The sequence below is a fragment of the Acidobacteriota bacterium genome (genome assembly GCA_028875575.1).
GTDB lineage: Bacteria > Acidobacteriota > Terriglobia > Versatilivoradales > Versatilivoraceae > Versatilivorator.
The window spans coordinates 1-50,534 of record JAPPDF010000066.1 but is presented as its reverse complement, the minus strand read 5'-3'; the positions used below and the strand labels follow the sequence as shown (position 1 = coordinate 50,534).

38 protein-coding genes and 1 pseudogene are annotated in these 50,534 nt (G+C 62.6%); 13 read left to right on the top strand and 26 right to left on the bottom strand.

Annotated features, from left to right (window positions below; all coding sequences use genetic code 11):
* A partial coding sequence (locus OXI69_09825) for a hypothetical protein (protein ID MDE2666439.1) occupies positions 1–232 on the top strand: 232 nt, incomplete at its 5' end.
* Positions 233–331: 99 nt separating this feature from the next.
* Here OXI69_09825 and OXI69_09820 read toward each other — a convergent pair.
* The 11 genes and pseudogenes from OXI69_09820 to OXI69_09770 form a co-directional block, all read right to left on the bottom strand.
* Positions 332–3,495, bottom strand: a pseudogene (locus OXI69_09820) (type I restriction endonuclease subunit R).
* A 308-nt stretch (positions 3,496–3,803) separates the two neighbouring features.
* Positions 3,804–4,586: a DUF2806 domain-containing protein gene (locus OXI69_09815; GenBank protein ID MDE2666438.1), complete on the bottom strand. Its 783-nt coding sequence runs from the start codon at positions 4,584–4,586 to the stop codon at positions 3,804–3,806.
* A gap of 417 nt (positions 4,587–5,003) precedes the next feature.
* Positions 5,004–5,849, bottom strand: coding sequence for a DUF4238 domain-containing protein (locus tag OXI69_09810; protein MDE2666437.1), 846 nt, complete (start codon positions 5,847–5,849; stop codon positions 5,004–5,006).
* Between the two features lie 2 nt (positions 5,850–5,851).
* Positions 5,852–7,507 (bottom strand): restriction endonuclease subunit S, encoded by a 1,656-nt coding sequence (locus tag OXI69_09805; protein MDE2666436.1) that lies wholly within the window; start codon positions 7,505–7,507, stop codon positions 5,852–5,854.
* Positions 7,498–7,977 (bottom strand): nucleotidyltransferase substrate binding protein, encoded by a 480-nt coding sequence (locus OXI69_09800; GenBank protein ID MDE2666435.1) that lies wholly within the window; start codon positions 7,975–7,977, stop codon positions 7,498–7,500. The genes OXI69_09805 and OXI69_09800 overlap by 10 nt, the downstream gene beginning before the upstream one ends.
* The gene (locus OXI69_09795; protein MDE2666434.1) at positions 7,977–8,174 is read right to left on the bottom strand and encodes a hypothetical protein; all 198 of its coding nucleotides are present in this window, start codon (positions 8,172–8,174) and stop codon (positions 7,977–7,979) included. Before OXI69_09795 ends, OXI69_09800 begins: the two co-directional genes overlap by 1 nt.
* A 6-nt stretch (positions 8,175–8,180) precedes the next feature.
* Positions 8,181–8,612: a hypothetical protein gene (locus OXI69_09790; GenBank protein ID MDE2666433.1), complete on the bottom strand. Its 432-nt coding sequence runs from the start codon at positions 8,610–8,612 to the stop codon at positions 8,181–8,183.
* 169 nt (positions 8,613–8,781) lie between these two features.
* Complete coding sequence (locus tag OXI69_09785; GenBank protein ID MDE2666432.1) at positions 8,782–10,371, bottom strand: class I SAM-dependent DNA methyltransferase; 1,590 nt, start codon at positions 10,369–10,371, stop codon at positions 8,782–8,784.
* A 169-nt stretch (positions 10,372–10,540) separates the two neighbouring features.
* Positions 10,541–11,224: a hypothetical protein gene (locus OXI69_09780; protein ID MDE2666431.1), complete on the bottom strand. Its 684-nt coding sequence runs from the start codon at positions 11,222–11,224 to the stop codon at positions 10,541–10,543.
* A gap of 60 nt (positions 11,225–11,284) precedes the next feature.
* Complete coding sequence (locus OXI69_09775) at positions 11,285–11,575, bottom strand: HigA family addiction module antitoxin (protein MDE2666430.1); 291 nt, start codon at positions 11,573–11,575, stop codon at positions 11,285–11,287.
* Between the two features lie 38 nt (positions 11,576–11,613).
* Entirely contained in the window at positions 11,614–11,868 is a 255-nt protein-coding gene (locus OXI69_09770; protein MDE2666429.1) for a type II toxin-antitoxin system Phd/YefM family antitoxin, read from the bottom strand.
* Between the two features lie 215 nt (positions 11,869–12,083).
* On the opposite strand from OXI69_09770, the gene OXI69_09765 reads away from it, so the two are divergent.
* From OXI69_09765 to OXI69_09755, 3 genes are all read left to right on the top strand, one after another.
* Complete coding sequence (locus OXI69_09765) at positions 12,084–14,093, top strand: tetratricopeptide repeat protein (protein MDE2666428.1); 2,010 nt, start codon at positions 12,084–12,086, stop codon at positions 14,091–14,093.
* Between the two features lie 93 nt (positions 14,094–14,186).
* Positions 14,187–14,867, top strand: a complete 681-nt coding sequence (locus OXI69_09760; GenBank protein MDE2666427.1) for an HAD family hydrolase — start codon at positions 14,187–14,189, stop codon at positions 14,865–14,867.
* Between the two features lie 139 nt (positions 14,868–15,006).
* Entirely contained in the window at positions 15,007–16,275 is a 1,269-nt protein-coding gene (locus tag OXI69_09755; GenBank protein MDE2666426.1) for a cytochrome P450, read from the top strand.
* 67 nt (positions 16,276–16,342) lie between these two features.
* Here the strand turns inward: OXI69_09755 and OXI69_09750 are convergent, their stop codons facing one another.
* Complete coding sequence (locus tag OXI69_09750) at positions 16,343–16,513, bottom strand: hypothetical protein (GenBank protein ID MDE2666425.1); 171 nt, start codon at positions 16,511–16,513, stop codon at positions 16,343–16,345.
* A 1,037-nt stretch (positions 16,514–17,550) separates the two neighbouring features.
* On the opposite strand from OXI69_09750, the gene OXI69_09745 reads away from it, so the two are divergent.
* A complete protein-coding gene (locus tag OXI69_09745) occupies positions 17,551–18,012 on the top strand; it encodes a DUF2726 domain-containing protein (protein ID MDE2666424.1) in 462 nt (153 codons plus the stop codon).
* Positions 18,013–18,024: 12 nt separating this feature from the next.
* Here the strand turns inward: OXI69_09745 and OXI69_09740 are convergent, their stop codons facing one another.
* On the bottom strand, positions 18,025–21,114 hold the full coding sequence (locus OXI69_09740; protein ID MDE2666423.1) for a TonB-dependent receptor: 3,090 nt from the start codon (positions 21,112–21,114) through the stop codon (positions 18,025–18,027).
* 648 nt (positions 21,115–21,762) lie between these two features.
* On the opposite strand from OXI69_09740, the gene OXI69_09735 reads away from it, so the two are divergent.
* The gene (locus tag OXI69_09735; protein MDE2666422.1) at positions 21,763–24,630 is read left to right on the top strand and encodes an FAD-binding and (Fe-S)-binding domain-containing protein; all 2,868 of its coding nucleotides are present in this window, start codon (positions 21,763–21,765) and stop codon (positions 24,628–24,630) included.
* Between the two features lie 22 nt (positions 24,631–24,652).
* On the opposite strand, the gene OXI69_09730 is transcribed toward OXI69_09735, so the two are convergent.
* The 4 genes from OXI69_09730 to rfaE2 all read right to left on the bottom strand — a co-directional run bounded on the left by OXI69_09730 (position 24,653) and on the right by rfaE2 (position 30,301).
* Positions 24,653–24,928: a S4 domain-containing protein gene (locus OXI69_09730; GenBank protein ID MDE2666421.1), complete on the bottom strand. Its 276-nt coding sequence runs from the start codon at positions 24,926–24,928 to the stop codon at positions 24,653–24,655.
* Between the two features lie 24 nt (positions 24,929–24,952).
* Positions 24,953–26,038: a peptidylprolyl isomerase gene (locus OXI69_09725; protein ID MDE2666420.1), complete on the bottom strand. Its 1,086-nt coding sequence runs from the start codon at positions 26,036–26,038 to the stop codon at positions 24,953–24,955.
* 137 nt (positions 26,039–26,175) lie between these two features.
* Positions 26,176–29,754 carry a transcription-repair coupling factor gene (gene mfd, locus OXI69_09720; GenBank protein MDE2666419.1) on the bottom strand — a complete coding sequence of 1,193 codons (3,579 nt, stop codon included), beginning with the start codon at positions 29,752–29,754 and terminating at the stop codon, positions 26,176–26,178.
* A 55-nt stretch (positions 29,755–29,809) separates the two neighbouring features.
* Positions 29,810–30,301, bottom strand: coding sequence for a D-glycero-beta-D-manno-heptose 1-phosphate adenylyltransferase (rfaE2, locus tag OXI69_09715; GenBank protein MDE2666418.1), 492 nt, complete (start codon positions 30,299–30,301; stop codon positions 29,810–29,812).
* Between the two features lie 187 nt (positions 30,302–30,488).
* Between rfaE2 and OXI69_09710 the strand changes: the two genes are divergently transcribed.
* Positions 30,489–30,761, top strand: coding sequence for a hypothetical protein (locus OXI69_09710; GenBank protein MDE2666417.1), 273 nt, complete (start codon positions 30,489–30,491; stop codon positions 30,759–30,761).
* Here the strand turns inward: OXI69_09710 and bioB are convergent.
* Both bioB and OXI69_09700 read right to left on the bottom strand, forming a co-directional pair.
* Complete coding sequence (bioB, locus tag OXI69_09705; GenBank protein ID MDE2666416.1) at positions 30,723–31,733, bottom strand: biotin synthase BioB; 1,011 nt, start codon at positions 31,731–31,733, stop codon at positions 30,723–30,725. The genes OXI69_09710 and bioB overlap by 39 nt on opposite strands.
* 76 nt (positions 31,734–31,809) lie before the next feature.
* Positions 31,810–33,309: a carboxypeptidase M32 gene (locus OXI69_09700; GenBank protein ID MDE2666415.1), complete on the bottom strand. Its 1,500-nt coding sequence runs from the start codon at positions 33,307–33,309 to the stop codon at positions 31,810–31,812.
* 341 nt (positions 33,310–33,650) lie between these two features.
* On the opposite strand from OXI69_09700, the gene OXI69_09695 reads away from it, so the two are divergent.
* Positions 33,651–34,673, top strand: coding sequence for a lysylphosphatidylglycerol synthase transmembrane domain-containing protein (locus OXI69_09695; protein MDE2666414.1), 1,023 nt, complete (start codon positions 33,651–33,653; stop codon positions 34,671–34,673).
* A gap of 616 nt (positions 34,674–35,289) precedes the next feature.
* Positions 35,290–36,522: a tyrosine-type recombinase/integrase gene (locus tag OXI69_09690; protein ID MDE2666413.1), complete on the top strand. Its 1,233-nt coding sequence runs from the start codon at positions 35,290–35,292 to the stop codon at positions 36,520–36,522.
* Positions 36,523–37,010: 488 nt separating this feature from the next.
* Here the strand turns inward: OXI69_09690 and OXI69_09685 are convergent, their stop codons facing one another.
* Positions 37,011–37,349, bottom strand: coding sequence for a hypothetical protein (locus OXI69_09685; GenBank protein MDE2666412.1), 339 nt, complete (start codon positions 37,347–37,349; stop codon positions 37,011–37,013).
* Between the two features lie 188 nt (positions 37,350–37,537).
* Here OXI69_09685 and OXI69_09680 point away from each other — a divergent pair, with 188 nt between their 5' ends.
* The 3 genes from OXI69_09680 (at position 37,538) to OXI69_09670 (ending at position 39,320) form a co-directional block, all read left to right on the top strand.
* Complete coding sequence (locus tag OXI69_09680) at positions 37,538–37,873, top strand: hypothetical protein (GenBank protein MDE2666411.1); 336 nt, start codon at positions 37,538–37,540, stop codon at positions 37,871–37,873.
* 553 nt (positions 37,874–38,426) lie between these two features.
* Positions 38,427–39,011: a hypothetical protein gene (locus OXI69_09675; protein MDE2666410.1), complete on the top strand. Its 585-nt coding sequence runs from the start codon at positions 38,427–38,429 to the stop codon at positions 39,009–39,011.
* 75 nt (positions 39,012–39,086) lie between these two features.
* Positions 39,087–39,320 carry a hypothetical protein gene (locus OXI69_09670; GenBank protein ID MDE2666409.1) on the top strand — a complete coding sequence of 78 codons (234 nt, stop codon included), beginning with the start codon at positions 39,087–39,089 and terminating at the stop codon, positions 39,318–39,320.
* A gap of 536 nt (positions 39,321–39,856) precedes the next feature.
* On the opposite strand, the gene tal is transcribed toward OXI69_09670, so the two are convergent.
* The 5 genes from tal to metK all read right to left on the bottom strand — a co-directional run bounded on the left by tal (position 39,857) and on the right by metK (position 48,000).
* Entirely contained in the window at positions 39,857–41,014 is a 1,158-nt protein-coding gene (tal, locus tag OXI69_09665; protein MDE2666408.1) for a transaldolase, read from the bottom strand.
* Positions 41,015–41,149: 135 nt separating this feature from the next.
* The gene (locus OXI69_09660) at positions 41,150–42,628 is read right to left on the bottom strand and encodes a gluconokinase (GenBank protein ID MDE2666407.1); all 1,479 of its coding nucleotides are present in this window, start codon (positions 42,626–42,628) and stop codon (positions 41,150–41,152) included.
* Positions 42,629–42,661: 33 nt separating this feature from the next.
* Positions 42,662–43,363, bottom strand: a complete 702-nt coding sequence (locus OXI69_09655) for a rhomboid family intramembrane serine protease (protein MDE2666406.1) — start codon at positions 43,361–43,363, stop codon at positions 42,662–42,664.
* Between the two features lie 80 nt (positions 43,364–43,443).
* Positions 43,444–46,386, bottom strand: coding sequence for an AMP-binding protein (locus OXI69_09650; protein MDE2666405.1), 2,943 nt, complete (start codon positions 46,384–46,386; stop codon positions 43,444–43,446).
* A 408-nt stretch (positions 46,387–46,794) separates the two neighbouring features.
* Complete coding sequence (gene metK, locus OXI69_09645) at positions 46,795–48,000, bottom strand: methionine adenosyltransferase (GenBank protein ID MDE2666404.1); 1,206 nt, start codon at positions 47,998–48,000, stop codon at positions 46,795–46,797.
* A gap of 257 nt (positions 48,001–48,257) precedes the next feature.
* Here metK and OXI69_09640 point away from each other — a divergent pair, with 257 nt between their 5' ends.
* Entirely contained in the window at positions 48,258–49,433 is a 1,176-nt protein-coding gene (locus OXI69_09640; protein ID MDE2666403.1) for a M24 family metallopeptidase, read from the top strand.
* Between the two features lie 36 nt (positions 49,434–49,469).
* On the opposite strand, the gene OXI69_09635 is transcribed toward OXI69_09640, so the two are convergent.
* Positions 49,470–50,192 carry a prephenate dehydrogenase gene (locus OXI69_09635; GenBank protein MDE2666402.1) on the bottom strand — a complete coding sequence of 241 codons (723 nt, stop codon included), beginning with the start codon at positions 50,190–50,192 and terminating at the stop codon, positions 49,470–49,472.
* Positions 50,193–50,534 lie beyond the last annotated feature (342 nt).

Genomic DNA, 50,534 nt, shown 5'->3' with positions numbered 1-50,534 from the left:
CCCCCCGGGAGCGCGGGCGTCCCGCCCGCATGCACTCCCGTTGCGTGCCGCTCAGTTTCCCTGCGATGAGGCACCCGGCCACCCTGCCGGCGGGAACGGCATGGGCTCGGCCGAAGCAGAGTGCCGGCGCCGCTGCCGGTCGAACCGGGTGGAGGAGTTGGGCGAGGCCTTGCCAATGTTGTGCGGGCGGGACGCCCGCGCTCCCGGGGGGCTACCTCCCATGACGTTGTGATACCAAGGTCACGATATCGCAGAAGCATACGGGCACCGTTGGTCATTGAAGCAAGTCCATCGGTCTTCGTGTCCATCCGTGTCTACTTGTGGTTCACCTTCAAATACGATCTGCAGTTTCTTCCTCGAAGGGTCCACCCGCCACCGCCCATCCCTCCGACAGAACCTCAGCCTGTTCCAGGACGGTCCGGGTCGCCTTCTCCTGCTTGTCGGGCGGGTAGCCGTGCTTGCGCAGGATGCGCTTGACCAGGCGGCGGAGGTTGGCACGGATGTTCTCGCGGAGCGTCCAGTCGATGGTGACATTGCCCCGCACCGTCTGGACCAGCTCGCGGGCGATGTCGCGCAAAGTTTCGTTGCCGAGAACCTGGACCGCGCTGTCGTTGGTCTCCAGGGCGTCGTAGAAAGCCAGTTCCTCTTCCGACAGACCCAGCTCAACGCCCCGGGCACCGGCTTCGCGCATCTCTCGGGCAAGCCGGATCAGCTCCTCGATCACCTGCGCGGCCTCGATAGCACGGTTCTGATAGCGGCGGAGGGTCTGTTCCAGCATCTCGGCGAACGAGCGCGCCTGGACCACGTTCTTGCGGCGGCGGCTGGCGAGTTCGCCCTTCAGCAGCTTCTGCAACAGCTCCACGGCAAGGTTCCGCCGCGGCATTCCCCGTACCTCGGCCAGAAACTCATCGGAGAGGATGGAGATGTCGGGCTTCTTCAGCCCGGCGGCGGCGAAGATGTCGACGACCCCCTCCGAGGCCACCGCGCGCGAGACGATCTGGCGCACGGCATGGTCCAACTCCTCCTGCTTGCGCACCTGGCGCAAGGTGCGCTTGGCCAGAACCGATTGGACAGCCTGGAAGAAGGCCACGTCGTCCCGGATGCGTAGCGCGTCCTCGTGGGGCACGGCGAGTGCGAAGGCCTGGGAGAGCTCTCGCACCGCTCGTAAGCAGCGTTCCTTGCCGTTGTCCTGGACCAGGATATGTTCTTGGGCAGGGGGCAGCAGCCCCAGCCGATCCGCCGGCGTGCCGATGATCCACCTTGACCAATCGAACCCGTGGAACAGGCCGAGACAGACCTCGTACTTTTCCAGCATCACCGACACCGCTTCCGACTGATCGAGGGCGTCTTGCCGGTGCCGCCGCTCTCGGTGTAGGTCGCCAAGGCGCGTTTCAGTTCGTGGGCAAGGCCCAGATAGTCCACCACCAGGCCGCCCGGCTTGTCCTTGAACACCCGGTTGACGCGGGCAATGGCCTGCATCAGTCCGTGGCCTCTCATGGGCTTGTCCACGTACATGGTGTGCAGGCTGGGGGCGTCGAAGCCGGTCAGCCACATGTCGCGCACCAATACGATCCGGAGCGGGTCAGCAGCTTTGCGGAAGCGCTTGGCCAGCCTTTCCCGCCTGCGCTTGTTGCGAATGTGCGGCTGCCAGTCTTCAGGATCGGTGGCGGAGCCGGTCATCACCACCTTGAGGCATCCCTCGTCGTCTTCGGCGTGATGCCAATCGGGGCGGAGGCGTTCCAGTTCGCGAAAGAGCTCGATGCAGATGCGCCGGCTCATGCAGACGACCATGGCCTTGCCCTCCATAGCCTCAAGTCGCTGCTCGAAGTGGGCAACGATGTCCCGGGCCACCAGCTTCAGGCGCTTGTCGGCGCCGACAATGGCCTCCAGTTGCGCCCACTTGGTCTTGAGCTTCTCCTTGCGCTCCACCTCCTCGCTCTCGGTGGCCTCCTCGAACCGCGGGTTGATGGTCGGCTTCTCCTTCTCGTCCAGGGCCAGCTTGGCGAGGCGGCTCTCGTAGTAGATGGGGACGGTCGCCTTGTCCTGGACCGCGCGCTGGATGTCGTAGATGCTGATGTAGTCTCCGAAGACGGCGCGGGTGTTGGCGTCCTGCAGTTCAATGGGTGTCCCGGTGAAGCCGACGAAGGATGCGCCGGGCAGGGCGTCGCGCATGTGGCGGGCGAAGCCGTCGATGAAATCGTACTGACTGCGATGGGCTTCGTCCGCAATGACCACGATGTTGCGGCGTTGGGAGAGTGTCGGGAAGGTATCGCCCTTCTCCTCGGGGAGGAACTTCTGGATGGTAGTGAACACCACCCCTCCGGCTTCCACCGAGAGCCTGCCGCGCAGGTCGGCCCGGCTCTCGGCCTGTGCCGGCGGCTGGCGCAGGAGGTCCCGGCAGCGGGAGAAGGTGCCGAAGAGCTGGTCATCCAGGTCGTTACGGTCGGTCAGCACCACCACGGTCGGGTTCTCCATGGCTGGCTCGCGGATGATGCGACCGGCGTAGAAGGCCATGGTCAGGCTCTTGCCGGAACCCTGGGTATGCCAGACCACCCCGATGCGGCGGTCGCCGGCGGCCCCGCCGGGCTTGCGGCCGGCCTCATAGCGCCCGGGCTCTTCGGAACTCTCCAACTCGGCCGCGCGCAGAGTCTCGTCCACCGCCACCTGGACCGCGTGGAACTGGTGATAGCCCGCCATCTTCTTGACCAGCGACCCGCCGCCGTCGTCCTCGAACACGATGAAGTCGCGGACCAGCGGAAGAAATCGCTCCCGTTCGCAGATGCCTTCCAGCATCACCTGCAGTTCGGTCAGATGCGTTTCGGCCAGTGCCTCCCCGCTGATGGTCCGCCAGGGCTTGAACCACTCCCTTCCGGCGGTGAGAGTGCCCACGCGCGCCTGGACCCCGTCGGAGACCATGAGCATCTCGTTCATGGAGAAGAGGGTGGGCAGTTCCGCCTTGTAGGTCTGGAGTTGCTGCCAAGCCGTCCAGAGGATGGCGTCCTCATCGGCCGGGTTCTTGAGCTCGATGACGCCCAGAGGCAGGCCGTTGACGAACAGCACCACGTCGGGCCGGCGGGTGTGCTGATTCTCGGTGACGCTAAACTGGTTGACCGCCAGCCAGTCGTTGCGGGCGGGTTCGTCGAAGTCGATGACCTGCACCTGCGCCCCGCGAATGGCTCCGTCGCCCGCCCGGTACTCCACCGTCACGCCCTCCACCAGCATCCGGTGAAAGGCGCGGTTGCGGGCCTCCAGTGTGGCCCCCTCCGGTCGGACCAGCTTGCCAAAGGCATCCTCCAGCGCGTCGGAGGGAAGGTGCGGGCTCAACCCGGCCAGGGCATCCCGCAGACGCTGCGCCAGCACCACCTCGCCGTAATCGGACCGCTGCGCACCCGGTGTATCAGGGGCGATGTCAGGTCCGTGGGCCACCTGCCAACCGACATTCGCCAGCCAGGCGAGGGCGACCTGCTCGACGTCGGATTCGGTGAGGGTGGTCATTCGCCTGTTTCGTCAAAGAAGGGAATCGAGCGATGGGACCTTCGGTCCGGTACCTCCAAATTGGTGCCGCGTGGCACGTTCTCTACGAGCCACTGGCCAAGAGGCTTGTGGGGCCTCATTGTGCCGATGCGCTGCGGCCCCTCTTCCTCGGACAGGCGCAGGACCTCGGACAGACGGGCCTTGACCGCGGCGACGGTCCAGGCGTGATTGGGAGTGGTCTTATTTGCGGGCACGTTCTTGCGTGGAGAATGTAGTCAACTACTCCAACGGGGGAGAGCGGTTGAGCACAGGGGGTTTGGTGACACTAGTCACGGAGAACTATCTATAACCATTGGCTGCCCACTGGCAACTTCAGTCATTTGTAAATGATTCGCCTTAAAATACTCCATGAGCGCTTGAGAGTACTTGTCCATAGGCTCCAAACCGACGATCACTGATAGTTCCTGGCCTGAGCAGGTCAAAGCCACTCCTGACAACTTAAATTCTCGGTTTACAGTACGTTTGGCTGTAGGTATCAAGACCCAATATCGGCCCTGAAAACTGAAGGGATAGCGTAATATCTTCGGCTTAGCTCCCTCCGAAAACACCCCTATGCACGCCCTGCAGTCAAACCAAGAGTTGTAATCAGAGATTATGAGCCCATGCTCGTTGAGCAGGTTGAGGTTGCCAAAGTCGAGTCCGTATTCTCGCAGCCCATTGCTTGCTGCATTTCTGCCCAATGAAGGAACTCTGGCATCAATGAATTGATTCTCATCCAGTTTGATTGATACACAGGCAGAACACAGCGTTTTAAAGAGGGTAGCGGTCACGAGATCAAGATTTTTCAGAATGCTTAGAGTTTTGATGGACGTGCTTCCGGGTCGTTCAACCTCGCCAGCGAGTACTTTCGCCCAAAGTGTTTGCATCTCTCCCGAAGATACATCTTGTATTTCGTTAAAGAAACGCGCAGTCCAGTCGTGATCAGGCTCCCGATCTGGAACATCTCTTCCCCCCAGTTCTGCGGCAGCTTGCCTCACGACCGCTCCAATATTTCCTTGCCTCTTCTCCTCTTGGAATTGAATTCTTTGGCTCACCGTCTCGGCAATGGTCAACTCTCCCCGTACGGCTGTGTTCGAGGATGTTAGTCTCGCACGCGCGTCCGCTTGTGCGTTTGCAATAGTCTGCAATGCACTTGACTGTCCTTCAGCCAGAATGTTTTCGGCCGTTACGTCGCCCTCTGCAGCTATCCGCTTAGCTTCAGCTTCTCGCCGTGCTCTCCAAGACGCCAACATTGGACCAGCAACGCTGCCTATTCCGCTGGCTGCGTAGTCCAATAATTTTTCTAGCGCAGGAACATTTAGGTTAACGTCCACAGTCTTCTCTACTCAGTCTTCGCTTCTGACCAGTCGGGGCCTAACTTCCCGTGGCTCTGTTACCTGTCCATGCCGTAGAAATTTGCTCCATCTCCCGCATTCCACTAGTTCCCTGAGATAAGTTTTGGCAGCAACAAGTCGTTGAGGGCGGCGAAACTACCACTCAATTGGAGTCAGCCTTGGGCTCAGTTTGTCGGCAACTTTGGGCACCCAACTGGCATTGCGATGATAAAACACGAAGCGCTCCGCCATAAAAGCCACACGACGATCTATTTCCTTAACAAGTGGTGGCCTCGCCTGAACGAAAAAAAACCCCTCTTGCGGCCCCCGCCAACTGCCGTGCAATGCATTATCAGACGACAAAGGAAAACTGAACTCTCCATATGGGGGTTTCAATCCGTACCCCTCATCGAAGAATACTGGATGGTCACAGGTAATAAAGCGGTGTGCGTCGTCTGCTTTGATGACTCGCCACGTCATAGAAAAGATGTACTCGCACACGGCCGGCGAAAACCATTGACGACGGATAAGATCGTCCTTCATTGAAAGCCGCTTGCTGTCAAATTTCCCCTCCCATTCGTCGATCTTGTGTAGTAATTCTTCCTGAGACAAATTGAATCTCGATGCCTCTAACTCAAGATTTCCTTTAATCTCTGATAACAGTTCGTTTTTGGTTTGAGGGGCTTTCTCAATCATTTTTCGCCTATTACGCGGCCCCCTCTTGATCATTGATTCCAAATAAACTGTGACTGCTCGTCTACCTTCGACTCCAACCTCTTGGCCGTTTCGCAGTTGACCAAGCGGATCCTGAGCGGGACCTTCGATCCAGTCGCTCAACACACGCTCATCTTTCTCGCTATAGAATCTGCTCGATTGCGCCACATTCTTAATCGGAAGTCGTTTAAACTCCTTAGAACATTTGTCATACATCCAGATCTTGTCTGGGGCCTCCGGTGTTGCAAAGTGGCGCAGGTAGTGTTGTGGAAGGTAGTGCTGTCCCATTGTTACTCATTTCTCTGGGTAATGGGCTGGGAGAACCCCGAGGGTCGGAACTCATTTTGCACTTGGTGGGCTTGCTTTACCCCCCTCAACTCGCCGGATATGAGTTTAGGCAGTAACGTATCGCGCAGGGCAGCAAGGGCGTGGGATTCATCCGCATTCTGAGATGCGAGTGACAAGAGAGGCTCAACTAACTCTCCGAACATTCTCGGGACCCCAAGTCCTTTGGGAATGGTCATTCTATAATTCGAAATGGCGGTCTCAGGAACACGCTGCCGGCCGCTTGTCCCTGTCATGTTTTGAATCGCAACCTCGCGGAAGCCATCGCTACGTGCGAGGCAATAGGCAAATTTGCTGGGTAACGGCGGCTTGGGGCGTAGAACGATGTACTCCGTTGATCCCCAGCCGACCTGATCCTCCTCCAGGAAATCAACATACGCCGTCTTACCGTTTTCGAGACACGGAGTAATACGCGCGAGAAGCGTGTCCCCATTAGCAAATCTCATTCCAGATCCAAAGGGCCTGTCAATGACCGTTTCGGGTGTGTGTCCTTTCGTGGGCATATTGGCCATGTCGAGATAGGGCGCAATCTCTCCCCTTCGTAGCGGTCGCGATGGATTGACCTCGATCGTTTCAGCCAGCGGAACCACTTCCCACCCCTCCGGTATCGGGCCGAGTTCGGAATCCACGAAGCTGTCCGGAAATAGGGTTGCGATATTTGAGTCCATCCTGTCGAGACAGGCGCGAGCGCGTTCGACGCCCCAATCACTCCCCCCTTGAGGGAAAGTCGCAACGTGATGCTTAAGGGTGGCTTTGGCGTGGACGGGGTCGAAGTCGACGAACCAGGATTTGAACAGCACCCGCGCCATGGCCTCCAGCGTCTGGTTCATCCGCCGGTTCAACTCGATCTTGTCGTCCAGTGTCCCGAGGACCTGGGAGATTGCGCGCTGTTCCTTAGGGTCCGGCACTGACACAGGTATCGAGGAGAGTATAGTCTGGTTAATCAGGGGTTGACCGGAACCCGCTCTCCACTCATTCAGTCGAAGTGTCTGGAGCAGATAGAACACGAACTTCGCGTCATTCCGGTTGATCGCGGTTGATCGAATGGCGTTGTCTGTCACCCAACACATTCGGTCGCTGTAGTGTAGAGAGCCACAGTTGGTTCCGACGCGCCCAACGACAATGGTGTTGGGATCTGCATTGGATTCATCAGAAAAGCCAATAATTCCATTTGAGCCGTAGACGGGGTGTGGCAAACTGCCAGATCGTCGCGGGCTCGATTTTCCGTTTGCAAACGATAACAAGCCTCCGAGGGTGGTTTTGTGCCAGTCCCTTGCTGTCTTTTGTTTTTCCCTCTCCAGCAACACAACATGCTCCATTTCAATCGTCTCGCGGAACTGCTCTGGCACATCGTCCCAAACAAACAGATCCACCCGAAACGGCAGGTTGCTTTCCTCAAAGGCTTCCCTGAGATTCGAGACTTGGCCGGTTTGCTCAGGAGTTGCAAACACCACCAAGTCCAGATCAGACTTCGGGCTCGAAGTCCACTTCACGCGGGAACCGTAGACCCAGGCCGTGGTGTTCGGCAGGTGGCTGGCGAGCAACGCCATAACGGTCTTGCGCTGGTCCGTGGTGATATCGATGGGCCGGTCTAGTCCCATGTCTCCTCGGTCATGGTCTGGTAGAGGCCGATAGCGTCCTCAATGAAATCGCCCATGATTTCCAGGCAGGCTTGCGCTTTCTCGCCGCTGTAATCGTGAGCCGTACCGATGCGGGCGTCGGTGTAATCGAACCATCCCTCCGGTGACCTATCGAGCAGATCGTTCTCGCAGGCCAGTCTGAAGATGGACCTGGGACTGTTGGGCGCGTCCGCGAGAGCCAGTTCTTCAATCAAGTACCGCTTCAACACCTTCCACAGGCAGTCAAAGCAGGTTTCGAAGTGCTGAATGACCAACCCGGCAATAGCTCCCTCGGTCAGCTTGGGCAGGGAATCGTCAGTTTGCCGGTAACTCTCGTACTGCTCCTCAAGACCCTTGAGGAACATCTGAAACTTGTCGTATTCGATCGCGGCGCATGCGTCAGATCTCTTACGTCCGGGCCGTCGCAAATGCCTATAGACAGCACGGCACATCAATTGGACTCGCGGAGAATCGCCAGCGCGTCCACGACATCCTCGTCACCAAGCATTTCTTCGGTCTGCGTTGCGGGTTCCAGGTGCCGACCCTGCCAGTCTTTCATACCTCGGTTCAAGTGCAACTTGACCACGGCGATCCGTTCGTACGACACGTCATCGAAGCCATCTTCATACCCGTTCACGACCACGCGCATGCCCGTTTAAGTGGCTTTGAGATGCCGATAGTCTGATGCATTCAATCTTGTTCTACCCCGTAAAAAGAACCTCTTGCCGAGTAGATCCTTTCTCATCAGAGAGACAATTTCTCCAACTGCCTTTTCCTTCTCCTCATCAGACTTGCGGACGTCGGTACTCACATGATTCAGGAATATGTAAATTTGTCGGATTATAGAGTCAGGACAATAGAGCCAACCAACAGAGAGTTGTTGAAGAAATCTCTCCTTGTCGTCTCTAGCTGTTGTCGGACCGGCGCTGGCGTAGAAACCCTTCAGACTCTCTAACAGGGCAACGTATCGCTCTTCCTTTCTCTTATATCGTTCCCACTGCCTCTTGCTGTGTTCATTCAATAGCCAACCGAGGAACGCCAAGAATACTGGTACAGATAACTTTAGGACATCGAACCACTCGATCATTAGGTTCACCTCATGATTTTGTTGACCGTCAGCCGCATCCACTGACTTCAAACTGCCGCCCTACCTGGCCGGCCCCGCCAGATGGGACAGGCCAACCTCTCGGTAGCCCCGTCCGAGAACCGGATCCATATCCGATATCCCTCTCGGCCCGCTACTTCAGTGGGTCGAATCATTGTTCCCCCTCCATGTTTCCATTGAACCCCAGCCCGCTCAGGTTCAACTCAATAGCCGCATCCAGCTTCGCCGCCTCGGCCTGCTGTTTGCGCCACTGGGCAGCCAGTCGCTTCATCTTGTCTTCGAACGGCTCGCCGTCATCCTCCTGAACCTCCGCGCCGACATAGCGGCCGGGGGTGAGCACGTGGCCGTGCTGGCGGACTTCCTCCAGGACGGCGCTTTTGCAGAAGCCCGGAACGTCCTTGTACACGTTAGCGCCACCCTCGCCCTGGCCCGCTTCCTTCGAGAAAATAGAAGCACGGCTGTGCCAGGCTTGGTAGGTGCCGGCAATGCGGGCAATGTCTTCGTCGGTCAGCTCGCGGTGGGTGCGGTCGACCATGCGTCCCAGCTTGCGGGCATCTATGAACAGGATCTCACCGCTCCGCTCCCGTCGGCGCGCCAGAAACCAGAGGCAGGCGGGGATCTGGGTGGAGTAGAAGAGCTGGCCGGGCAGGGCCACCATGCAGTCCACCAGGTTGGCCTCGATCAGCGACCTGCGGATGTTTCCCTCACCTGACTGGCTTGACGACATGGAGCCGTTGGCGAGCACGAAGCCGGCCGCGCCGGCGGGCGACAGGTGGTGGACCATGTGTTGCACCCAGGCGAAGTTGGCGTTGCCCTTGGGAGGGACACCGTATTGCCAGCGCTGGTCCTGGGTGAGCCGCTGGCCGCCCCAGTCGGAGACGTTGAAGGGCGGATTGGCCAGGATGAAGTCGGCCTTGAGGTCGGGATGGCGGTCGTTGTGGAAGCTGTCGCCGTGGGCGATCTGGCCCTCGATGCCGCGGATGGCCAGGTTCATCTTGGCCAGCCGCCAGGTGGTGTAGTTGGATTCCTGCCCGTAGATGGAGATGTCGGCTCTGGCCTGTCCGCCGTTGCCGTTGCCGCTGGCATGAGCCCGGATGAACTCCATCGACTGCACGAACATGCCGGAGGAACCGCAGCAGGGGTCGTATACACGTCCTCGATAGGGCTCCAGTATCTCTACCAACAGCTTGACCACGCAGCGCGGAGTGTAGAACTCGCCTCCCTTCTTGCCCTCGGCGCTGGCGAACTGGGACAGGAAGTACTCGTAGACCCGGCCCAGCACGTCCTTGGAGCGGGCTTCCTCATCGCCCACCAGGATGTTGCTGATGAGGTCGATGAGTTGGCCCAGCCGCTGCTTGTCGAGGGCGGGGCGGGCGTAGTCCTTGGGCAGCACGTCCTTGAGCGCCCGGTTGTCGCGCTCGATGCCGGCCATGGCGCCGTCGACGAGCTGGCCGATGGTCGGCTGGCGCGCCTGGGCTTTCAAATGCACCCAGCGGGCCTCGGGCGGCACCCAGAAGATGTTCTCGGCGATGTACTCGTCGCGGTCCTCGGCGGCCTCGCCGCCCCATTCGGACAGAACGGCCGCATGCCGCTCCTCGAAGGCGTCGGAGATGTATTTCAGGAAAATGAGGCCCAGGACAACATGCTTGTATTCAGCCGCATCCATGCTGCCGCGCAGGGCGTCCGCCATGCGCCAAAGGTCAGCCTCATAGCCCGTGGTTGCGCCGGCGCCGCCGGGCATTGCGCCCTTTGGGGAGCGTGTTTTTCCCGGTTGTACTCTTGCCATGGTCTCCTTTTCTTCAGGCTATCGATGCGTCGTCAGTAGGAGATGTCGGCGCCATGGGCCGCAGGTAAGCCCAGGACCTCCAGCCGGGTGTGGTTGGCGTATTAGACCTTGCCTTCGGAGAATTTCAGGTTGTTGCCTTACATGGCTTCAGGCGAATATTGCCGAAGGTCAGAACGCCCTCAAACACACTCACTTCAACCGCTGAGCAGGTAAATCGAGTGGGCAACGCCGTCCCATGACCTACCATGACGCTATAAGCGGAAGTCCAACCTGTTCCTGATGCGATGACCTCATGCACGGTGCCGCACAGGGTGATGCTAAGGACACGTCCGTCAAAGCTGAAACTCATCTCAGTGTCTCTAGAGATGTCCGAAAGTGCTGCACGCAGCTTGCGCCTAAGCGTACGAGCATACTCGCGGTCGACGTAACATTGTGGTCGAGCCTCGTAATCCCGCATGTGCCGCACAAACGGGATGAGGTCCCAGTGAAGCTCTCCTTCCACGAACCAAGCCGGCAGGGGCTCCAGGTCCGACCTATGGGACTTAAGGGCATAGCTTATCCAGGCCGCAGCCTCCCGGGCACTTCCAAGATCTGGAGAAATCTCAGAATCGACAAGACCAAGAGTGCGCTTTGTTTGGAGGATGCCACCGAGGAGGACCACGGTCCGGAAGTTCCTATTAATCCCGTACGAGGCCACCAAGTCGAGAACATTGAACTTGAAGCCGACGGTTTCCATTCCCACTCGAGGTTTGCGGCGCTCGAAGCCTATGTCGATCAGGGAGGCGAGTGTTGGGCAAAGATCGCTCATTTCTCAAACTCTTCCTCCGGCGGTGCAGCAAACCGCTGAACGATTGACGTCTCCCCGGTGCTACCTGCCCGCGGCCGCCGTGGGCAATTCACGCACGGCAGCGCCGGCCTGTTGCTGAGCGATGGCGAGGTCGAACTGTGTTTGGAGATTCAGCCAGAATTGGGGGTCCACCCCGAACCAGTGCCCGAACCGCAGCGCGGTATCGCCGGTAACAGTACGTTTTTCGGCGATGATTTGACTCACCCGGTTGGGCGGCACATCTATCTGACGGGCGAATGCCGTAGGGCTCACGCCAAACTCGGCCAACTCGTCTCTCAGAATCTCGCCAGGGTGAACGACGCACTTCAACATGCCGACCTTCCTCCTCTCGTCGGTATAAATCAGGAACATCACAGGTCCAGCGGGCGGGTTGGTAACGACTGTCGGTCGAAATCCCGATCAGCCCGCGGGATGTCCAGCAACAACCGGGCCAGCGTTGGAGCACTCGCTTTCTCCAAACGGCACAGGCGCTCGTACTCGTCTGCCGCCAGCACCACGACGGCGGGCCTGCCCCGGCGGGTCACCCGCTGCGGCGCGCCGCCGATGGCGGCATCGACCACGGCGCAGAAGCGGTTCTTGGCGTCTTGCAAGGACCAGTCGGTCATTGTGTGCTCTCCTGGCTGGACTAACCGGCTAGATTTTGCTGCTGGGCTCGGCGCGGCTTCAAGAGGCATAACACCATCCGGGAAATGTCTCCATATTGCAGTAATGACCATCTCGGGCGTTGAATCTCTTGATTGACGTGCCGGAGAAGCAAAATCGTACCATAATGGGCGCTAGGCTCGTCGGCCGGAAGCGGTCGCCCGATCGGGGGTAGGTATTGGCAAAGAAGGCAAGAAAGGCGAAACGGAAATCCGCTCCGGCGTCTGCTCGCCAGGGACCCCGATTCTCTTTCGGTGGCTGGCGGCTGTGGATTCCGCTACTGCTGTTTGCGGCGGTCGTAGCCGTCTACCTGCCGTCGGTGGACCACGAGTTTCTCTATGACGACTACGAGGTGATTCTCTCCAATGCCCCCCTGCGTTCCATTCAGGATCTCGGGCGCATTCTGACGGAGAGGCACTTCCTCAGCCTGCCCTACTACCGGCCGGTGGTGCGCTCCTCGCTGCTGCTGCAACGATCCCTCCACGGAGACGAGCCGGGGCCCTTTCACCTGTTCAACGCCGCCGTGGCCGGATTGATTGCCCTCGTCGTCTTCGCCCTGCTCAGACTGCCGGTCTTCGGTTTGCAGCCCCGCTGGGCCTTGCTGGCCGCCGCCGTTTTTGCCCTGCATCCGGTGGCTTCCTCCTGCGTCTACCCCATCGCCTCGGGACGCGAGACCCTGCTGCCGGCCCTGTTCGTCCTGCTGGCCCTCTACTGCTTCCTCAGGCCCGGGCCCTGGTGGCGGGTGGGCGCCTCCGTGGCTTTCGCTCTGGCGCTGTTCGGCAAGGAGCAGGCGGTGGTCACCCTGGCCATTTTCGCCCTGGCCGACGCTCTGGGGATGACCTCGGCCCCGCCTGGCCGCAGCCTCCGCCGCTGGGTGGTCCGCTACTGGCCGGAGGCCGCCATTGGCGCCCTCTACTTTTCCATCCGCCACTTCCTGTTTGCGGGCGGGGAGTATCGCCTGGGAGACCTGGGGCAATTCGCGCTTTCCTTCCTCTACGCGCTACAGGTCGTGACCGTGCCCTACTGGGAGATGGTTTACGAGCCTCCGGCCCGGGTCTGGTTCAGCCCCTGGCGGCTGGCCATCGGCCTGGCCATCGCCGGCTGGGTGCTGTTGTGGATCCGGCGATCCTGGCCCGCGGTTCGGGCCGTGACCTGGTTCTGGCTGGGCTGGTTCGTTCTGACCCTGCTGCCGACGGCCAACCTGCTGGACCAGGAGGCTCCGTTTGCCGAGCGCTACGTGTTCCTGGCCGCGTTGGGCCCGCTCTTTCTGCTGGCCTGGGTTCTCTCCAACCGCGAGAAGGATGGAAGGCCCAGGCTCTGGACGGGGCTGGCCGTGGCGGTGCTGCTTCTGATGGGCGCCCAGACCGTCACCCGGGGCGCCTACTATCGAGACTACGAGGCCTTTTGCCGGCAGTGGGTGAAGACCGACCCCCAGTCGCTCAACGCCCACAACAGCCTGGCGGTGGTTCTGACCATGGATGGACGGCTGCAGGAAGCCGGGCGTCACTATGAAGAGGCCCTCAAGATTGCACCGGCCAATGCGCAGGCTCGCAGCAATCTGGCCAACCTGCGCCTGCAGCAGGGGAGACTCCAGGAAGCCCATGATCTCCTGCAGGAGGCGTTGCGCCTGGAACCCGACTCCTACGCCATCCACAACGCCCTGGGCGCCATGCTGCTGGGACAGGGCAGAATCGAGCAGGCCATTCCCCACTTTGCACGGGCCATCAGCCTGAACTCGGAGAACCAGCAGGGACACGCCAACCTGGCCAACGCGCTGGCGCACCAGGGCGACACCCGTCAGGCCGTCCACCACTACCGCGAGGCGCTACGTATCCATCCGGGCCTGGTCCACGTGGCCAACCGCCTGGCCTGGATTCTGGCCACAGATCCCGACCCGGCGCTGCGGTCCGGCGCCGAGGCGGTTGATCTGGCCGAACACTTCTGCCGTCCTCCCAACGACGCCAACCCCATGTTCCTGGACACCCTGGCGGCGGCTTACGCCGAGACAGGGCGGTTTCCTCAAGCGCTGGGAACGGCCACGCGGGCCGCATCCCTGGCTTCCTCCATGGGCCAGCCTGAGCTGGTCGACCAGATCCGGCAGAGAATGGACGCTTACCGGGAGCACCGCCCGGTTCGCTACTCCCGGATTCAGTGGAGGACTTCCGGCCCCTCCCTGAGACACGATTAGCTTACAAGCACCCTGACCTTTCCCGGATTCGTGGTAACCTTAGCCGCCCCCGAAGGGCTTGGGGATTCACGGCCAGGGAGGTTCCCGGACTTCATGAAACATTCCGTTGCGTTTCTACTCGATGCCGACAACACCTTGCTGAACAACGACCGCATCCTGGCGGATTTCATGGGCCACATCGAGCAGACGGTGGGCCACCAGGGGAAGCAGCGCTATTGGGCCGTTTTCGAGGAGTTGCGGGACGAACTGGGATATCACGACTACCTGGGGGCTCTGCAGGGCTATCGCAATCGATATCCGCACGAGCCGCGCCTGATGTCGATTGCCTCCTTTATGCTCAACTACCCCTTCGCCGATCGCCTCTACTCCCGGTCGCTGGAGGTGGTGAGCCACCTCCAGCAATGGGGCGTGGTCGCCATCCTCACCGACGGCGACATGGTGTTCCAGCCTCGAAAGATGGAGCAGTCCGGCTTGGCGAAGGCCGCCGGCGGCAACGTGCTGATCTACGTGCACAAGGAGGAGGAGCTGGAAGACGTGGAACGGCGCTATCCCGCGGACCACTACGTGTTGGTGGACGACAAGCTGCGTATCCTGACCGCCGCCAAGAAAGTGTGGGGAAGCCGGGTCACCACCGTATTTCCCCGGCAGGGGCACTATGCCCTGGACCCCGAAATTCTGGCTCAATTCCCCCCGGCCGACCTCAGCCTGGAGGGAGTCGGCGACCTGCTGACCTGCGAGCTGCCGGCGCTGATCCAGGCCGGACAGTCTTCCTGACCCCGCTGTGCCTCAAGACCTCCAGGCGCTTACATCCACACCTTGCACCGGGCGCCACAGGCTCTGAGCGAATCGTTAGCCGGGATCGTTGGAAAACCTGCATTGAGCTTATCGTTCCATATTCATCCGGAGAGCGATCATGCTGGACGCGCTTAGATGGACCCTGCGGTCGCTGGTCATCGACGCCCTGTTGATCCCGGAGTACCGCCGGAGTGGCGTGGCCTTCAATCCGCTGTCGGACAGGGTAATACGGAATCCCTATCCCGCCTACGCCAGGCTGCGCACCCGATCGCCGGTGCACCGCAGCCGGGTGCTGGACGGCTGGGTGTTCAGCCGCTACGCCGACGCGGAGGCCATCTTTCGAGACTACCGCCGGTTCTCCAACATGCCGACCAATCGACGGGTGTCGAGGCAGGGTGTCTACTTCATTCCCCCCCGGGCGGACTGGTCCCTGTTGTTCCTGGACCCGCCGGAGCATACGCGCCTGCGGGGCCTGGTCAATCAGGCCTTCACTCCGCGGGCCGTAAACGCCCTCGAGCCCCATATCCGTAGGATCATGGTCGAACTGCTTGATGCGGTCGCCGACCCGTCCGGCTTCGACCTGATGGCGGCGGTGGCCGGTCCGTTGCCGGTGATCGTGATTGCCGAGATGCTGGGGTTGCCGCCGGAGGACCGCCTCCGATTCAAGCACTGGTCGAACCAGCGCGCACGCATCCTCGAACCGCTCATCAGCCCGGAGGAGCGAAAGAGGGCCGCTGCCGCCGGCGAGGCCTTCGACACCTACTTCATGCCCGTAATCAGAGCCCGGCGACTGCAACCGAAAGACGACATCATCAGCGCCCTCGCAAAGGCGGAAGAGGAAGGGGATTCCCTCAGCGAGCGTGAAATGCTGATCATGCTGCGACTGCTGCTGGTGGCCGGCAACGAGACGACCACCAACCTGATCGGAAACGGGATGCTGGCGCTTCTGCAGCATCCGGAACAGTTGGAGCTCCTGCGGGAAGACCCCCGTCGGATACCGGGGGCGGTGGAAGAGCTGTTGCGCTACGACACGCCGGTTCAGCTCGATATCCGGGCCGTGGTTGACGACTGCGACTTTCGGGGCTTTCGCTTGCGGCGCGGCGATCCCGCCATCCTGGCCATCGGCGCGGCCAACCGCGACCCGGAGGTGTTCGATGACCCGGACCGTCTGAACATCGAGCGTTCCAGGGGCAGCAACCTCTCCTTCGGCCGGGGCGTCCATCACTGCCTCGGCGCGCCCCTGGCGCGCTTGGAAGCCCGGGTCGCGCTGGAAGTGCTGCTGGAGCGCTTCAGCTCCATAGGGCTGCTTACTGACCGTCCCGCCTTTCGCCGGGCCATCGTCCTGCGCGGCCTCGAGTCGCTCCCGGTCTCGGCCGTCCCTGCATAGAGCAGTCCCCACTCGCCGTTTCATGATCCAGACCCGACACCTTGTTCAGGCGGATTCCCACCGGGCGCTACAACCGTGCGGACCTGGACATGTAGATATCCGGTTTGCCGGGTCCGTTGGCTTCGGGCATGATGCCGGTGACCACATAACCAAGACGACGATAGAAGAGAAAGGGGTGTTTGTAGCCCAGATCGTGGAGTCCCTCGATGTGACGCGGAACGTCATCGTAGAGATCCATTCCGGAGATCGAAGTGTCACCGCTATCGTCGTCGGTGCCCAGCGTGAAAGTCAGCGCGCCGCGGCGCCGCGCCTCTTTTTCGAACGCGGCGACCAGCGACCGTCCAATACGGGGCGACCCGCAACGGCGCCAGGATTCTGCTTCGGCCGAGCCCAGGCCGTTCCGCCGGCAGGGTTGCCGGCTGCCCCATCGCAGGGAAACTGAGCGGCACGCAACGGGAGTGCATGCGGGCGGGACGCCCGCGCTCCCGGGGGGGTGCCTCTTCCCATCACTCTTGCTCCTCAAGGGCGCCCGCGCCGGCTTGCCGCAGCTCGAGAGTTCTGGCGGTGGCTAACCGTGGGACTTGTTTCGGAGGCGGATCGGGACCAAAATAACATTGGATGGCAATGAACCTTCAGTGCCTGCCAGAGGAACGTCGGCATAGGATGGACCTGCAGGCGGCAAGAGAGGTTCGGAAAGGTAAGAACCGGCAGCCTGAATAGAGGACGGAGAGGGGAAAGAGAATGGACGCGGTGGATATCATCCTGCGGGTGTGCCTGTGGGGCAGCGTGGCCCTGATACCGATTTTGCTCTTGTGGGCCCTGTTCGGGGGCAGGTTTCCCGGCAGCGGGAAGCGGAGTCGACCCAAGCCGGAACCGTTGCGGAGGCAGGGGTTGACACCTCCACGGCCGAGGGCCGACCGACCGGCGCCGGAAGTCTCAAGAAGCACCCCGGGTGGAGCGGGGGCATCTCCGCGGCCTGATGCATCGAAACCCCCGGGCGGGCCGAAACCCAGACCGGCGAGTGGTCGGGGTTTCATTCTCCCGCCGCCGAGGTACGACAAGCCGGCCCGGGAGGCTCCAACAAACGCCGCAGCCGCGGAGGCGCCATCTTCCCCACCCAAGGCAGCGGAGCCACCGGACGATCCCAAGCCGAAACCGATGAGCGGGCGCGGCCTTGTTCCCCAACCACCGAGTCAGGCCAAGCCTGTCCCGAAGCAAACAGAGGGCTCCACGGCCGAAGAAGCGCCATCTCCAAGGCCTGAACCATCCAACCGCTTGGGCGAGCCAACGGCTCAACTGGAGTTCATCTCCAAAGTCGATTTCGAGGCGCGCCCCCTTCTCAACAGGCCGGAATACCGGATTCTCCGGATTCTGGAGACGGTCGCCCAGGAGACCCCGGGCGGCCTTCGCGTCATGGCTCAGACCAGCCTGGGTGAAGTTCTGGCGCCCCAGCCGGCCTCCGGTTCGCAAGAAGCACGTGATCTGGCCTTCCGCTCCATCAACAGCAAGCGCCTGGACTTTCTGGTGATCGATGCTTACGGCATGCCCGTTCTGGCGGTGGAGTATCAGGGGCATGGACACTTCAGAGACACGACCTTCATACGCGATGCCGTGAAACGGGAAGCCCTCAGAAAGGCCGGCATCCGCCTGCTGGAGGTCCCGGCAGTATTCGACGCCGAGGATCTCGAGAGAGACATTCGCAAGGCATTGCCTTCGAAACCCACCCGCCGACCGTAGAAAACAATCCCATCAGAAGCGCAGGCTGAGCCCCACCTGGGCGCGCCGCGTGTCGCCGAGCCCGCTGCGGAGCGTACCGTCGAAGTTGAAGAGGAGCGAGCCGACGGCGGAGTCGACGAAGTTGTCGCTGTTGGTCAGGTTGAAGATCTCGAAGATCGGCTCGACGGCGGCGCCGCCGAGCGAGAAAGGCCGCGACACCCGCAGGTCCCAGGAAAAGAACTCGTTCTGCCGCCGCATGGTGTTGCGCGTGAGGACTGAACCGTCAGCGCAGATCCGGTCCGCCGGCTGAGAGGCCCGCACGCCGCGGTTGTCGCACTGCTCGGAGACCGGCGACGGGGACAGGTAGCGCACCACTTGGCTCAGCTGCACCCCCGCCGGGAGGGTGACCAGGACGTACCCGCTCACCTGGTGGCGCCGGTCGCGATCGGACCAGCCGTACTCCGGCGCCAGGTCGCCAGCGTGGGCGTAGCGGAGGACGAAGGGATCGCGCTCGTTGTCGTCGTCGGAGCGATCGAACGCCAGCGTGTAGTGGGTCTCGAAGGTGACGGGCCAGCCGGCCAGTCCGCTGCGCCCGCGCAGCCCCGCGGTAAGGGCATGGTAGCGGGAGCGGGCGCTGCTCTCGGTGACGGTCAGCGCGTTGATGCCGCCGCCGGCCGGGTGCGTCCCGATACCGAACGGCGCCCCCAGGACGGCATCGTTGCGGTTGACGAAGCGGAAGAGGTTGTCGGTGCGCGCCTGGATGTATCCGATGCTGGCCGCAACCCCGCGCCCCAGGTCCTGGTCGACGCCGGTCCTGAACGACCAGGTGCGCGGAAGCTCCAGATCGCGGTCCGCCACTTGGATGTCCGGCAGAAAGGGCGGCGTCGCCGAGGTGTCGATCTGCCGGTCGATGGCCGGGACCGGGCCAAGCCCCGAAGCGCTGCTGCTGCGGAAGAGTATCTGCTGGAAGGCGCCGTTGGTCGTCCTGTGCTGGGCGAAGACGAGCATCGGGATGCGGGCGACGTAGGACCCTGCGTTGGCGCGGAGCACGGTGCGGCCGTTGCCGCCCAGGTCCCAGGCCAGCCCGAGGCGGGGCTGCAGGTTGTCGAGGTCATCCGGAATCCGGCCGTCGGACGGGAACAGCGGATCGTCCAGGTAGGGAGCGAAGAAGGTGTCGGCCGGCTCGATGAAGACGCTGGGGTGCCAGGCGCCGTCCCAGCGCAGTCCCATGTCCAACGTCACCCGTTCGTGCGGATGCCAGGTATCCTGAACGAACAGGCCCAGCTCGTGCATCTGCGCCTGCTGGCGCCCGAGCGCCTCCGCGGGGACGCCGGGGACGGTCGCCGACTGCAGGTAGAGCAGCACCGGCCCGGCGATGGCCGCGCCGGCCGGACAGACTCCGGACAGGCCGGTCGATCCGTCCGAGCAAGTGACGTAGCCGCTTCCGTGGGTAACGAAACCGATAAAGCCCTCGACCGAATCGAAAATGTAGCGGCTGTTGGCCATCCCGATGAACTGCTGCTTGACGCGCGTCCGGTTGTACTCCACCCCGGCTTTGGCCAGGTGGGTTCCGGCGGCAAACGAGAGGTTGTCCACCAGTTGAAACCGCGTGTCGAAGGCCGGATCGATCGGCAGGAAAAACGGCAGCCCGATGCGGAACCCGTCGTCGAAGTCCATGGCGATGTCGGGAAAAGGCCGCCCACCCAGCTCGGCAAACTGGGGCGGACCGGGCAGGCGGGCTTCGGGGAGCAGCGGTCCCTGGTACCAACGCGGGCGGTCCTCGCGCGCCCCTTGCAGGCGCAGCTCGTTGGAAACGGCGTCGGTCAGCAGCGAGCGGAGACTGGCGTTGACCGCGTGCGAGTGATCGCCCTCGATCCCGTTGGCCGAGGCGCCCCAGGAATCGACGTCGAAAGTGCCGTTCACCTGCTCCGACCAGGTGTAGTTGTACTTGACCGAGAACTGATGGCGGCCGCCCAGGTTCAGATCGAGCTTGGACAACAGCGAGCGTGCGTCGTCGGTGCGCCGGATCGGCCCGAACTCATCCTCGAACAGGCCCGGCCAGCGCCCCTGCAGAAAGCGCTCCAGACGCTGCAGGTTGGCCGGATTGCGGACCTGCCGGGTCGCCTGCTTGGTCTCTGCCGCCGACTGCTGGTCATAGGCCAGGAAGAAGAATGCCCGGTCGCGAACCAGCGGACCACCCAGGGTGGCGCCCGCCTGGTTCCGGTGGAAGTCGGGCCGCCCGCCGCCGCGCTGGTCCGGAAAGGGCGCGGCGATCTCGTCCCACTGCCCGAAGTAGTGGGCGGAGCCTGTCAGCCGGTTGGTACCCGACTTGGTGATCACGTTGACGAAGCCCCCGCTGGAGCGGCCGAACTCGGCGGTGGCGCCCTGATTCACCACCACCAGCTCCTCGATGGCGTCCTGATTGAAGGTGAAGGCCGGACGCTGGCCGCCGCGCTGCTCGCCGAAGAAGGGGTTGTTGAAGTCGGCGCCGTCGACGATGAAGTTGTTGAAGATGCCGCGCTGACCGGCGATATTGAGTGCGTCGCCGTCCGGTCCCTGCGAGATGGACGCGCCCGGGGTAAGCAGCGTCAGCCGCATGAAATTGCGGCCGTTGCTGGGGAGCCCATCGACGACATCCTCCAGAACGCGCTGCGAGCTGGTGACGTCGGCGGTATCGAGCGTTGCAGGAAGCTCGCTGACGACAGTGATGGTTTCGACCGTCACGATCTTGAGGGTGGCGGAAAGGTCGAGCATTTCGCCGACGCGCAGTCTCGCGCCCTCGATGCGCTCGGTGCTGAAGCCGGCGGTGGCCGCCTTCACGGTCAGGTCGTAGGTCCCCGGCGGCAGCAGGGTGCGGGCGAACGTGCCGGACGAAGAGGTCTCCACGCTGGTCCGGAAGTCGGTCTCCCGGTGCTTCAGGACTACCACCGCCCCCTCCATCGGATCGCCGAGCTGATCGCGTACGGCGCCGCGGATGGTGCCGGTGGTCGTCCCGGCCTGAGCTCCCGCCTCGGGCGCGGCCTGATGGAGGAGCATCGCGGCCAGCAACGCGCCAGCCATGGTGGAGACGAGACAGCGGGAAAGGCTGAAGGTGCAAGCGTTCGGCATGGCTCGATGCAGCATGCAGGATTGCGCTAACGCGGCCGCTTCGTCGCCGAGAGGGCGGGAAGTGGAGTACGGCCGCCTGATAGTATACTGAACCACGATCCGTCGCGATTCGTGCATTCCGAGCCCGAGGGCGCGAATAGCCGGTCGAGTCGTCTCCAAGGAGTCCTGGAACCTAGCCGGTGGGAGTCGCGACGAGTTATCGGAGGGTTTCTTCAGGCGATTCCAATCCTGGTCAAGGTATGATCACCCGCACCGGGGTCCAACGACCCACCGGACTTGCCTGAATCAACCGCCAGCGCTTGGTTGCTGGAAACCGGTTCAAAGTCACGCAGGAGTAAATGGTTTATTAACATCGATGCACAGGATTGTTTCTGGAGATGGCAGGCTTGCAGCCCTGAACAACCGCAACTCCGCACCGGATCATCGCCCGAGCCGGCTTCCGGTGCAGGAGGCTCTCGTCCTGTGAATCCTGTGCATCGATATTCAATGGGTAGATTACCCTGGCAGCGGAACATGGCCCTTGTTCCCGACAGGCTATGAAAATTCGTTGTCTCAGTCTCGGATGATCCGCACGGCAGGGCGGGGGAAGAGCTGACTCGGAATTTGGAAGTTCCGTCGTTTCTTTATGAGACGGATCACGCTTAAAGGAGTTATTGTCAACCGATGTTGCACGGGCGCTATCTCGATCTGTTCCAGGACCTTTCCCGAGTCATCCCGGGCGAGAGGCTGATCCGGGACGACCTGCGCACTCTGGCCTACGGGACGGACGCCAGCTTTTACCGTCTGATTCCCAAGCTGGTGGTCCGGGTCGACACCGAGGCCGAGGTGGGAGAAGTCCTGAGGCAGTGCCGCGCGCGCCGGCTGCCGCTCACCTTCCGAGCTGGAGGAACCAGCCTTTCGGGACAAGCCCTGAGCGACTCGGTGCTCATGCAGTTGGGCACGGGCTGGCGGGGAATCCGGATCGAGGACGAGGGCAAGCTGATCACGCTGCAACCCGGCGTGGTCGGCGCCCAGGCCAATGCTCGCCTGGCTCCCTACCGGCGCAAGATCGGACCCGACCCCGCCTCCATCAACGCCGCCATGGTGGGGGGAATTGCCGCCAACAACGCCAGCGGCATGTGTTGCGGCACCTCCCAGAACAGCTACCGGACCCTTCAGGGCATGAGAATCGTCCTCGCCGACGGCACCGTTCTGGACACCCGCAGCGCCACCAGCAGGGATCGATTCCTCCAAACCCGCCAGGACCTGGTGGAAAGCATCGGGCGCCTGGCGAAGCGGACCCGGGAAGACCCGGAACTGGCCAATCGGATTCGCCGCAAATTCAAGATGAAGAACACCACCGGCTACAGCCTGAACTCCCTGATCGATTTCGAAGATCCCATCGACGTGATCCAGCACCTGATGATCGGTTCCGAGGGCACCTTGGGATTCATCTCCGAAATCACCTACCGGACCGTACCCGACTACCCCCACAAGGCCACCGCCCTGATCCTTTTCCCCGACATTCGGACCGCCTGTGAAGCCACCACCCTGCTAAGGAGCTGCCCCGTCTCGGCGGTCGAGATCATGGACCGGGCCGGCCTTCGCTCGGTGGAAGACAAGCCCGGTCTTCCCCTGGACCTGAAGAGTCTGGGCCCGTCGGTGGCGGCCCTGCTGGTGGAGACCCGGGGAGAAACACCGGAAGCGCTGGACCAGCACTTGGGAGCCACCACCCGAAGCCTGGAGGATCTGCCCACGGTGGAGCCGGTCGCCTTCACCCGAGACCCCACCGAGCAGCTCCGCCTTTGGAACATCCGCAAGGGCCTGTTCCCCTCCATCGGGGCCATCCGGGAAATCGGGACCACCGTCATCATCGAGGACGTGGCCTTCCCCATCGACCGGCTGGCCGAAGCCACCCTGCAGCTCCAGCAACTGTTCCGCAAGCACCGCTACTCGGAAGCCATCATCTTCGGGCATGCCCTGGAGGGTAATCTCCATTTCGTCTTCACCCAGGATTTCAACCGGCCCGAAGAAGTTCGCCGCTATCGGGACTTCATCGGCGACCTCACCGAAATGGTGGTTCACAGCTACGATGGCTCGCTCAAGGCGGAGCACGGTACCGGCCGCAACATGGCCCCCTTCGTGGAGCTGGAATGGGGAGCCGAAGCCTACCGATTGATGCGAGAGATCAAGGCCATCTTCGATCCCGAAAACCTTCTTAACCCCGGGGTGATCCTCAACAGCGATCCTCAGATCCACCTCAAGAACCTCAAGCCCTTGCCGAAAGCCCACTCGGTGGTCGACAAGTGCACCGAATGCGGTTTCTGCGAGGTCAATTGCCCCTCCCGGGACCTGACCCTTACCCCTCGCCAACGGATCGCGGTCTGGCGAGAAATCTCCCGGCTTCGATCCAACGGGGATTACGCCGGTCGACTGGACGAACTGACCAGCCGTTACGCCTACCAGGGAAACGACACCTGCGCTACCGACGGCCTGTGCGCCATGGCTTGCCCGGTCGGCATCGACACCGGCAAGCTCATCAAGGACCTGCGGCGCCTTCAGGTTGCCGGTTGGCAGGACCGGGCCGCCACCTTGCTGGCCGCCCATTTCGGCCTGACCACCGCCTCGCTCCGGATGCTCCTGACCGCCACCCACCAGTTCCATCGGCTGCTGGGATCGGAAGGCATGCGGCGCGTCACCGATTGGGCCCGGAAGCTCTCGGGGAACCGGTTGCCGCAGTGGAATCCCTGGCTGCCCCGGGCGGCCGAAGTCATGACTTCCTCAGGGGAAGACGGCAAGTTTCCCTTGAAGGCAGTCTTTTTCCCCAGCTGTCTCAGCCGGACGCTGGGCGTGCCCGGCCATGGTCGAGACCAGCCCTCTCAGAATCGCAAGATGGAGGCGCTGATGCGCAAGGCGGGAGTCGAGTCGGTCTATCCGGAAAACCTGGCCAACCTCTGTTGCGGGATGCCCTTTGCGAGCAAGGGGTTCGACCGGCAGGGGGCCGCCAAGCAGGAGGAGTTGCGGCGGGCTTTGAATCTGGCTTCCCGCGACGGCCTCTATCCCGTTCTGGTGGATACCAGCCCCTGCCTCTTTCGTCTGAAGGAGTCCGCTCTCTTCGAAGCGGATTTCCCCATCTATGAGCCGGCGGAGTTCATTCTGAAGGTTCTGCGGCCGGGACTCACCTTCAGGAAGAGCGCCGGCCGGGTGGCCCTGCACAGTCCCTGCAGTTCCCGCAAGATGGGACTGGACAGCGCCTTGCGCCAGCTTGCCGAACTCTGCGCCGAGGCGGTCATTGTCCCCGACAGCGTGGGCTGCTGCGGGTTTGCCGGAGACCGGGGCTTCAGTCACCCCGAGTTGACCGCGTCTGCTCTCGGCCCCCTGAAGACCTCCCTGCCGTCAGGCTGCTCGAGGGGTTACTCCACCAGCAAGACCTGCGAGATCGGCCTGTCGACGCACTCCGACATTCCCTATCAGTCGATCGCTTATCTGGTGGATGAATGTACGGAGAGCCGGAACCGGCAGGATGGGGCCGAGGCCCCTGAGGGCAGGTAGCGCTCGACTCCAGGAGCCGGGATCACGATGACCGCTGCCGGTCAGCTTCAGCGCTCCCCAGGATCTCATAAAGCGAAGTCGCTTGGTTCCTTCGGGGATCCGAGCCGGGCAAGCAAGCCACCCTCACCCTCAAGATTGCATTTCTCTTCCGGCACTCGATCACATCCCCGACCTTGATCGACTTGCCTCCCTTCGACACCTGCCCGTTGACCGAGACGGCTCCGGCTGCGCAGGCCTGCTGAGCCAGGGCCCGGCGGGGAATCAGGCGGGACCTTTTCAGGAACAAATCCAACCGCATGGATTCGGGTGGAGAGGTGGGAGCCTACTTCTTCTGCTTGCCCTCGAAGGCTGCTGGAGGGAGTTCGTCGCCGGCCGGCTGATCTCCGTCGGCAGAGGCGGTCTCCACCTCGGTGCCGCTGTCCACGTAGCCTTCCTTGAGGCGGATATAGCTTTGGCGGCGCAGCGTCTCCATATACTTCCGGACAGCCGGGAGCGCTTTGTCCTCGACCAGCTTGTTGCGGATCTGATCCTTGACCATGTCCAGGGGCTGAATGCCGGCGGTGTTTTTTTCGATCACCTTGAAGATGCGGAATCCGCCCTGGCCCTCCAAAATATCGGTGATCTGACCCCGCCGCAGGGAAAAGACTATATCCTCGACCTCCTTCAGGAGCATTCCTCTACGGAAGAATCCCAGGTCACCCCTCATCTTGGCGGCCGGTCCCTCGGAATACTGGGCCACCAGGTCGTCGAACACCTCTCCGCCCCTGGCCTTCTGCAGCACCTCCTCGGCCTTTTTCCTGCGTTGCTCGACTTCGGACGGATCATTTCCGTTGGAAGCGATCAGAATTTCCTGGAGCCGCACCTGCTCGGGCCGATCGAACTGTTCCCGGTTGGTTTCGTAGAAGGTCTTGATCTCCGCGGTCGAAACCCGGATGCGGTAGTAGACTTCGCTCCCCAGAACCTGTTCCTTGAGGCTCTGCTCCTTGATTCTCTTTCTGAACTCGGCTGGATTGATGCCCTGACCGCGCATCTCCTGCTCCAGGGCCTCGATGCTGGGGAGGTTGTTCTCGTTTCGGAGCCGGTCCAGGTACTTGATGACGTCGGTGTCGGCGGTCATCCCCAGCTCAACTGCCTTTTGCACCAGGAGACGTTCCTCGATCATGTTCTTGAGCAGATCCTTCTCGCCCTCGCGCACCGCCTGAGCCAACGCTTCGCCGGAGAGTTTTTGCTGCCTCTGGACCCGGAGCTTGAGCAGGTTTGCGGCCTCCTGGTACTCCGACTTGGTGATGATGTCGTTGTTGACCCGGCAGATGATCTCCTCGAAGATGGTGGTTTCGGCCAGAGCCAAAGAGGAACCGGATAGCAGCAGCACTCCAGCCAGCACCCCGTGAGAAATCCTTGGCTTCATCGTTCCTCCTCCTCGATCGCCCCGGTCGGAACCCGGAACCTTCCATTCAGCACATAACCGATGTTAACCGAATTCTTGCCGGAAGTTAACCCGTCCGTGCCGGAGGGGGGAGTGATTGTAACATCGAGAGGGACAACTCAGGAAGCCAGTTCGACCAGCAGCGCTCGCACCGAGGAAAGCACCTCCCCTTGGGAGACACCGGCCGACCGAAGCCTCAATTGTCCCCCCGGGCTCACCGAAAGGCCGGGGACACTGGAGACGGTTTCCACCAGTTTGTGGGGCGATATGGGAGTCCTGGGGTGAAAGGTGATGGCGATGCCCTGGCGATCCCTCTCCATCGACTCCACCAGAATCCTTTCCGCCAGACGGCGCACCCTCATATAGTCCAGGAGCCTCTCCACTTCCTCCGGCAAGGGCCCGTAGCGGTCCTCCAGTTCCTCCCGGAGGCCATTCATCTCCGTGTCCAGCTTCAGGGAGGAGATGCGCTTGTAGACGCTCAGGCGTTGACTTTCGTCGGGGATGTAGCCCGGTGGGATCTTGACGCTCACCTTGAGATCGAGCCGGGTCTGGATGTCGGGCAGAACCTCCTGCCCCTGGAGTTCCCGGATGGTCCGCTCCAGCATCTGACAGTAGAGATCGAAGCCGATGGCGTTGACATGCCCATGCTGATCCCCGCCCAGCAGGTTGCCTGCACCTCTCAACTCCAGATCCAGGGCCGCCACCTTGAAACCGGAACCCAGCTCGCTGAACTCCTTCAATGCCGCCAGACGTTGCCGGGCGATGCCGGAGAGTGTCTGGCGCGGCGGAACCAGCAGATAGGCGTAGGCGCGGCGGCTGGAACGACCCACCCGTCCCCGCAACTGGTAGAGCTGCGAAAGTCCGAACCGGTCGGCTCGATTGACGATCATGGTATTGACCAACGGAATGTCCAGACCGTTTTCTATGATCGTAGTGGAAACAAGCACGTCGGCCTCATGCCTCAGGAACTTCAGCAGAGTGGCCTCCAGATCTTTCTCCTTCATCTGACCGTGAGCCACCAGCAGGCGAGCTTCAGGGCAGATGTCCCCGATCAGTGCGGCAATGGAATCGATGGTCTCCACCGTGTTGTGGACAAAATAGACCTGGCCCTGCCGCTCCAGCTCATTTCTGATGGCGTTCTGGATGACCTGGTGGCTGAAGGGCAGCACCGCCGTCTGTATGGACAGGCGATCCTGGGGCGGCGTCTCGATCACCGACATGTCCCGGATGCCCGTCAACGACATGTGCAGTGTTCTGGGAATGGGTGTGGCCGTCATGGTCAAGGTGTCCACGTTCTTCTTCAACTGCCGCAGTCTCTCCTTGTGAGCCACTCCAAAGCGCTGCTCTTCGTCCACGATCAAAAGGCCCAGGTCTCTGAACCGGATGTCCTTGGAAAGCATGCGATGAGTGCCGATGAGGATGTCCACCTTGCCGGTGGCCACCCGCTCCAGAATGGCTTTTTGTTCCTTGGGCCTGCGGAAACGGCTCAACATCTCGATGGCGATGGGAAACGCGGTAAAGCGCTGCCTGAAACGCAGATAGTGCTGGTAGACCAGGATGGTCGTGGGAGCCAGGACCGCCGCCTGCTTGCCGTCGAAGGCCGCCTTGAAGGCCGCCCGCATGGCCACTTCGGTCTTGCCGAAGCCCACGTCCCCACAGAGCAGCCGGTCCATGGGGCTGTTCACTTCCATATCCCGGTAGAGGTCCAGAATGGCGGCCCTTTGATCCGGGGTCTCGGTGAACTCGAAGGCATCCTCGAATTCCCGATGCCAGTGCCCGTTGGCGGAAAAGCGATATCCCGGCGCGATCCTTCTCCGAGCGTAGAGATCGAGCAGCTCCTGAGCCATATCCCGGATGGACTTCCTGGCGCGGTTCTTGGCTTTTTTCCAGCTCACTCCTCCCAGCTTGTCGAGCGGAGGGCGAGCGCTGTCGCCGCTGCTGTGCTTTTGAACCAGGTCCAGCCTCTCCAGAGGCACGTACAGCCGAGCTTCGTCGAAATACTCCAGGATCATGAACTCTTGATTCACTCCATCGCGGTCGATCTGCTTCAGTCCCCGGTAGCGACCGATGCCGTGGTCGACGTGCACCAGGTAGTCCCCCGGACTCAGTTCGCGGAAATCCGAAACAAAAGTTCCGCTTCTGGACCTGGACGGAGCCGGATGGGAGAGGAACTCCACTTCGTCGAAAACGTCCTCGTCCCCAAAGATGCAGATCCCGGAGGAGGGGTGGCGGAACCCTTCCAGGACGTGGCCGACCACGACGGTAATCCGGTCGCGGGTCCCATCGGCTGCCCGGCCCTTGTCGTCGAAATCGGAAACCACCGGCAGATCGTATTCCCGCAGCATTTCCCCCAGGCGCTCGGCTCGTCCCAGGGATGACTGGGCGAACAGCATTCGAACGTCGGCTTCCATCAAATGGCGAAGGTCCCGGGCCAGACTGGCGATGTCGCCGTGGTACTTTCGGACAGGCACAGTCTGACAGTCCAGATGGATCGGAGCCGGGGCTGCAGCCGCTCGAGACCTTGAATCGACGGGGCGGGAAGGCGTCTCGCCCGCGGACGGAAGCGGGGAGGACGAAGAGTCGGACTGCCGACCCGGCGTGATTCCCAGTTGCTTCAGGTCGATGACCGGTCGGTCCTCCAGCCTATCCCCGGCTTCGGTCAGGGACAGAAAGAGCTCTTCCGGATTCAGGCTGGGCCACCCGCGCCGGCTCAAAGCCTCCCGGTCCTCGGCCATCTCCTCCCACCAGTGGCGCAATCCCTGCTCCAACTCGTCCGGCTCATCCCTCACCACCACGAAATCGGACGCGTAGTCCAGGAACGGCACCTGCAGGGGAAGCGTCAGCCCATGCAGGAACTCGAACCCCTGGAAGTGCTCCCCCCGGCTTGCCTGGAACACCTGGGTTTCGAAGAAGGCGGGAAACTCCTGAGGATTCCACCTCTCCGAAGCCTCCCGGCCCCACTCCCGCAGAGCATTGGGATCCACAAAGGTCTCTCTCATGGGAACGGGAGTCACGCTCTCGAGGCGCCCCACCGACCGCTGCGAGCTGACGGAGAACTCCCGGAGCGATTCAACCTCGTCTCCGAAAAACTCGATGCGGGCCGGATTGAGGCAGCCCGGGGGATAGACATCCAGAATCCCTCCCCGGCGGGAAAAGGTCCCCACACCGGTCACCGGCTCCTCCCTGACGTACCCCGCCCGTTTCAGGTAGCCGATCAGCTCCTCCAGGGCAATCTCTCTGCCCGGAGCCAATTCGGGCACCTGCCGGAGGTCGGGAAGAACCTCCGGCAAGCGAGTCACCAGTGCCGTGGGCCCGCAGAGCAGAATATCCAGGGACCGCCGGTGCATCTTCCAGAGGGCCAGGGTCCGCTGCTCCACGGCCTCGGCGTGGGGTGAAAGACCGCTATAGGGACCCGGCTGCAGTGCGGGGAAGGCGGCCACCCGCTCCCCCGGCTTTCCGGAGAGGCCGCGGTGATAGAAGGCCGTGGTGGCGGCCATGGCTTCCAGGTCCGGGACACCGGCACTGACGAATAGAATCGGCCGACTCAGGATCCGATGCAGGAGAGCCAGATAGGCGGGTTTTGCAGCCGGGGCGATGCCGGACAGGGCGATTCGACAGGGCCCGGAATCGACCTGACGGGGAATCGATTGGAGGAGCGAGTCCTGCGCCAGTTGGGAAAGAAGAGATTGGGTAGCCACATCGATGGGGAAATGAATTCAGAAGGACCGGGGCTTGGCCACCGGGTCGACCCAGCTAAGCTTGCCGGCCATAGCGGTGAAGAATGCGCTCAATGATTGCGGTGGAAGACTGACCCTTCAGGTAGGGCAGGGGGACCACCCGGCCGCCGGCCGCCTCCACCTCCTGCCGTCCCACGATGGTTTCCACCGTCCAGTCGCCCCCCTTGACCAGCACGTCGGGGAGCAGGGCCTCGATCAACCGATGGGGCGTATCCTCGTCAAAGATCGTAATGTAGTCGACGCTGTCAAGCCCCGAGAGCAGGCGGGTCCGCTCATCCTGGGTCAGGATGGGCCGCAGGGGTCCCTTGAGCTCTCTGACCGAACGATCGCTGTTGACTCCGACAATGAGGGCATCTCCCATTTGCCGGGCGCGGCTCAGGTAATCGATATGGCCGGGGTGGAGCAGATCGAAGCACCCGTTGGTGAAGACAGTCCGCTGGTTCTCCTGACGCAAACGATCCCGTTGCGCCAGCAGGTCCTCCAAAGCCAGAATCTTCTGCACGGACATGTTGGAAACCGACGGGGAGATCGGAGGAAGGGAGCAGGGATAGCAGGCCGGGATTATAGCACAGCCCCGGAACCGGCCGGGGGAATCCTCCGGGGCTTGCAGGACCGGCTTCGCGGACCCCATTACCTGCGAGGGGATCTACTGCGCACCGCGTTCAGGGGAGTTGCTGGCCCTCGAATTTTTGCGATTGAATCCCAAGGATTACCAGGAGGTTTGCCGGGAGGAGTTCGTGGAGGATTTGCGCCGTGCCGCCGGGTATTTCGAGAAATTCCATGCGGGGCATCTGCTGGGGGTCGACTTCATCAGACGCATGGTTCAAGGCAGTGCTCGAAGTCGAACGCTACGACACTTCACCCCCGACTTCGTGGCCGGCAGGCATGACTGTCGAACCATTCGCAGAAGGCTGCTTCGGAAGGCGCCCTCAGTGCTCTGGCAGGTCCTGACGACCGGCGCCGGCTGAGGTCTCGGCTTCCCGAAGCCGCATCCCCATGCGTTCCAGCAGATCTCGATCCAGGTCGGTTTGGGGATTGGGAGTCGTCAGCAACCGCTCCCCCATAAAGACGGAATTGGCGCCGGCCAGCAGGCAAAGCGCCTGGGCTTCATCCGAGAGCGACAGGCGTCCGGCGCTCAGGCGCACCATGGCCTCCGGCATCAGGATGCGGGCGGTCGCGATCATGCGGACCATTTCGAAAGGATCCACCGCTGTCTGATCCGCCAGCGGGGTCCCTTCCACCCGAACCAGCAGATTGATGGGCACGCTCTCCGGGTGGGGATTCTGGGTAGCCAACTCCTCCAGCAGGCGCCAGCGGTCCCGCCGGCTCTCCCCCATGCCGATAATCCCGCCGCAGCAGACGCTGATGCCGGCGTTTCGCACCCGTTCCAGGGTTTCCAGACGATCCCGGTAGGTCCGGGTGGTGATGATGCGGCCGTAGAATTCGGGCGATGTGTCCAGGTTGTGGTTATAGGCCGTCAGTCCCGCCTCGGCCAGCGCCTCCGCCTGGGTCCGCGACAACATCCCCAGGGTGCAGCAGGCCTCCATGCTCAGCTCCCTGACGCCGCGCACCATGGACAACACTTTCTCGAACTCGTCACCTTCGGGAGCCTGGCGCCAGGCCGCCCCCATGCAAAAGCGGGTCGCCCCCTGCCGGCGCGCCTCCCGCGCAGAGGCCAGCACCTGCTCGGGGCTCAAGAGCTTCTGTCCGGCAACGCCCGTATCGTAATGGGCCGATTGAGGGCAGTAGCCGCAGTCTTCCGGACACCCCCCGGTCTTGATGCTGAGAAGCGAACACCCCTGTACCTCCTCGGCGCAGTGGTGCCGGCGGTGCAGGCTCTGGGCGCGAAAGATCAGCTCGGGAAGGGGCAGGGTGTAGACGCCCCCGATTTCCTCCAGGCTCCAATCATGACGGATGGGGCTTGAATCGGGTTGCTTCATGTCGGCGCTCTTCCTTGACTCCGGTCGGGGTCCCGGCCTGGTGACGCTGGATGTTCCCCTCACCGCGGGTAGCGAATCAGTTGTATATCTCCCCATACTTGGCCTTCAGGTAGTTCACGAAGGGCGCGGCCCTCAGATCCTCTCCCGTGATCCGACGGACCAGTTCGGCGGGCATGAATTTCCGGCCATGGCAATGGACGCGCTCTCTCAGCCAACCGAGCAGCGGCGAGAACTCCCCGCGCTCGATAGCCGCCGGGATGCCGGGAATCTCCCTTTTGGCCCGGTCGTAGAGCTGCACCGATATCAGATTCCCCAGGGAATAGGTCGGGAAATAACCGAACAGGCCGTGCGACCAGTGGACGTCCTGGAGCACGCCCAGAGCATCGTTGGGCGGAGTGATCCCCAGATAGTCTCGCATCCTGCCGTTCCACGCCTCCGGCAGGTCCGCCACCGGAAGGTTGTCCTCGACCAGTTGAGCTTCCAGCTCATACCTCAGCATGATGTGCAGATTGTAGGTCACCTCGTCGGCCTCCACCCGGATGAGGGAAGGCTCGACACGATTGATGGCCCGATAGAAGGCTTCCAGGGAGCAGCCTGCCAACTGCTGAGGAAAGGCGCGCTGAAGCCCCGGGTAGGCGAATTTCCAGAACCCCCGGCTGCGGCCCACCAGATTCTCCCACAACCGCGACTGGGACTCGTGAATGCCCAGGGAGGTGCCGCCGCTCAGGGGGGTGCGCTCAAAGGCCGTGCTCACTCCCTGTTCGTAGAGGGCATGGCCCGTTTCATGAAGCGTGCCGAACAGGGCCGACGGTAGAAACCTCTCGTCGAAGCGGGTAGTGATTCGAACGTCCCGGTTGGAAAAAGAGGTGCAGAAGGGATGGACCGACTGGTCCTGGCGTCCGCCACTGAGGTCGAAGCCCATCTCCTTCGCCATTTCCAGGCCAAAGGTCGTCTGCTTGTCGATGGGGAAGCGTTGGCGCAACACTTCATCCTGGACACTGTCCAGCTTTCGGGAGATGTCCTGCACCAGCGGAACCAGGCCGTTCTTCAAATCGGCAAAGAGTCGGTCGAGGTCTGCCGACTTCATGCCGGGCTCATACTGATCGAGCAGAGCGTCGTATCTTCTCTCCCGATATCCCAGGCAGTCGGCCAGCTCCCGCTGGAGGTCCACCAGGGTCTGCAGCGGGCCTTGAAACTGGCTGAAGTCGGACTGACTGCGCGCCTTCACCCAAACCTCCATCCCCAGCGAGGTCTGTCGCGCCAGTTCCTCCACCAGCGCCGGCGGAATTCGGCAAGCCTTGTCGTAGTCCCGCCGGGTCAGTCGCACCAGGCTGGCGCCGTCCGATTCGTAGGCGTGGGCCTGGGTCTCGGCAGCCGCCCCCTCCAGCCAGGCGCCTACTTCCTCGGAGACGAAGCGCCCGTGGGCGAGCTTCTCCAGGGTGGCGATCTGCTCGGCCCGGGCCGCCGCTCCGCCGCTCGGCATGTAGGTTTGCTGGTCCCAACTCAACAGCGCGGCCGCCGCCTTGAGATCGGAGACTTCCGCCATCCTGCTTTTGAGACGATCGAGCTGGCTCATTTCCCCTCGGCAACCGGGCCGCCCCTGCCACGATCACGACCCCGGCGAGAAATACGCTCCCGGAATTCGCCCCGTTCCCGTGCCCGGTTGGAGCGCGAGTATACCACAGGGGTCGTGCGGGTCAGCGGCGGCGGCCCGTGAGTGACTGCCAGCGGCAGGAACAGTGAAGCCAACCGTGGTTCCGCCGCTCTCCCATAGTCCACAACACTGCCTGTGGATGGGATTCCCCTCGGCTTGTGATGGTGTCCCCGGCGTGGTAGGGTTGCTGCGCCGTGCCGGCCCGGCGGAGGCAATTTCAGGGCCCGTCACACCGAAGGCTTCCGGACCCGGAATCGACCGCAATGAGAGTGCTGTTCCCCTGGATCGTCAGCCTGAGCCTGACGCTTCTGGTCGGTTCGCTGATTTACTTCAGCGTTCCCGACTGGGGGCAGTCCTGGAGGGTGATGTTGCAGGGACGGCCGGCCTTCCTGCTGGCCGGTCTGGGCCTGACACTGCTTCATATGGGGCTGCGCGCCTGGAGATGGGGAGTCCTGCTGTCCCCCGTCAAGCGTCCCCTGGCCTACCAGGGACTCTTTTCCCTGACGGTAGCCAAGTACGTCATCAACCTGATTCCTCCGCGTGCCGGCGAAGTGGTGGCCTCGGTCGTGCTGGCCAGAAAGGAGAAAATACCGGCCGCTTCGGTCATTGCCACCTCTCTGCTGGAACGGTTGCTGGACCTCATCACCGTGGCCGGGATCTTTGCGGTCTACCTGGCTCTGTTCTCCGGACAACACCCCCCTAATTCCGAGCGGGGCCACGAAATCATGCTGGCCATCCGGAGATTTTCTCTCATCGGCCTTCCCGCCGTGGCACTGACACTGCTGGCCCTCGTCTACCTGGTCCGCCGACGGAACTGGACCGGAAAGATCCCGGGGCGGCTGTCCCGGATCGTCGTTTCCTTTGGGGACGGCTTCCGGGCGCTGGAAAAGGGTGGAGAACGGGTCAAGGTCACGGTTCTCTCCCTGGCCATCTGGATTGCCATCAGCTTGCAGCTCTGGTTTCTGGCCAGGGCCTACCTGAGCGACTTCCCTCTGACGGGTGCGCTCCTGCTGACGGTGATCACGGTTGTGGGGGTCGCCATTCCCACACCGGGAGGGGTGGGCGGGTTCCAGTTTTTCATGCAACTGGCCCTGACCCACTTCTTTGCGCCCTTCCTGTCAACCCAGGACCCAAATTCCCAAGCGGCCGGCATCAGCAACGGCTGCTACATGGTTTCCATGGTCCCGCTCCTGCTGCTGGGATTCGTTCTGCTCCATCGAGAAGGCCTTTCCTGGAGCAGAATCGCCAGGATCGCCAGCCAGAAACCGGCGGATTCGGTGAGCTGAAACGAAATGGCGGGGCGCCCCACGGGTCACATCGGGGACGGCGGCCAAGCCAGTCTTCCCGGCCCGGCAGCGGGGCAATAATTCTTGAGCCTTTCGCAAAATTCGGCAGCGGACGTATACCAGGAATGGCCACAAAAGGCACAAAAACACAAATTGTGACTTTTGTGGTTAGACAGCGTTTTTCACCGGTTCGCACCGGATATTGAAGAGGGCAGAACCTCAGGTTCGCCGACAAGATGACCTGCCACGCTGCGAATATTGCAATAAGCTCTCTTGAAAATCCTTTTTCCCCCGGCACCGTTGTGGGTTAGGGGAGAGCGGCGTAGCTGCGGCTTAGACTCGCCTGCTGGGCGAACACGGTGGAGCATTTGACGATTTTGGTTTGGCAGCCAAGTCGGCGACCATCTGCGGGTGGACGCGGAAGCCCAGGGGTCGTGTGAGTCCCGCGCTTCCGTAGCCGCGTAGTTAACGGTAGGTCATATTCCAGTTATGTCTATCGGCATCCAGTTTCATCTATAACTGTGTTATTTATGAGTGTCTTATATAAGTTCTGCTGTGGCGTTGCCCTCTCGAGTCATCCCCTGCAATCCACTGCCATCCCCCATACAATGTGGGAATGGATGCAGTAAACATCTCCACCCGGCTGCTACCCGGAACGAAGCGTAAGGGCCGCCACCCCGAAAAGGCCCTCTCGGCCTCTTTCCTTCGCTCCGCTCCGCCCGGAAGGCACGCCGACGGCAATGGCCTCTACCTCTTCGTCCAGCCTACCGGAACCCGTAGCTGGATTCAACGCCTCGTCATCCGTGGCCGTCGCCGTGAGCTTGGTCTCGGCCCCCTCGCCCTGGTCCCCCTGGCCGAGGCCAGGGAGATGGCGCTGGCCAACCGCAAGCTCGCCCGCCAGGGCGGGGACCCTCTGGCGGAGAAGCGACGGACGGAGGGCATCCCCGCCTTCGCCGAAGCCGCCTCGCGTGTGCTGGAACAGAAGCAGGCCGGCTGGCGCAACCGGAAACACGCCCAGGAGTGGCTGTCGAGCCTGAGGCGGGTGGCCTTCCCGCGCATCGGCAAGGTGCCGGTCTCCGAGGTCACCAGCGCCGACGTGCTTGAGATCCTCCCGCCCATCTGGCACCGGAAGGCGGAGACGGCCCAGCGGGTGCGCCTGCGCCTGCGTGCGGTCCTGGAATGGGCCGTGGCCATGGAGTGCCGGATCGACAACCCATGTGACCGAATCGGACCGGTCCTGGGCATCCAACAACACGTTGCCCAACACACGCGGGCCTTGCCGCATCGGAAGGTGGCTGACGCTATCGGGACGGTGCGGGGATCGACGGCATTGGAGGCCGCGAAGCTGGCCTTCGAGTTTCTGGTGTTGACGGCAACCAGGTGGAGCGAGGTGCGGTGGGCCGAGTGGCAGGGGATCGATCGCAGCGGGAGGGTGTGGATCATTCCGCCAAGGCGGATGAAGGTCAACCGCCAGCACCGGGTGCCGCTGTGCGGACGCGCCCTGGAGATTCTCGAGGCGGCCGAGGCGCTCGGAGAGGGAGACGGTCCGCTGGTGTTCACCCATAGGGAAGGGCAGCCTCTTGACGACAAGCAGCTGAGGTGGATGGTGCGGGAGCTTGGGATCGCGGCGGTGCCGCACGGATTCAGATCCAGCTTCAGGGACTGGGCGGCCGAAGAAACCGACCATCCCCGGGAGGTGATCGAGGCGGCCCTGGCGCATGTGGTCCGCAACCGGGTGGAGGCGGCCTATGCACGCTCCGACCCGTTCGAGCGCCGGCGCACGTTGATGGATGACTGGGCGGGTTACCTGGCCCGAGGGATGGGGCAGGACCGGGAGCCCTTGGAGTAGGGAGGGCCAGGGGATCGGTGGCCCGCAACAGGCCCGCAGGTGCCCTTGCCTGCGGCAGGACAGGGTGAGAGCCAAGCTCGAAGTCCGGTGGCAGGCAAGGCCAGGTTGAGCAGCAATACTGGGGTCCAGGTCTTCAGCAACTCAGTCGGATTCGTCCAGAAGTCCGTGCACTTCGGCCCAATCCAATGTCCCATACTCTTCGAGGAGCGCCTCGGGAGCGTCGATGTCATTGGCCTCGTCGTCCAACATGCAGCCAAGGGCCTGCAGGACTTATTCTTGCGTCTCGACTGTCAAGACGGTTCGGCCAGGTTCGATTTTGGTTTCAGTAGTCATCGTGTGATTTCCCTTCTGTGCGCCGTAGGTGCCGGGCCTTGCCTGCTCGGCCGGGAGCGACCGGCGCATCGCCGGCCGTCTGCAGTTCCCGGGGCCAAAGACCCGGGCGCCGGGAAATCTCCCTTTGCCGTCTGTTCCGACATTGGTCTGTTCGGCTAAGGCCTGGGATGGTCAGTGTGGGCGAGGACCTCGATGAGATCCTGGCGGATTTCTTCCCGCAGCCGGTGGGACCATTCGGGACGCCTCTCTACAGCGGGACTCCCCTCCCGGGGCTGGCTGGACTGATCGAAAGGCACCATCTCAAGCCGGACGCCGAGCACGCGGCAAAGGGCCACGATGGTTTCCAGGCGCGGCCAGGATCCTCGGCGCATGTGGCGGACGGCTTCGGTGCTGCCGGTGGCGAGCAGCGAAAGGCGGCGATCGGAGACGCCGGAGTCGTCGATGAGCTCCAAGAGGCATTGTTTCAAGTCGGTATCTGGATCGAAAGCGCTCATGTGTTTTCCCCATCCTGCACGCTGGCGAGGCCCCGCTTGGCCGGCCGAACCAGGCACGGTCGCAACTGCAGGACTCTTTTCGTGCCCGGTTATCTGATATTTAGGAGGGTGAATTTGAGCGCCTAAGTTGCCTGAACGGGATTGGATACGAAAGCACGTGAACACTCGAATAGGCTGGATTGTAACCAATGAAGGCCGCCGGCAGCGCTTTCGAGTTTTTGGTGATTACGGCGTCCAAGTGGGGTGAGGTGCGCTGGGCCGAGTGGGCGGAGATCGATCGGGACGAAGATGTACGGACCGTCCCGGCCAGGCGGATGAGGGTAAACCGCCAGCATCGGGTGCCGCTGTGCGGACGTGGCCTGGAGATTCTCGCGACGGCCGAGTCACTCGGCGAGGGAGCCGGTGCACTGGTGTTCACTCTTGGCGGCGAGAAGCCCCTCGACGACAAGCAGCTTAAGTGGCTGCTGCGCGCGCTTGGAATTGCGGCGGTGCCGCACGGGTTCTGCTCCAGCTTCCGAGACTGAGCAGGTAAAGAGACCGATCATCCCCGGGAGGTGATAGAGGCGGCCCTGGCACATGTGTTCCGCAATCGAGTCGAGGTGGCCTGTGCCCGCTCGGACCTGTTCGACCGCAGAGGTGCCCTTATGGACGACTGGGCACGTTACTTGGCCCAGGGAATCGGTTGCCCGCGTCAAGTCCAGCAAGGCAACCTCACCCGGGCCAAGCCAAGTTGAACAGGAGAACCCCGATCCGGGTTTTCAGTCGTGCGGCCCTCCCCCAGGAATCACTGTGGAAAGAGCGCCTTCCTGCCAGAATAAGGAATTGGAAGGAGCGCAATAGACACTATGAGTCTGTGTCCGTTCACTACAAGTAACGTTGCTATTGTATAGTGCGCCCAAGTGAAGGCATTGCGCCGCACACGTGCGCGGAGGTCCATCTCGGGGGCTTGGCCGGCTCGACTGTCCTTGGAAGCAGGTTCCTAACTCGGAGCGGCTGGCAGATTTGTCGACGGTAGGTGGGCCCCGCGCAGCCGTAGGGGCGTTACTGCCGATACAGAGGCGGCCACGGAGAGCAACGATGCACAGACGCATTGGTCTTGTCACGGTGATGACGGTGTTGACCGTATGCGTCGATGAAGCTCGGGGTCAGACCGGGCTGTACGTCGAGATGGACCTGGGGACAAGCGTTGCACCGCCCCTCACCATGCACGGGTCGGACAACGACTGGGGCACCAAGTGCGACCTGATCATCAACCCGCTCGGCGTCGAGGCCACTGGCGAGTGCGACGCCGCTCCACCGCTCACGTCGTGGACCAACGAGTTCGACGGGGGCACCGGCATCCGGGCGGGCGCCACACTCGGCTACGACTGGGGACCCGTCCGGCTCGAAGGCGAGTACTTCCACCGAGTAACGGCCTATGGCGATCAGTCAGACATCGACATCTTCGACGACGTGACACTGGACAAGCGGGAGCAGGAGATCGAGCAGGCGATCGGCGTCGTCGACGACTGGCGGTCGCACGGTGGCTTCCTGAATGCGTACTACGACTTCGGAGCGTCGGCATCCTGGACGCCGTACCTCGGCGCCGGATTCGGCATGGAGCGGGCATCGCTCGATTACAGGTCGGTGTGGAAGCGCAACGATGACCCTGAGCGGATCTAGACGTTCGCCGACCCGCTCCTGCGAGCCAAGATCGCCGGCACGACCACGATCGGCGACGCACGTCTGACCGACGTCATGGCCGGCTACCAATTGCTCGCGGGGGTGGACTATCGGCTCCGGGAATCGGTCACGCTCGGCGTTAAATTCCGCTGGGTCGACTTTGGCAAGTTCGCGAGCGAGCCACTGCCCTGGGACCAGCTCCGCAGTCACGAGTCGAGCGTCGGGCGGGGCGAGACCATCCTGTACCAGATGACGACGGACGCCGGCCGGTTCTGGGGCGTGAGTCTCAACCTGAAGTACCGGTTCTGACACGCGGCATCCCGCGAATCGCCATCGGGCCGCGTGCCCTGGCGGCTCGGGCCATGGTTACGCTCAGGCCCCTGCTATCGGCCGTGCTGCTGCATCATCTCCACGGCCCGCGTAACGTCTCGGCGAGCGTCCTGTAGCCCACGATCAAGCGCGTCACCTGCCCTGCGAAGTGCTCGACCGGCCGCTGCAACGCCGTGACCTGCTCGTCGTGTCCTGATGGACGACTGGGCGCGCTACCTAGCCCGAGGGGCGGGTTGCGCGCACCAGGTCCAGCAGAACGATCTCGCCCGGGGCAAGCTAGGTTGAGCAGGGCAACCCGAGTCCGGGCTTTCAGCATTTCGGCCTTCCGGCAGGGATCACTGTGGAGGGAGCGACCCCAATAGGGGAGGGTTAACCCTCGGTTGACCCGAGCGGCTGAGCAGGGCCACGACTCGGCTCAACTGCAACTCTGGATCCTGTACTCGGATGAATATCCGCCAGAGTATTCGTTTCTGACGGACCACGTCATGGCCTACACATGGTTGAAGCCGGAATCGTCAAGCGCTGAGGATCGCTTGCTGTTTACTCTGGATGGAGGCCAGCAGCCGGTCATAGGCGTCGGCGAAGAGCTTGACGCCGTCTTGCTGCAGCTTGAGGGTCACCGCGTCCATGTCTATTCCCATCTCCTGCAGCCGGACAAAGGTCTGCCGGGCATCCTCCACGTCCTCTTCCAGGGTGGCTCTCACCTCCCCGTGATCCCGAAAGGCCGAGAGGGTGGACAAGGGCATGGTGTTCACCGTATCGGGGCCGATCAGGGTTTCTACGTAGAGCACGTCCCGATATCGGGGATTCTTGGTGCTGGTGCTGGCCCACAGAGGGCGCTGCGAGCGGAAGCCTTGTCGCTTGAGCCCGAGGAAGCGGCTCCCGCCAAAGATTTCCCTGAATTTCCGATAGACCAGGCGCGCATTGGCAACAGCGGCTCGGCCCTGGAGGGTCCGGCAGCGTTCTTTCTCCGTAGCGCTGCCGGCTCGTGACTCCAGGTCCTGCAGCAGCTTGTCGACCACCGTGTCGACCCGGCTGACAAAGAAGCTGGCCACCGAGGCGACCGGGGCGGTGCGCCCGGAGGCGGCCAGAGTCTCGATTCCCTGCAGGTAGGCCTCGGCCACCTGAAGATAGTGCTCCATGGAAAACATCAGGGTGACGTTGACGTTGATCCCCTCTCCCAGCAGTTGACGGATGGCGGGCATGCCGGCCGGAGTCGCGGGAACCTTGATCATCAGATTGGGTCGAGCCACGGCTTTCCACAGGCGGCGGGCCTCCTCCACCGTTTCCCGGGTCCGGTGGGCCAGATGGGGCGAGACCTCCAGGCTGACGTAGCCGTCTCCACCCCCGGTCGTCTCGAAGAGAGCCCTGAACTGATCGGCCGCTCCCTGAATGTCCTTGATGGCGAGCACTTCGTAGATCCTCGTGGCGGAGAATCCCGCCCCGGCCATGGTGCGGATCTCCCCGTCGTAGTCGGTGCCACCGTCGATGGCCTTCTCGAAGATGGAGGGGTTGGAGGTCACCCCGCGCAAGCCATCCTCGGCGATCATGCGGCGCAACTCGCCAGAATCCAGCAGGGATCGGCTGATCGAATCGCACCAGACGCTCTGACCCTGCTGCTGCAAGTCCAGGAGCGGACTCGTTCCTTTACGACCCGAATTCCGGCTGTCCATCGAACCCTCCCGCAGTGCGTGTCGGGACTCCAGATTCCCGCGAGTCCATCGGTAACAAACTTTAACCCCCCGCCCCGGCCGACACAATCAAAATCCCAGCGCCATGATCGCCCCACCCGGGTAGAGAAATGCGGGCTACGGCAGCAGCAGGCGGTAGAGCCGGTCGTGCCTTTCCAGACCATTCCGGTAACGTTGGTACCGTTCCGGGCAAGGATTGAAGCGTGCCCCCAGAGGGGTCTCCACCTCCTCGATGTTGTCGAGAAAACCCAGGGCTTCCAGGGCCAGCAAGGCTGCGCCCCGGCTCGAGGCTTCCTTCACCGCCGAAGCCACCACCGGCTGTCCCAACACGTCCGCCATGATCTGCAGCCAGGCAGGCGATTGCAGGAGCGCCCCGCCGGAAGCCACAATCTCTCGATCCTCCGGGACCACAGGCTCCAGCAGTGCAGCGATCTTTGCAAACCGGTAGGCCACCGATTCCAGCGAAGCCCGAAGGATCTCAATGGGACGGGTGTGCAGGCTCAGGCCCGTTACGGCCGCACGGGCCTTGGATTGCCAACCCGGGCTGCGCTCTCCGGCCAGAAAGGGCAGAAGGGTCAGTCCATGGGAATCCGGGGCCATCTCCGCCAGTCCGCGCTCCACAGCCTCCGGATCTCGCTCCAGCCGCAGCGTCTCGGTCATCCACTCGAAGAGGAGTCCTCCGTTGCTGAGAGACCCACCCATGACAAAGCGGCTCCGGTTGGCCCGATAGCACCATAGCCCTCGTGGGACCGACGGCGGGTCCGTCTTGCCCATGACTCTCATGGCGCCCGAAGTGCCAACCATCAGGGCCAGACGATCCGGCGTGCAACAGCCGCTGCCCACGTTGCTGCAGGCCCCGTCTCCAACGGCGGCCACCCAGGGAACTCCACTCAAGTCCGGCCAGCGATCGGCGAAGGGCGGCCTGAGGCCCGACAGCGGCGTGTCCAGGTCGATGAGGGGGGACAACTGATTTCGCTCCAGAGGCAGGACCTGCAGAATTCCCTCGTCCCACTCCAGGCGGTCCTGATCCAGCAGTCCTGTCCCCGACGCCATGGAGACGCTGCATCGGTTGACGCCAAATAGTTTCAAATAGGCATATTCCCCGAACGACATCCACCGGGGGGTCCCGCGGAACAGTTCCGGACTGGACCGATACAGCCACGACAGCTTGGCCGGCAGGTAGCTGGGATGGAGCGGGCAGCCGGTGCGGGCGTGGTACCGGCTTTCGTCCACCAGGCTGCGAAGCTCCTCGGCGGCGGCGGCGCTGCGCGTATCGGCCCAGGAGTATACCGGAGTCAGCGCCCGCCCCTCGGCATCCACCCCCACCAGGTTGTGCCAAAAGGTCGACATGGCAACGGCGGCAATTGCCCGACGCCGGCGGCCGCTTCGCAGCAGGATCTCGTCGACCGCCTCCACCACCAGCTTGAACAGGGCATCGGCGCCCACCTCCACGCCCCCATCCGAGGTGGTTGCGAACTGGTAGGGTCTTCGAGCCTCCAGGCCGGCCAGGGCCTGGCCGAAGCCATCATGGATGGTGGCCCGAACCGAGGAGCTCCCGGCGTCAATGGTGAGGATCAGAGGATTGCTGGAGAGCATGTCTCACTTGCCCGGACTCCGGCGGCCGGACCCTCAGTAATGGACCCTCGCTCGTCGCCGCGACTTGCGAGTTTTCAGGATCAGAACCAGCCCGGCGACAAAGCCGCCGATATGAGCCCACCAGGCCGTGCCTCCCATGGAGAGATCCCCTGCCGTCAGGGAAACGGCGCCGTTGAAGAATTGCAGCAGAAACCACAGTCCCAGGAAGATCAGGGCCGGCAGCCGGACCAGATAGAAGAAGAACAGGATGGGCACGAAGGTGAGAACCCGGGCTCCCGGGAACAGCACCAGATAGGCCGCCAACACCCCGGAGATGGCGCCGCTGGCTCCGATCATGGGTATGGGCGAGGCGGGATTAACGGCAATCTGCAACAGGGCCGCCAGGAGACCGCAAACCAGGTAGAAAAGCAGGAAGCGCAGCGCCCCCAGCCAGTCCTCCACGTTGTCGCCGAACACCCACAGGTAGAGCATATTTCCCAGGAAATGCATCCAGCCGCCATGCAGGAACATGGAGGTAAAGAGGGGAGCCAGACCCAACAGGAGCCCGGCTTCCTGCCAGTAGCCGAAACTGAGCAGCGCGCGGGGAACCAGTCCGAACTGGTAGAAGAACCCTGTCAGCAACGGCCCGGACCCTAGGGACAACTGGTAGACGAAGACGGCCGCATTGACCGCTATCAGAAACAGCGTGACCGCCGGGAAGGTCCGGGTTCGGTTGATGTCTTTCAGGGGAATCATGACGCTTCCCGTCCGAGACGGTCCAATCCTTGCGCGGTGCGCGGGTCGGACGGTGTCGGCGCCCGGACCTCATGCCGGTCTCACTCGGCGCCAGCCCTGGGCGGACCCGCCAGCACCAGGTCCAGGGGACCTTCGCCGCAGTGTTTCAAGACCTCTGCGTAGGCCACATCCCTCAAGCGGATCATTTCCGGCCACCCTTTTCCGCCTGGCCGGATGGCCGGACTGATAACCACCCCGAGCGGGGCCGGCGAGGGCAGCAGCCGGCCGTCGCGGAGCACCTGACGCGTCCCGCGAAGCGTGACCGGCAGCAACGGCGATCCGGTGTCGGCCGCCAACTTGAAGGCTCCCATCTGAAATGGCCGCAGCCCGCTGGCATGGGTGAAGGTGCCCTCCGGGAACACATGGACCGGTGCTCCGCCCAGCAACCTCTCCTCGATGCGGCGGCTGTCCTGAACGGCCTCGGGCGCGTTCTCACGGTCTACGGTGAGGTAGCCGCACCGACGTATGAAGGTGCCTACGAAGGGCCAGGAGGCGGCCTCCCGCTTGGCCACAAAGGAAAAGTCGAAGGGCAGGGCCGCCATCAACACCAGGATGTCCAGATAGCTGGCATGGTTGGAAACGATCAGGAACCGCGACTGTCCGGAGAGTTGAACCGGGGGCAGGTTCTCCAGGCCGGCCACCACCGGCTGCAGCCCTCCCAATCGCAGAGTGATTCGCGAGATCCATCGGAGCAGGGCGGGTCCGGTTCGAGGTCCGGTGCGGGACGGCGTCAACAGCAGCAACACCCAGCAGGGCAGCCCGACCGCGACCAGCACCATCCACACGTAGCTGCCATAGAGCCACCGGGCCACCGTCCCGATCAGCCGGCGGCCCCGCTGCCCCAGGCTCCGGAGAGCCAGCCGCGCCACCTGCACCCAGACCGCCGGGCTCGGGGAATGGAGCTTGCCCTGCAGGTAGAGGCGGCGACAATTGTCCCTTCGGATCTTGCCGCTGGAGGTCTTGGGCACGCTTTGCGGGGGAACCAGCACAACCTCATCCAGAGGGATTCCCAACTGAGAGTCCATCCTCTCCCTGATGGCGGCAGCCAGCTCCTCCTTCTGCTCGGGTTCGGTTCGACGCGTTTCGGCCACCAGAACCAGGCGCTCGCCCGCCACGCCTCTTCCGCTGACCCCGAATGCGGCGACACAGCCTCGCCGAACGCCTTCCACGTCCCCCGCAATATGCTCCAGTTCCTGGGGATAGAGATTTCGCCCTCCCTGGATGATGATGTCCTTGACCCGGCCGGTGACAAAGAGCTCTCCATCCGCCAGGTAGCCCAGGTCGCCCGTCTTCAGCCAGCCATGCTGCAAGACCTCGGCTGTAGCCTCGGCTCTTCCGAAGTAACCCTGCATGACGGAGGGCCCACGACATTGGATGTGGCCCTGGACCCGGTCCGGAACAGGCTCCCCGGCACGGCTGACAATTCTGACCTGGTGGCCGGCCAGCGGCCTACCGGCAGAAACAAAGGTCAGCGGGTTCGCGGATTGACCGGAGGCGGGCTCCGCTCTTCCGGTTTCTTCAAGAGTGCCCCTGTCGATGGGGTCGAGAAGAGCCCTTCGGCTCAGGGGCGGGATGGTCACCGCCAGCGAAGACTCGGCCAGGCCGTAGACCGGCATCAGGGCGTCCGCGTGGAGGCCGTAGGGTTGGAATCTCCGTGAAAACCCCTCCAGGGTCTCGGGTTGAACCGGCTCGGCACCGTTCAGGGTGGCGCGCAAACAGGAGAGGTCCAGTCCCTCCAGGTTCCGCTCGTCGACCCGCCGCATGCAGAGTTCGTAGGCGAAGTTGGGTGCGGCCGAGAGGGTGGCGCGATAGCGGTGTATGGCCCACAGCCACCGCTCCGGTCGGGTCAGGAAAGCCTGGGGAGACATGATTACGATGGGAACCCCCAGATAAAGGCAGGAAAGCCAGGCTCCGATCAGGCCCATGTCATGGTAAAGGGGAAGCCAACTCACCCCCACATCCCGCGAGTCGATCTTCAGCGCCTCCGCGATGGCCCGGATATTGGCAATGAGATTGGAATGGGTCAGCACCACCCCCTTGGGGTCGCCGGTGCTCCCCGAGGTGTACTGAATGAAGGCGACATCCCGGGGCAGGGGCCGGACCACGGTGCCGGAGGCCTTGCCCAGGCTGTCCAGAGTCACCACGCTTTCCAATCCGGGGACCTGGCTGCCCAATAGCCGAGCCAAGCGACCAACCTCCTGAAAGGTCACCAGCACTCGTGCCCCGGAATCGGCGATTATCTTGGCCTGACGCTGGGCGTACTCCTCGATGCGGTCGGGCCGCCAGGGGGGATAGAGGGGAACCGGAACGGTGCCGGCCAGAACGGCGCCGAAGAAAGCCGGGAAGAAGTCGGGGGCGGTGGGGAGCATGAGCGCGATCCGGTCCCCGGACTGCAACCCCGCCTTTTGCTGCAACGCCGCCGCCACCGCCGAACTCTCCGACAGCAGGTCGGAATAGGTGATCGGGCGCATCTCCCCATTCTCCAGCCGCAATTGAATGTGGACCCGCTCCGGGTCCCGCTGAGCAAAATGGAAGAGCGCCTCATCGAGGGTCGTGGGCCAGCCGCCCTCCCGGTTCCAGGCGTCCACTCCTCCCGGATCCGGCCTGGGCTTCCCGGTCTGCTGTAGCCGCAGGGGATCGATTCTGTCCGTCCCGGGGGAGGCCGATGTCCTATTGCCTGCCTGAGACTTCGCCGTCATCACGGCTCGGACCAGGTCGCTGACTGCCTCAGCCCGGGACAGCAGCTGCTCCGGTAACTCGAGCGAGAGGGCCTTTTCCAGACGCAGAAGGAGTTCCACCCGTTCCAGGCTGGCCAGGCCCAGCTCGCGCTCCAGCGAAGCGCTCGGCGAGAGGTGTCGCAGAGCCCGGTGAGACCCCAGTTCAGCCAACAGGTCACGAACAACCTGGAGAATCTTCTCCTCCAGGTCTTTCCGATCCGGTTTCATTGAGTCGGCAGGGGAGGGTTCGGTCTCCAGGGGATTCATGGAGTCTGCGTCTTCCAGGCCGCTTGGCGCGGGGCCTGCAGGTTCGGGACTGCCAATCCGGGTTTGCGGACGATACCGCCGGAATCTTAGCACAGGTGGGTCGGCCGGGCGGGCGGGTGCATTTCTTGCCGCGGGGGTGCGCTTTTGAAAAGACGTGGATGTTGGGGTCGTTGGGGACGGCCGTGCCTGGCAGGGTTCGGACGGGCACTACGTTACTGGAACGTGCTGCTACTCCTCAAGAGTGTTGTCCTGTTTCAGACACAGAGAAAGCGGGCCGTGGGGCCCAAGAAAATACAGGAGATCAGGAAAGGGCTGAAGCAACCTGGCATGGTTGCGCGCGCCTTCCTGGCAGCCCTGCGGGCCGGTGGGGCAAACACGACGCCGCGTGTTGGAAACCGCGGGAACCGCTCAGCCCGAACTGGCTATCGCCGCCCGGGCGAGCCTTCCAAGAGCCTCGGCCCGATCGGTCTTTTCCCAACTGAAGGATCCGTCCGCGCCGGCCGGCCTCCCAAAGTGACCGTAGGCAGCCGTGGCCCTGAATATGGGGCGCTTGAGAGAAAGCGCGTCGATGATTCCCTTGGGCCGAAGATCGAAGACCTCTCGAACCACCTTGACCAGTTCGTCTCCGCTCAGCTTGCCGGTGCCGAAGGTGTCGACCAGAATCGAAACCGGCTGCGCCACACCAATGGCATAAGCCAGCTGGACCTCGCATTTCGCCGCCAGTCCGGCCGCCACAACGTTCTTGGCCACATAGCGAGCCGCGTAGGCGGCGCTTCGGTCCACCTTGGATGGGTCCTTCCCCGAAAAAGCTCCGCCGCCATGCCGAGCCCAGCCCCCGTAGGTGTCCACGATGATCTTGCGCCCCGTCAGGCCCGTATCCCCCTGGGGGCCTCCGCGGACAAATTTGCCCGTGGGATTGACATAGTACTGGGTCTGATCGTCCAGCAAGCTGGCCGGGACGACGGGGCGGACAACCTGTTCCAGGACATCTTCATGGATCTGCCGGTGAGCGACGCTTTCGTGATGCTGGGTCGAGATGACCAGCGAGTCGATGCGCACCGGCTTGCCGTCCGCATATTCCACCGTCACCTGGCTCTTGCTGTCGGGTCGGACATAGTCCAGGGCACCAGTTTTACGCAGCTTCGCCAGCTCTTCCACCAGCTTCTGCGCCAGAATGATGGGGGTCGGCATCAGTTCCGGAGTCTCGTCACAGGCGTAGCCGAACATCATGCCCTGGTCCCCGGCTCCCTGCTCTTTGAAGAGCCCCTTGCCCTCGGTAACTCCCTGAGAGATATCCTCCGACTGGGGATCGATCCTGACGTCTACCCGGCAACTCCGATAGTCGAAACCGATGCCACCTTCCACGTAGCCGATCTCCCGAATCGTATCCCTGACGACCTGCTCCACGTCGACACTGTCCTTGGCATTGGAGGTCACTTCCCCCGCAACCAGGCAATAGTCGGTGGTCACCAGCGTCTCACACGCGACCCGGGACGCCGGGTCGCCGGCGATGTAGGCATCCACGATGGCGTCGGACACCTGATCCGCAACCTTGTCGGGATGTCCTTCCGAAACGGCCTCACTGGTGAACAGCATTCTTTCCCTGTCTGCCATGACTGCTTACTCCCTCGATGGTCTCTTTACAATCGCCGCAATCCAATGCTGCGGGTTAACCACAAACTCGTCATATAATTCCACTTCAGCCATGAAGAGGACCGGTTGCCCCGGTCCCTGGGCCTTTGGGCGAGCGGCTGAACGATAGTCTCGGGCCTTCCGGTTTGTCAAGCCAATTGCCGTTGGTGAGGAAGGAAGGACGGTAAGGGCGGGCGACCTCCTCAAGGACCGCCTCCGATCAAGGAGCAGATGACGCCATGACCATGGATCTCCAGGAAGTTCAAGCGCAATTAAAGGCCAGGAAGCTGGATGGATGGCTGCTATATGACTTTCAGGGCCTCAATCCGATTGCCCGCAAGCTGCTCGGTCTGCAGGACGCCATGCTGACCCGGCGCTGGTTCTGTTGGATCCCCGCCCAGGGCCCCATGACCTTCCTTTGTCACAGCATCGAGCGCCAGGGTTTCGAGCAACAGCCAGCGCCCTCGGTTCTCTTCAGCAGTTGGGAGGAGATGCAGGCGGGTCTGGAGCGCCTGCTACAGGGGAGCAGTCGGGTGGCCATGGAGTATTCTCCCCAATGCTTCATCCCCTATGTTTCCAGAGTGGATGCCGGCACGTTGGAGCTGGTGCGCAGCCTCGGCAAGACGGTGGTTTCCTCGGCCGACCTGGTTCAATACTTCGAGGCGCGCTGGAGCCGTGAACAGCTCCAGACCCACCTCGAGGCCAGCCGTCTCCTGATGGACGTCCTGTTCGAGACCTTCAATCAGGTGGGGGAGGCCACCGGGAACCGTCGCCATCTCACCGAGTACGAGTTGCAGCAGAGCATGTGCCAAAGGTATCGGGAACGGGGCCTGGAATCCTCCTCTCCTCCCATAGTGGCCGTCAACCGGAACAGCGGGAACCCCCACTATGAACCCTCCTCGGAAGGCTCGGCGCCCATCCGGCCGGGCGACCTGCTGCTCATCGATTTCTGGGCCAAGCTCTCCAGGCCGCAGGCCGTCTACGCCGACTACACCTGGGTCGCCTTCCTGGGAGAATCGATCCCCGACAGAATCGTCCGGGTCTGGGACGTGGTCCGGGAGGCACGGGATCGCACCCTGGAGTTCGTGCGCTCCAAGACCAGCCGACGGACTGCCGTACGGGGATGGGAGGTGGATGGCGTGGCTCGCCAGGTGATCTCGCGGGCCGGGTTCGGCCAGTATTTCATCCACCGGACCGGCCACAGCATCGGGGAGTCGGACCACGGCAACGGAGCCAACATGGATGGATTGGAAACCAGGGACGAACGGCTCTTGATTCCACACACCTGCTTTTCCATAGAGCCGGGAATCTACTTGCCGGATTTCGGCATCCGCAGCGAGTTGAATGTTTACCTGGGTGAGGAGGAGCTGCTGGTCACCGGGGATCCCATCCAGCAGGAGATACGAAGGATCTGAACGTCCGGGACGCGGTCGGTGCGGCCAGGGAGCCACTCAGCCCTTCGTCTTGGACAGGCTCCTGTCCAATGCAGTCAGGCTGTCGATGAGCTTTTTCCTCTGGCCGGGGGCAAAGCGGTTCATTTGCTGCAGGTCGCGAAACAGCTGCCTGGAATCGCCCCGAACATCCTCAAAGGCCCGGAACAGTTGGGCGGGGCCGGGCGTGGACAAGGTGTCGGGGTCCACGTGCATCCGGGAAAACCCTAGAGCCAGGAAGTGGAACAGGGCCTGGGTCCTGGCCATGGCTCGGTCATGCTCGATTGCGGTGGTCACGGTCACCTTCAATCCCAGATTCTTCAGGTACTGTTCGACTTTCCCGGTCCGGTTGCCCCTGCCGGGGCAGAGAACCACTTCCAATCCGGCGATCCCGTGACGGCCCGTTTCCGGACCGAAGAGGGGATGGGTTCCCAGGACTTCAACCGACTCGGGGAAGAGGTCCAACATGAGCCTGAGCGGCTCTTCCTTGACGGAGCAGGTATCCATGACCAGTTGACCGGGGGTCAGCAGGGGCCCCAGGCGGCTGCATATCCGCTCCATTTGGGAGATGGGAACGCAAAGCAGCAGGCAGGGCTTGCGGGCCACCTCTCTTAGAGTGGCGAACCGAACGCCGCCTTGTCCGGAGAGAGTCTTGCGGTCAAAGACGGCAACCGGGAAATCCCTCCCGAGAATCTCCGCTGCGAACCGACCGAACCTTCCAAAGCCGACGATGCCGATTTCCACACCTTCCCCCGATGCCTGGTGTCCTGTCTCAGAAATTTGGTCGACTGTCGCGACGGAGGGGAGGGAACGCCCGGCGCTTTCGAGGTCGAATCCGGCAGAGGCCCGGGCGAGCAGTGAGGAGGGCGACTCACAGCCGGAGGGGCTCCCCCCGGATGTGGGTCGGTGGCTGAGACCAGAACCGGTGAGGGGGATGGCCCGCGTTTCTCACCAGGGGGCATGATCATGGCGCAGGCATTTCCCCTTCAGCGCGTGCTCGCGACCGAAGAGCGTAGCGGTTTCTACGGTCGAGGGAGCCTGTGCGCGCTGAAGGGAAAAGGACAAGCCAGGGCATGCCCAGCGCCG

What these genes read in the sequence shown, in the direction of transcription:
- OXI69_09810 (MDE2666437.1), bottom strand. Translation starts at nt 5,849, where the DNA reads ATGGGACAGCACTACCTTCCACAACACTACCTGCGCCACTTTGCAACA.
- OXI69_09805 (MDE2666436.1), bottom strand. Translation starts at nt 7,507, where the DNA reads ATGGGACTAGACCGGCCCATCGATATCACCACGGACCAGCGCAAGACC.
- OXI69_09800 (MDE2666435.1), bottom strand. Translation starts at nt 7,977, where the DNA reads ATGTGCCGTGCTGTCTATAGGCATTTGCGACGGCCCGGACGTAAGAGA.
- OXI69_09795 (MDE2666434.1), bottom strand. Translation starts at nt 8,174, where the DNA reads ATGCGCGTGGTCGTGAACGGGTATGAAGATGGCTTCGATGACGTGTCG.
- OXI69_09790 (MDE2666433.1), bottom strand. Translation starts at nt 8,612, where the DNA reads ATGATCGAGTGGTTCGATGTCCTAAAGTTATCTGTACCAGTATTCTTG.
- OXI69_09785 (MDE2666432.1), bottom strand. Translation starts at nt 10,371, where the DNA reads ATGCCCGGCGGCGCCGGCGCAACCACGGGCTATGAGGCTGACCTTTGG.
- OXI69_09780 (MDE2666431.1), bottom strand. Translation starts at nt 11,224, where the DNA reads ATGAGCGATCTTTGCCCAACACTCGCCTCCCTGATCGACATAGGCTTC.
- OXI69_09775 (MDE2666430.1), bottom strand. Translation starts at nt 11,575, where the DNA reads ATGTTGAAGTGCGTCGTTCACCCTGGCGAGATTCTGAGAGACGAGTTG.
- OXI69_09770 (MDE2666429.1), bottom strand. Translation starts at nt 11,868, where the DNA reads ATGACCGACTGGTCCTTGCAAGACGCCAAGAACCGCTTCTGCGCCGTG.
- OXI69_09760 (MDE2666427.1), top strand. Translation starts at nt 14,187, where the DNA reads ATGAAACATTCCGTTGCGTTTCTACTCGATGCCGACAACACCTTGCTG.
- OXI69_09755 (MDE2666426.1), top strand. Translation starts at nt 15,007, where the DNA reads ATGCTGGACGCGCTTAGATGGACCCTGCGGTCGCTGGTCATCGACGCC.
- OXI69_09750 (MDE2666425.1), bottom strand. Translation starts at nt 16,513, where the DNA reads ATGGATCTCTACGATGACGTTCCGCGTCACATCGAGGGACTCCACGAT.
- OXI69_09740 (MDE2666423.1), bottom strand. Translation starts at nt 21,114, where the DNA reads ATGCTGCATCGAGCCATGCCGAACGCTTGCACCTTCAGCCTTTCCCGC.
- OXI69_09735 (MDE2666422.1), top strand. Translation starts at nt 21,763, where the DNA reads ATGTTGCACGGGCGCTATCTCGATCTGTTCCAGGACCTTTCCCGAGTC.
- OXI69_09730 (MDE2666421.1), bottom strand. Translation starts at nt 24,928, where the DNA reads ATGCGGTTGGATTTGTTCCTGAAAAGGTCCCGCCTGATTCCCCGCCGG.
- OXI69_09725 (MDE2666420.1), bottom strand. Translation starts at nt 26,038, where the DNA reads ATGAAGCCAAGGATTTCTCACGGGGTGCTGGCTGGAGTGCTGCTGCTA.
- rfaE2 (MDE2666418.1), bottom strand. Translation starts at nt 30,301, where the DNA reads ATGTCCGTGCAGAAGATTCTGGCTTTGGAGGACCTGCTGGCGCAACGG.
- bioB (MDE2666416.1), bottom strand. Translation starts at nt 31,733, where the DNA reads ATGAAGCAACCCGATTCAAGCCCCATCCGTCATGATTGGAGCCTGGAG.
- OXI69_09700 (MDE2666415.1), bottom strand. Translation starts at nt 33,309, where the DNA reads ATGAGCCAGCTCGATCGTCTCAAAAGCAGGATGGCGGAAGTCTCCGAT.
- OXI69_09695 (MDE2666414.1), top strand. Translation starts at nt 33,651, where the DNA reads ATGAGAGTGCTGTTCCCCTGGATCGTCAGCCTGAGCCTGACGCTTCTG.
- OXI69_09690 (MDE2666413.1), top strand. Translation starts at nt 35,290, where the DNA reads ATGGATGCAGTAAACATCTCCACCCGGCTGCTACCCGGAACGAAGCGT.
- OXI69_09685 (MDE2666412.1), bottom strand. Translation starts at nt 37,349, where the DNA reads ATGAGCGCTTTCGATCCAGATACCGACTTGAAACAATGCCTCTTGGAG.
- OXI69_09680 (MDE2666411.1), top strand. Translation starts at nt 37,538, where the DNA reads ATGAAGGCCGCCGGCAGCGCTTTCGAGTTTTTGGTGATTACGGCGTCC.
- OXI69_09675 (MDE2666410.1), top strand. Translation starts at nt 38,427, where the DNA reads ATGCACAGACGCATTGGTCTTGTCACGGTGATGACGGTGTTGACCGTA.
- OXI69_09670 (MDE2666409.1), top strand. Translation starts at nt 39,087, where the DNA reads ATGGCCGGCTACCAATTGCTCGCGGGGGTGGACTATCGGCTCCGGGAA.
- tal (MDE2666408.1), bottom strand. Translation starts at nt 41,014, where the DNA reads ATGGACAGCCGGAATTCGGGTCGTAAAGGAACGAGTCCGCTCCTGGAC.
- OXI69_09660 (MDE2666407.1), bottom strand. Translation starts at nt 42,628, where the DNA reads ATGCTCTCCAGCAATCCTCTGATCCTCACCATTGACGCCGGGAGCTCC.
- OXI69_09655 (MDE2666406.1), bottom strand. Translation starts at nt 43,363, where the DNA reads ATGATTCCCCTGAAAGACATCAACCGAACCCGGACCTTCCCGGCGGTC.
- OXI69_09650 (MDE2666405.1), bottom strand. Translation starts at nt 46,386, where the DNA reads ATGAATCCCCTGGAGACCGAACCCTCCCCTGCCGACTCAATGAAACCG.
- metK (MDE2666404.1), bottom strand. Translation starts at nt 48,000, where the DNA reads ATGGCAGACAGGGAAAGAATGCTGTTCACCAGTGAGGCCGTTTCGGAA.
- OXI69_09640 (MDE2666403.1), top strand. Translation starts at nt 48,258, where the DNA reads ATGACCATGGATCTCCAGGAAGTTCAAGCGCAATTAAAGGCCAGGAAG.